Here is a 53,771-nt window from a genome sequence, read left to right on the forward strand (position 1 = left end):
ACGGGTGGTGGACAGGCCCGTCACCGACGCGGGCAGGGTCAGGGCGGTGGTGCTCGCGCCGCCGCCCGCCACGCTCAGCCCCGTCACGGTCCGGTCGTACCGCTGCGTGCCGTCGGGGTCGAAGAGCGTCACCCGGGCCGTGAGGCCCGAGGCGGCCGACGTCCGGCTGTTGACCACCGAGACCGCTCGGTTGTCGTACCCGTACTGGATGTGCAGGGGCTCGTTCGCCTTCTTCGCCCCGAAGTAGGCCCCGCCCTGGTCGAGGTAGCGGTCCACCAGCTGCCAGTGCAGCGAGGTCCAGCCGCTGTTGAACATCCAGTACACGACGCCGGTCGAGGGCGCGGAGGCGTCCTTCGCGTTGCGGGCGTACGCCTCGAACTGCGCGCGCACGTTCTCGTACTGGGCGAGCTGCGCCTTGCGCACGTAGTCCTCGAGGCCGGTCGGGGCGCCGTAGCGGGCCGCCAGGGCGGCGTCGTACAGCCGCAGCGTCGAGAAGGTGGCCGACGGGGAACGGTGGTACTGCGTCGCGGAGGGGTCCTTCCACAGGCTCTCCAGCTCCGCCGGGGACATCATGCGGCGCAGCGTGTCGAGGGTCGGTACGTCCGGGCCGGCGCTGGTCTCGGAGTTGAATCCGGTGGCCCCGCCCTCCCGCTTGCCGTACCAGTAGGCGGGCGGGACCCAGTCGTACGGTCCGGTCATCTTCATACCGGAACGCCCGGTGATCGGCGAGGACCGCGCGGATGCCGAGGGGATCACCGGGGCCGTCCAGTCGGCGGCCTCCAGCGCGTCGAGGTACCCCTGCTCGATCGTCCGGTCCGGTGCGAAGTCACTGCCGATCAGGAAGGAGGCCACACTGGGGTGGTGGCGCAGCCGCGCGGCCTCGGCGGCCATCGAGGCCTTCGCCACGGTGTAGTCGGCGCTCTCCCACCGCTCCCCGGCCTCGGAGCCGTTGACCTCCCCTTCCCACTTGTCGCAGCACTCCCATCCGGGCAGCGTGAGGATCCCGTACCGGTCGGTGAGGTCGAAGAACTCGTCTGGTTCGATGTGCCCTTCCAGCCGCAGCGCGTTCAGCCCGAGGTCGACGGCGTACTTCAGCCGGTCCTCGACGTAGGTGGGGTCCCAGCGCAGGAACTCGTCGGGTGACCAGCCGCCGCCCTTGATCAGCAGCGGGCGCCCGTTGACCACGTACTGGCGCGCCCCGTCGCCGTTGAGCGGTGCCCGTACGTCGCGGATGCCGAACGACCGGTGCGCGGTGTCGGAGGGCAGGCCGTCCACCGTCGCGGTCAGGTCCAGGGAGTACAGCGGCTGTTGGCCCATGGCGGCGGGCCACCACACCCGGGGCGACTCCAGCCGCAGGCCCGGGTGGTCGGCGGGGGAGAACACCACGGTGCGGGTCTCGTGCGGGGCCAGGGTGACGCTCCGGCTGACGGCGACCGGGCCGACGGTGCCCGAGACGGTCGCGGTGACCGCGGCCGGCGAGTCGTTGCGCACCCGGGCCTTGGCGGTCAGCTCGGCCGAGGACAGGGACGGCACGGCCAGCGAGGTCACCACGTGCGCGTCGCGCAGCGCGACCGGCCCGGCCCGGCGCACGGTGACGTCGCGGACGATCCCCATGTTCTCGTCGGGCGGCGGCTGCAGCCAGTCGAGCCAGCCCATGGTGAGCCGCTTGCGCGGATTGTTGGGCTGGATCCGGAACGCCACCGTATTGGCACCCGCCCTGACCAGGTCCGTGACGTCGAGTTCGTGCCGGGTGTAGGAGCCCGCGACCGTGCTCGCACCGGCGATCCGGCGCCCGTTGACGTAGACGTCGGCGGCGGAGATTACCCCGCTGAATTCCAGGTACGTACGGGCACTCGTGTCGGCGACGAGGAAGTCCGAGCGGTACCACCACGGGACGGTGAAGTCCCCGGCCGGGATCCTCTTCTGGTTGGTGGAGTAGAAGGGGTCCGGGTGGACCCCGGCCGCGAGCAGCGCGGCGAGCACGGTGGAGCGGGACCCGGCGGGGTACCAGCCCGCCGCCGGATAGCCGGGGCTGGACACGGCGGCGGCGGTGTCCGCGACCTTCGCCGTCGACTGGATCGCGTACCGGGCCAGGACGGTCGCGCTCCCGGGAGCCGCGGCCACGGCCGTCGCCCCCGGCCCGGCGGCCGGCGGGGGCGAGGGCGCCGCGGGGGAGGTCCCGGCGGCGAGGACGAGGGCCAGGGCCAGGGCGGCGACGGCCAGGGCGGCGGTCCGGACGTGGCCGGGGGCGGGGCGGTGCGGCACGGGGGACCTCCCGTGGGGACGGGATTCGGGATTCCGCGCGGAGTCTGTCACGGCCGGGCACCGACACGCCGCGACGGCACCCGCACGGCGCGGCGTGTCACCGGCGGCGGAAGAGACGGCCCCGTGCGCGCGGCCGGTGTCCGCACCGCGCCGGGTGCCGTCGAGAGCGACGACGGGACGCCGAGTCGTCAGGCGGGACGGAGGGCGATCGTGCAGAGGCGCTTGGTTGCCCGGGTCAGGGCTACGTACAGGTCCCTTTCCCCACCGGGGCGGGCCGCGACGATCTCCTCGGGGTCCATCACGACGACCCCGTCGAATTCCAGGCCGCGCGCTTCGGAGGCCGGCACGACGCGTGCGTGGTCGGTGATGCCCCGGGCCGTCAGCTCGTTCACCCTGGTGTCCGGACAGATCACTCCCAGCAGTTCGCCCGGGTGCGCGGTGCGCTGGGCACGGAGTTCCCGGACGACGGCGGCGAACAGCCCGTCCGCAGGCGTGGTCACGGTGCGGGGGCGCTCACCGCTGCGCAGCGACCGTGTGGGCTTCTGGTCGGGAGCGATCCGCGTGAGCAGGTCCCGGACGCTCTCCAGGATCTCCTGCGTCGTGCGGTAGCTGACGGTCAGGTGGTGCAGGCGGAACCGCGGTCCGACGTGGGGGCCCAGTGCTTCCTTCCAGTCGCGCGCCGTCGCCACCGGACCGGCCTGGGCGAAGTCGCCCACCAGCGTCATCGCCCTGGACGGGCAGCGGCGGACGATCATCCGCCACTGCATGGCGGTCAGTTCCTGCGCCTCGTCGACGACGACGTGCCCGTACGTACGCCCGGGCGGCCCGTCGACCAGGCTCGCCGCCTCGTCCAGCAACGGCAGATCGGCATCGGTCCACGGGTGGTCCGGACCGCGCAGCAGAAGGGACCGCTCCTGCGCGGTCAGGCGGGGCAGGTGGTCGGCGAGGGCGCCCGCGTCCGTCAGGAGCGCCTTCACGAGGTCACCGGGTACCAGCCGCGGCCACAGCACCTCCACCGCTCGGTCGACGCCGGCGTCGTCGAGGAGATCGGCACGGATGGCGTCCAGATCCAGCTCGTGGACCGGACCCGGGTCGGCCGCGCCCTCGGCACGGCGCTGGGCGGCTCCGGTGAACCGGTCGAGGTCGATGCCCGTCATCCTCTCGGTATCGGCGTCGATCTGCTCCAGGAGGTCGCCCATGTCCCTGTGCAGCGCGTCGGTGACGGCGTCGACCAGGAGCTCCTTGAACACCTGGCGCGCGGGGTTGTGCCCCGGTACGGCCCCGGCGGCGGCGTCGCGTGCCGCGGCGACCTCCTCGCCGGAGAGGCGAACCGGTTCCCTTCCGACCCGCACCGTGAAGTCCCCGGCGGGAGCCTGGTGGACGCGCAGCAGGCCGGCCAGGGCGCCGGCGAGTTCGGAGCCGCCCTTGAGGCGCGCCGTGGCGAACGGGTCCACCGCGTCCGCGGACACTCCGGCCAGTTCCCGGCAGGTCGTCAGGACCACGTCGTTCTCCCCGAGCGAGGGGAGGACCTGGGAGATGTAGTCGAGGAACCGCGCGTTCGGACCCACCACCAGGACACCCTCCTCCGCGGCGCGCGGGAACGCGTACAGCACGTAGGCGGCCCGGTGCAGGGCGACCACCGTCTTCCCGGTGCCGGGCCCGCCCTGCACCACGGTCACCCCGCGGTGGGCGGAGCGGACGATTTCGTCCTGCTCGGCCTGGAGCGTCGCGACGGCCGCGTGCATCCTGCCCGTACGCCGTGCCGACAGGGCCTCGGTCAACGGGCCGTCCCCCACGACGTCCTCGTCGGTCGGGACGGCCCCGTCCAGCAGTTCGTCGCTCACCGAGACGACCGTGCGCCCCTCCAGGCGCAGGTGCCGGCGCCGCCGCAGCTCCATCGGGTGGACCGGTGTCGCCTCGTAGAAGGGCCGTGCCGCGTTCGCGCGCCAGTCCACGAGCAGCGGCAGTTCGTCATCCTCCGTATGCAGCCCGATCCGCCCGATGCGCAGCGCCGTGCCGTCCGTCCGGTCGATGCGCCCGAAGGCCAGCCCCTTTTCGGCGCCCTCCAGCCGGCCGATTTCCCTGGCCAGACGCTCGGCGGCGATTTCTTTCTCGTATGCCTCGCCGGCGCTTTCCGCCGGGGCGCTCAGCACCTTCGCCCGGTGTGCTCGTGCCTCGGTGAGCCGCTCGGTGAGCAGCTCGTAAAGGGAGGACACATAATCCCGCTCGGACGCAACTGCGCGAGCGGCGGGGTCATTTGTATGCGACAACAGGGGGCTCCTTCGATTCGAGCCACACCATACGGTCGGAGTCCTTCGAAGATAAGCCTTGATTACTTGGTGAATCCATGGCCCTGGGTGGAATTCATGGCGGCTGAACGCATGACACGCATTCCACTTTCCGTATATAGCTCATCGCGTTCCGGGTGCCCGGCCGCCTTGTGCTTTCCGCGCCGGCGTGTCCTTGGGGGCGGCCGCGCTCCGCGGCAGCGCGAGGAAGGCGCCGACCGCGGGGGAATGACCGAGCCCGCGCGGCGTGCCCGCGTACACCTTCCGGCACGGCAGGTCCGCCGGATCGACCGGTACGAGGGCGATGTCGGGCCGTACCGCCTCCGCCGCCAGCTCCGGAAGGACCGTGATGCCGAGCCCGGCGGCGACGAACCCCTGCTTGGCGGTCCAGTCGTTGACGCGGAACGCCACGCGCGGCTCGAACCCGGCGGCCAGTGCGGGAGCCAGCAGGGTCCGGTGGGGGGGCGACGTTCCCCCTCGAGCGTCGACCGGGCGGCGACCGGCGAGCTGTGGGTCCTGGCGGGCGGGCCGCTGCGCGGTCCGGTACGCACGGTCCTAAACCGGCTCGGAACGGTCACCGAATGCGGGCCCCCCGGCTCCGGGGCCGCCCTCGAGCTGGTCCTGACCAACGCGGCGATCGGCGGCGTGGCCCTGGTGTCCGAGGCGCTCCGGCTCGGCCAGGCCCTCGGTCTGCCCGCCGACCTGGTCCGCGGCGCGTTGGCCAAGGGCCCGCTGTCGGGAGCGGTCGCCCGCACCTTCGCGGCCGGCTCCCACTTCCCGGTCGCCCTCGCCGCCAAGGACGTCGCCCTGGCCCTGGACGCCGCCGGGGCCCGCCTCCCGCTCCTGGGGGCCGTCCATGCGGAACTCGCCGCCCGCCCCGACCTGGCCGGCGAGGACGTGGCCCGCATCCGTCCCTGACGGCCCGCGGCGGGACCGGCCGGAGGCATGATGGCGGTGTGAGCGTGCCCCCGGCCGCCGGCGGCGGCGCCGCCGGGGCCCCCGGATTCCTGGACGTCGCCCCCACGCCCCGGACCGCCGTCGCCTGGCTGCCGCCGGCGGGGCTGTGGCCGGCCATCCAGGACATCCGGGCCGAACACGACCCCCAGATCCGCCGCTGGCCACCGCACGTGAACCTGCTCTTCGGCTTCGTGCCGGAGGAGGACTTCCCGGCGGCCGTCCCTATGCTGGCGGCCGCCGCCGCACGGTGCGGGCCCTTCACCGTCCGCCTCAGCGGCGTGCGCACCTTCCGGCACCGCGCGTACGCCACCCTGTGGCTCGACCCCGCGGCGGCGGGCCGGGAACCCTGGACGGCGCTTCAGCGGACCCTGGCGGAACCGTTCCCCCGCTGCCGGGGACGGTTCCCGCACTTCACCCCGCACCTCTCGCTCGGCCGCACCCGCGACCCGCGCCGCCTGGCCCCGGTATGCGCCGCCCGCCTGGACGGAATGCGGGCCGGGGTGGGGGAGGTGGTGGTGCTCTCCCGCCGGGGCGAGGGACCCATGCGGGTCCGCGCGACGATCGAACTCGGCACGGGGGAGACGGCCTGGCGGCACCCCTGATCGGCGTCAGCGGGGTCCGGCCGCCAGCAGCCGTGCCCGGAACAGGTCGAGGACCGTGTCCAGGGCCTGGCGCGTGGGCTGTCCCGGCTCGTCGACCAGGTGCTCCGTCAGGACGGAGTGCGGGGGCATGGCGCTCCCGGGATCCGCGTCGGCGGCGTCCAGCTCGACCGCGACGAACGCGTCGCCCAGCTCCCGGCGCAGGTGGGCGAACCGGTCCCCGGGCACCAGCCGGTCGCCCCGGAACCGCAGCCCGAGCACCTGGAGGCCCTCGCGCTCGCACCGTCCGCGTACGACCGCCAGGTCCTCGGGGGAGATGTCGATGCTGCCCGCGCGGCCGCGAGTGCAGGCGAGCGGCAGCGAGGGCTGGGCCAGCACGGGGGCGAGCAGACGCTCGTCGGTGGCCATGGCCAGGGCGAAGCCGCCGGTCAGGCACATGCCGACGGCGCCGACCCCCGGACCGCCGCACCGCTCGTGCTCGGCGGCGGCGAGCGCCCGCAGCCACCGCACCACGCGCGAACTGCGGCCTGTCGCCAGCAGCGTGAACTCCCGGCTCACGCACACCCGCCACATCGTCTTCGCGAGGTAGCTCCCCGCCTTCGGCCAGCCGGCGGTACGGGGGTCCGCGTCCCGCCCCGGTTCGCCGAAGAGGACCGGCAGGACCGCGGTGCACCCGGCCTCCGCCACCCGCGCGGCGAACTCCAGGACCTTGGGGGTGATGCCCGGAATCTCCGCCATGACGATCACCGCCGGACCCGAGCCCCGGCGCAGCACCCGGCGGGTGGCACCCCCGTACGTGAACGTGCCCTTGCTGAAGCCGGTCAGGTCGTGATCCGCCACGGTCCCGCTCTCTGCGTCGAATGGTCGAAACCTCGTGGGCGCGCCCCAAGTTACCGGCACGTAGGGGCTGCCGGTCAAGAGGACCCCGCGCCGAAGCGAAGATCATCGGCGTGCAGAATGACCCGTATGTCGATGACCAACCTGCCGAAGACGGCCACTGTTGACGATGCCCCGTCGATCAGCCGTGCCCTGGCCCGCGCCTTCCACGACGACCCGATGATGAACTGGTTCTTCCCCGCCGAGGAATCGCGCGAGGAGGGCCTGGCCCGCTACTTCAGCACCATCTACACCCGCCAGTACGTCCGTCACGGGGTGTGCGAACGCACCGACGCGGCGGCCGCCTTCTGGGTGTCGCCGGAGGGGCACGAGAAGGCCGTCCCGGACGCGGAGACCATCCAGGAGCTCACCGCCATCCTCGGCGACCGGGCCCCCCTGTTCCGGGACGCCGTCGAGCTGGCCGCGCGGCACGCGCCGCAGGAACCGCACTGGTACCTGGCGCTGATCGGAGCGGACCCGGCCGGCCAGGGCCAGGGCCACGGCGCCGCACTGCTGCGCTCCGGCCTGGCCAAGGCCGACGCGGATGGCCTGCCCGTCTACCTGGAGTCCTCCAAGCCGGCCAACCTGCCCGTCTACGAGCACTTCGGGTTCACGGTGCTGGGCGAGGTCGAGCTCCCGGGCGGCGGCCCCACCCTGTGGGCCATGCGGCGCGCCCCGCAGGACGCCAGGGTCTAGCACCTCCCGCGCCGTACTCCCGGCCGCCGTCCGCCAGCGGGTGCGGGGGGCGGCCGGATGCGGAAAGCTGGTCAGTGCCGCGGCGCCGGCGGGCGGCGGGGCGGACTGGCGAGGAGGGGCCGATGGACGCTTCGCAGGAGACCCGGCCGGTAAGGGTGCCCGGGCGCGGGACGCGCAGGGCGGCGCTGCTGTGCTCGCTCGCCGCCCTCGCGGCGGCCGCGGTCCCGGCCTCCGCCGCCCGCACCCGCGCCGCCCCGGATCCGGTCGTGGTGGTCGACTGCTTCGAGCGGCCCCAGGTCCGCCCCGAGGAGTACCTGCTGGCCTGCGGCGACGGCAACAACCGGCTCGTCGGGCTGCGCTGGGAGAGCTGGGGGCCGAGCGCGGCCACCGCCACCGGGACGGACATGGTCAACGACTGCCGTCCCTACTGCGCGGCGGGGCGCTTCCGCCCGTACCCCGTGAAGGTGACGCTGAGCCATCCCCAGGCCTGGCCCGACCGCCCAGATGTCCGGCGGTTCACGATGATCCGGCTGATCTACACCGACACCGCCCCGCACCCGGTGCCGAAGGACGTGACGTACAAGCTCGTGTACTAGCCCGTCTGCCGAGGGGCCAGGCAAACGGGCCGGCTCCGCGCCCCTGGCGCCGAGCCGGCCCGCTCCGTCCTGCCGCGGCAGGTCAGTCCGTGCCGAACTCCATCGCGGCGCGGTCCAGCATCTGCTCGTCGTCCGAGACCTCGCCGCGCGAGGCGATGGCCTCGGCGCCGCCCTCCGGCATCTCCGGCATGGTGCCGATCAGACCGGTCGCGGCCGCCTGGGCGGCGCCGATGGCCGGGCTGCCGGTCCCGATCAGCCCCAGGACGGCGTACTGCTCCAGCTTGGCGCGGGAGTCGGCGATGTCCAGGTTGCGCATGGTGAGCTGGCCGATCCGGTCGACCGGGCCGAAGGCCGAGTCCTCGGTGCGCTCCATGGACAGCTTGTCGGGGTGGTAGCTGAAGGCCGGGCCCCGGGTGTCGAGGATCGAGTAGTCCTCGCCGCGCCGCAGCCGCAGGGTCACCTCGCCCGTGACGGCCGCGCCGACCCAGCGCTGGAGGGACTCGCGGACCATCAGGGCCTGCGGATCCAGCCAGCGGCCCTCGTACATCAGCCGGCCGAGGCGGCGGCCCTCGTTGTGGTACTGGGCGAGGGTGTCCTCGTTGTGGATGGCGTTGACCAGGCGCTCGTACGCGGCGTGCAGCAGGGCCATGCCCGGCGCCTCGTAGATGCCGCGGCTCTTGGCCTCGATGATCCGGTTCTCGATCTGGTCGGACATGCCCATGCCGTGGCGGCCGCCGATGGCGTTGGCCTCCATGACCAGGTCGACGGGGGAGGGGAACTCCTTGCCGTTGATCGTGACCGGGCGGCCCTGGTTGAAGCCGATCGTCACGTCCTCGGTGGCGATCTCGACGGACGGGTCCCAGAACCGCACGCCCATGATGGGGTCGACCGTCTCCACGCCGGTGTCCAGGTGCTCGAGGGTCTTCGCCTCGTGCGTGGCGCCCCAGATGTTGGCGTCGGTGGAGTACGCCTTCTCGGTGCTGTCGCGGTAGGGCAGGTCGTGGGCCAGCAGCCACTCCGACATTTCCTTGCGGCCGCCCAGTTCGGTCACGAAGTCCGCGTCGAGCCACGGCTTGTAGATCCGCAGGTGCGGGTTGGCGAGCAGACCGTAGCGGTAGAACCGCTCGATGTCGTTGCCCTTGAAGGTCGAGCCGTCGCCCCAGATCTGGACGTCGTCCTCGAGCATCGCCCTGACCAGCAGGGTGCCGGTGACGGCACGGCCGAGCGGGGTGGTGTTGAAGTACGCCCGCCCGCCCGAGCGGATGTGGAACGCACCGCAGGTCAGGGCGGCCAGGCCCTCCTCCACCAGCGCCGCCCGGCAGTCGACCAGGCGTGCGATCTCGGCGCCGTAGGTCTTCGCACGGCCGGGCACCGAGGCGATGTCGGGCTCGTCGTACTGGCCGATGTCGGCGGTGTAGGTGCACGGGACGGCACCCTTGTCGCGCATCCAGGCGACCGCGACGGAGGTGTCGAGACCGCCCGAGAAGGCGATGCCGACGCGCTCGCCGGCGGGAAGGGAGGTGAGGACCTTAGACATAGGAAGATTATGCATGCTCCCGCATGGTCATGCAATTCTGGCTCGGTCGGGAGCCCTCCGCCTCAGGTCGAGCCCCTGAAACGCCAGGACTCTATGTCCCGGTAGTGGATCGGTCCCGGGCCCCGGCCGACGTTGCTGCCCACCAGGTGCAGGCGCCCCGCCGCCCACTCCCGCCCGCTGAAGGGCGCCAGCCCGGCGGCGGCCTCCACCGCGGCGGAGGAGTCGCCGCGGCGGGCCCGGGCCAGCGTCAGATGGGGGCGCAGGGGCCGGTCCGCGAAGGCGACGCCGCACTCCTTGACCGCCGCGCGCACCTCCGAGGCCAGCACGTGCAGCTCATCGAGCTCCCCTCCCACCCCGCTCCACAGCACCCGCTCGTCGAAGTGCCCGCCGCCGCGCAGGGACAGCCGTACGGGCCTGCGCGCCGCCGCCAGGTCCGCGAGCGCCGGCCGCAGCGGCGGAACGGCACCGACCGGGAGCTCACCCAGGAACGCCAGGGTGATGTGCCAGTCCTCCACGCGGTTCCACCGCATGCGCGGGTGCGCCTCGTAGGCGGGGCCGAGGGCCCGCTCCAGCTCCTCCTTCGCGTCGTCGGGCGGGGCGAGGGCGATGAACACGCGGACGGTCGCGGCCTGGGTCTGTTCCTTCACGTACGCCTTCGTACCGCCTCCCGGCCGCTCGGGCCACCTTCCGCCCCGTCAGCTCCGCCCGCCCGGTGTTCCGAGGGTGCCGGGGTGCGGGCGCTTTCTATCGCCAATCCGCGTCGTTTCTAGAATGGACGGGTGAAGGACATCGATGCGATCGCGGCGCTGCAGGATCCCGTACGCCGCCGCCTGTACGAGTACGTGGCCGCGCAGGGCCGGGAGGTCGGCCGCAACGAGGCCGCCGAGGCGGCCGGGGTCGCGCGCACGCTGGCCGCGCACCATCTGGACCGGCTGACCGAGGCCGGGCTGCTGGAGAGCGGCAGCCGCCGGCTGACGGGCCGCTCGGGGCCGGGTGCGGGCCGTCCCGCCAAGGTGTACACGCGGGCGCGGGCCGAGCGGGCGGTGTCACTGCCCGCCCGTGACTACCGCACCGCCGCCGAGCTGCTCGCCGAGGCCGCCGAGGGGGCGGGGCTGGACGCCGCGCTCTGCGCGGCCGCGCGCCGGCGGGGCGAGGCCCTGCGCGGTTCGGCGGCGCCCTGCGGCGGCCTGGAGGAAGCCGCGGAGGTGCTGGCCGGCCGCGGCTACGAACCGCACCTGGAGGTCGCCGAGGGGGGATCCGGGCCCGCTGGGCCCGTCGTCCGCATGCGCAACTGTCCCTTCCACGCCGTCGCCGAACGCTTCCCTCCGCTCGTCTGCGGCATGAACCTCGCCCTGCTCGAGGGGCTGCTCGGCGTCGAGGGCCCCGTACGGGCCCGTATGGACGCCAGGCCGGGGGAGTGCTGCGTGGTCGTCGAGGCTTCTAAAAACAATCAACATTGACATAGAAATGGGGCCGTGCTGGGATGACGCCATGACCGCATCCCAGCGCGGCCCGCGCGCCGCCCACCTGGCCCAGTTCAACGTCGCGTCGCTCCGCCACCCCCTCGACGACCCGCGCATGGCTCCCTTCGTCGAGATGCTCGCGCCGCTCAACGCCGCGGCCGACGACACGCCCGGCTTCGTGTGGCGGTTCGCGGAGGAGGGGGCCGCCGACGCCACCGGGCTGCGCCCGGCGGGGGAGGACGTGATCGTCAACATGTCCGTCTGGGAGACCCGGGAGGCCCTGTGGGAGTTCACCTACCGCAGTGGGCACCTGGAGGCGATGCGGCGCCGCCGCGAATGGTTCGAACGGCACGTCGAGGCGCACCTGGTCCTCTGGTGGGTCCCCGCCGGCCACCGGCCGGGCGTCGAGGAGGCCCTGGAGCGGCTCGCGGACCTGCGTGCGCACGGCCCGTCTCCGCGCGCCTTCACCTTCGCCTCCTCCTTCACCGCGGCCGAGGCCGCCCCGTACGTGCGGGCCGCGCCGCCGGCCCGGCCCGGAGAGGCCTCCCGGCGCGACCGCGCGGTGGCGGCCCGCGGGCTCAGGTGAGGGAGGCGACCAGCAGGGTGAAGGCGCCGATGATGACGGCGACCCGGACGTAGTGGAAGCGGTCCCACCGGCTCATCTGCTGCTTCCAGTCGGCGGGCCGGTTGTCGGGGGTCCACGTCTTGCCCCGGTTGTTGATCGGGACGAGCAGCAGGACCGACATGATCACGCTGACGATCAGCAGCGCGCCGGCGGTGACGACGAGACCGGTGCCCCGGTGGTGCCATCCGGCGACGGCCCAGGCGGCGACGAGGGCGAGCGAGGTGATGTACCAGACCGGCATCACGGCGCCGAGCATCCGGCCCCCGTGGGCGCGGCCGAGCTGGCCGCTGTCCTCGGGGAGGCCGTTGAGGATCGGGTTGACGACGAAGGCGACGGAGAACTCCACCCCCACCATCACGCCGACGACCACGGTGGTGAAGACCTCGAGTGCGTTGAGCATGATGACCCCTTCTGGATCTAGCGCCGCTAGATGTTGAGGCGATGCTAGTGCTGCTGCCGCTTGATTGTCTAGCACTGCTAGGATCTCCTCATGTCGGTACAGGAACGCAAGGAACGCGAACGGGCGGAACGCGAGCGCCTCATCGTGGCCACGGCTCGCGAACTCGCTGAACAGCAGGGCTGGGACGCGGTCACCACCCGCCGGCTCGCCGAGCGCATCGAATACAGCCAGCCCGTCCTCTACAGCCACTTCCGCGGCAAGCGCGAGATCATCGGTGCCGTCGCCCTCGAAGGCGCCGCCGAGATGGCCGCGTCGCTGCGTGCCGCGGCTTCCGCCGCGGCCGGGCCGCGCCCCCGGGTCGCCGCCCTCGCCCGGGCCTACCTCGACTTCGCCGCACGCAACCCGGCGGTCTACGACGCCATGTTCCGGCTCGACGGCGGCCTGGCGTTCGCGACGGAGGAGACCCCCGAACCGCTGAAGGACGCCTTCGCGGCCCTGCTGGAGAACCTTGCAGAGGTCGCCGGGGAAGACGTCCACCCGGGGCTGTTCACCGAGGTGTTCTGGGCGGCCCTGCACGGGCTGGCGACGCTGACCCGGTCGGGACGGCTGCCGCCGGAGGACGCCGAGCGGAGGACGGAACTGCTGGTGGACCGGCTCGCCGTGGCCTGACGCACGTCCCGGCGCGCACTGCCACGGTGCCGGCGGGCGGGGGAGGGCGCTCCGCATCGGAGCGTCCCCCACCCCCGCCCGGGCCGCGCCCGTGAACGGCAAGTCGGCCTCCGCCGCCGGGCACTGACCTCACGTCAGGGCGTGAGCAGGGGTGCTGCAACGGGAACATTCCGGCGGGGCGCCTCGTTCACCCCAGGCACATGCCGCACCGCACGACCGAGGAGTGCCTTGCCCGACGCTTCGCCCACCACCGCCATGCCCTCCCTTCCGCCCCTCGCCGACCAGGCCGAAGAGCTGATCCGCCTCGGAGTGCACGAACGCGCGGGGATGTCCGCCGGCGAGCTGCGCGCCTTCGCCGCCGCCCGGGGTGCGGCCGCCGACGGCGGCACCCTGCTCGCCGTCCACCCCGGCCGGGTCCCGGCGTCCGCCCTGGCGCCCCTGCTCCGCCGCGAGGGCAAGCCCGGCTTCGTCGTCGTCGACATGCCCGACGCCGACGACTTCGCCCCTTGCGGCGTGGAACTGCCCGACGCTCCCCTCTACCTCGTCACCGGCGTCGACCGCGGTGACCGCATGGCCGACTGGAGCCCGGAAGAGGCGCTGCCCGCCCTCGCCCAGGAGGGCCGCAGCCCGCTGCTGCTCACGGAGGGCATCCACTGGGTGCTCCAGCGGCCCGAGGTCCTCGAGCGCAACCGTTGCTTCATGACCATCGGGTCGCGCCTGCGCAAGGCCAACGGGGCGCTGGACGCCCGGACCCCCGCGATCTGGATCAGCAACGGCACCGGACGGGACGGCCGCGAGCGGCGCGACGCCCCGAAGATCGGATGGTGCTGGTGGGGCAACCGGCACACCTGGCTGGGCTTCGCCTCCGCCACCGGCCGCGGTGACGTGGCGGCTTCCTCGTAAACGGACGGGGTCCTGACTCTACGGCTGTAGAGTCAGGATCTCGGGCCCCGGGCCCCGGCAGTCGTGGACGGAAGTGGGGTCGTATGCCGAAACGTCACGCGGTGGTGGCCGGCGCCGGCATCGGCGGCCTCACGGCGGCCCTCGCCCTGCACCGCCGGGGCTGGCGCGTCACCGTGTGCGAACGCGCCCCCGCACCACCGGTCACCGGGGCGGGCATCGGCCTCGCCCCCAACGCCCTGCGCGCACTCGCGGCGATCGGTGCCGACGCGGCCCACGCCGCGGGCACCTCGGTACCCGGCGTGATGGGAGTACGCCGCCCCGACGGCCGGTGGCTGACCCGGGCCGCGACCGCCGACATGGCGGCCCGCTACGGAATCCCCCCGATCGCCGTCCCGCGCCCGGCCTTCACCGCCGCCCTGGCCGCGGCCCTCCCGCCCGAGGCCCTCCACTACGGGACGGCCGTGACTGGCGTCGACACGGCCGGCGTCGACACGACCGCGCCCGACGCGCCGGGTTCCGACGGTGCCACGGGCCGCGTGACCGTCCGTACCGAAGCCGGCCCGCACCTGACCGCCGGGCTGACCGCCGACCTGGTCGTCGCCGCCGACGGGATCCACAGCAGGCTGCGCCGCGCCCACTTCCCCGCCCACCCCGGCCTGCACTACCTCGGCGAGACCGCGTGGCGGGCCCTCGTGGACGCCCCGGACCTGCGGATACCGGCCATGAGCGAGACCTGGGGGCGGGGAAAGCGGTTCGGGGTGACCCCGCTCGCCGACGGGCGGTACTACCTCTACGCCACCGCCCGTGTCCCGGCCGGCACCCGTTCGGCCGACCCCCGCGCCGAGCTCCGCCGCCGCTTCGGCTCCTGGCACGACCCGATCCCGGCGCTGCTGGAGCGCGTCGCGCGCCTCGGCCCCGACGAGGTCCTCCAGAACGACCTCTACGACCTGGCCGCCCCGCTCCCGCGCCTGCACCACGGCCGGATCGCCTGGCTCGGCGACGCGGCCCACGCCATGGCACCCAACCTCGGCCAGGGCGGCTGCCAGGCCATCGAGGACGCGGTGGTCCTCGCCCACCTGCTCCCCTCCGGTGACGGCCCGGACGACACGGACTCCGTCCCGGCCGCCCTCGCGGCGTACACCGCCGCCCGCCGCGACCGCACCGACGCCGTACGGGTGCGTGCCCGGCGGATCGGCCGGCTCGGCGCCCTCCGCAGCCCGCTCGCGGCGGCGGCCCGCGACCTCGCGGTCCGCGCCACCCCCGGCCGGCTGGCCCTGCGCGGCATGGACGACCTCTTCAACGGCTTCCGCCTGCCCGGCTGAGCGGGTGGGCGGGGCGGCACGGCGGCCGTGATCCGCCCGGCATGCCCGGCCGCCCCGTGCGGACCGGGTCGGCGGCCCCGGCGCGGCGGGCGCTCAGGCCCGGATCACCTCGGGGCCGCGGCCGGTGATCTCGTCCGTTTGCGCATCGGTCAGTCCGGTGTCCGTGACCAGCACGTCCACCTGCTCCAGCGTGGCGAACCGGGCGAAGTGCCGTGCGCCGTACTTGGAGGAGTCCGCGACGAGTACCACCCGGCGGGCACCGGCCACCATGGCCCCTTTGACGGCCGCCTCGGCCAGGTCCGGAGTGGTCAGCCCCGCCTCCGCCGAGAAGCCGTTGGTCGCGATCACCGCCGTGTCCGCCTGGACCTCGGCGAGGTCGCGCAGGGCCCAGGCGTCCACGGCCGCCTGCGTACGGTGCCGCAGCCGGCCGCCGACCATGTGGAGCCGCAGCCCCGGGTGCCCGGCGAGCCGGGCGGCCACCGGGAGCGCGTTGGTGACCACCGTGAGGGTGGAGTCCAGCGGGAGCAGGGCGGCCAGCCGGGAGACGGTGGTGCCCGCGTCCAGCAGCAGGCTGCCCTCCTCGGGCAGCAGGGCGAGCGCGGCCCTGGCGATCCGGTCCTTGGCGGCCGCGGCGGTGGTGTCGCGCTCGGCCAGCCCCGGCTCCAGGCGCAGCCCTCCGGCGGGCAGTGCGCCGCCGTGCACCCTTCGCAGCAGACCGGCCCGTTCCAGGGCGGTCAGATCCCGCCTGACCGTCTCCTGGGTGACTCCGAACTCCTCCGCCAGGGCGGGGACTTCGACGCGTCCGCGCTCCTGGGTCAGCTGGACGATCCGGTGCTGACGCTCGGGTGCGTACATGGGGAACGGATCCGTTTCGTAGGGGTTGGTCCCTGTCTACGACGGACCCTACTCGTATCGGATCCGGCGGCGGCCCCACGACCGGGCGGCCCCGGGGCCGCGCCGCCCGGGGTCAGCCCTCGCCGACCTCGCCGCCCGGCGTGTAGGCGGCGAACGGCGCCCAGCCCTTCACCGCGAAGGCGCCCGCGTCCCGCACGACCTCCAGGGCGCCGTGCGAGCCGAAGTGCGCCGGAACCAGCAGCGCGTTGTGGTCGGCGGCCCAGCCCAGCAGCCGGCGCCGGGTGGCCCGGGCCTGTCCGGCGTCCTCGCAGAAGCAGCTGTTGGCGTCCGGCTCCATGATCTGCACCGGACTGTGCAGCAGATCGCCCACGAACACCGCCCGGTCGCTACCGGAGGCGAGGGTGAGCACGCTGGAGCCGGGCGTGTGCCCGGCCGCGAGGTCCAGTCGCAGGTTCGCGTCGATCCGGTGGCCGTCCTCCCACAGCACCACCTGGCCGGCCTCGTGGACGGGGGCGACGCTGTCCTCGAAGACGCCGGCGTTGCCGTCGCCGAGAACGGAGGGGTGGCCGTTGGCCGGGTTCCAGAACTCGAAGTCGTTCCGGTTGATCAGATAGCGGGCGTTCGGGAAGGTGGGCACCCAGCGGTCCCCCTCCAGGCGGGTGTTCCACCCGACGTGGTCCCCGTGCAGGTGGGTGTTGACCACGAGGTCGACGTCCTCGGGCTTGACCCCGGCCCCGGCCAGCTCGTCGAGGAAGGCCGTCTCCTGCCGGTCCCAGGGCGTGCCGGGGCGCGCCTTGTGGTTGCCGCCGCCGGTGTCGACCAGGATGACGCGGCCCTCGCTGCGCAGCACCCACGTCTGCAGTGCCACCTGGGACACGGGCGGTTCGCCGTCCGCGAAGGCGGGCCGCAGCCAGTCGGCGTGCGCCGACCAGACGTCCGCGCTGCTCTCAGGGATGAATTCGTGCGGGGTGAGCCCGAGCGGTCCGTAGAACTCGCGGACCCGGGTCACGCCGACATTGCCCAGCTCGATGGTGTCTGTGGTGTTCATGGCTCCCACCCTGCGCAGGACCCGGCGTGGCAGCCACACCCTTCGCTGCCTATCCCCGGCAGGGAGGGGCAAGCCCCCGCGCGGCCCGCGATACTGGGCCGCGTGGAAGGACAGAGCAGCCTCGGAGCGTTCCTGCAGGCCCGCCGGTCCCGGCTGACACCGGCGGACATCGGCCTCGACACGTACGGCGAACGGCGCCGCGTCCCCGGCCTGCGCCGCGAGGAACTCGCCCTCCTCGCAGGGGTGAGCGCCTCCTACTACGCACGGCTGGAGCAGGGGCATTCGCACAACGCCTCGCCGGAGGTGCTGGACGCGCTGGCCCGCGCGCTGAACCTGGACGAGTCCGAGCGGCGGCACGTCCACGACCTCGCCGACCTGGCCGTCAGGCGGCCCGTCGTCCGTCGCCCGCCGCCGGAACGGGTCGACGAGGCGACACGGACACTGCTGGACTCCATGCCCGACGTCCCGGCCGTCCTGACCGGCCGCCGCGCCGACATCCTGGCCTGGAACCCGCTGGGGCACGCCCTGTTCGCCGGCCACCTCGACCCCGCCGCGCCCGACCGGCCCGCGGGCCGGCCGAACATGGCGGCGCTGATCTTCCTCGACCCGTACCTGCGCGAGCTGTACGCCACCTGGGAGTCCAAGGCCAAGGCCGCCGTCGCCAACCTGAGGTACGCGGCGGGCCGCCACCCGGACGACGCGCTCCTCGGCGCACTCGTCGGCGAACTCAGCATGAAGAGCGACGAGTTCGCGACCATGTGGGCCGACCACCGGGCCCGCCCCTGCACCGCCGCCGAGCAGCGTATGTGGCATCCCCTGGTGGGGAACCTGACCGTGACCCAGCAGGCCCTGCGCGTCAGCGACGACCAGACCCTCCTGGTGGCCACGGCCACGGCCGGCTCCGAGCACCACACGGCGCTCAATCTCCTGGCCCAGTCCACCGCCCGCTCCCGGCCCTGACCCCGCGGAGGGCCTGCCGGCCCTGACGCCGTCATCCCCGCGCGTGCGGCGGTCTGATCAGGCGGCGGACGGATTCCACGACCGTCTCGCGGTGACGGGCCAGCCGCGCGGCCGGCCAGGCCCCGGCCGGGCCGCCCGCAGCGGGCCCGCCCACCGCGCCCGCCCACGCCTGCGCCAGCCCCATGACCAGCGTCAAGACGTCCTCCGGGTCGAGGTCCGGGTCGATCCTCCCGGCCGCCTGGGCCCGCTCCACGGCCGCGATCTTGCCCCGGTAGGACTCCGCGACGAGCTCCGTGGTGTCCGGCCGCTCCAGCTGCTTCCACTGCACCAGGCGCATCAGGTCGGGGTGCGCGAGGAAGTGGTCGAGGACCGCCCCCGCGTACCCCGGCAGGTCCTCCGCGTCGAAGGGGACGGACTCCGAGCCCGTTTCCAGGGCCCGCTGGAGCACGGCGTCGAACAGTTGTTCCTTGTTGCCGTAGTAGACGTAGATGAGTCGCTTGTTCGCCTGGGCGCTGGCCGCGATGCGGTCGATCCGCGCCCCGGCGATGCCGTACGCGGCGAACTCGGCGAAGGCGGCGTCGAGCAGGCGGGCCTTGGTTGCGCTGGAATCCCGTGCCATGCCTGGCACCCTAGCAAGTAACTATCCGGTTATTGACATCGACCGCGCCCTCGCGGCAGACTTGAACTATCCGGTTAGTTACTTAGGGCTGACCGGCCCCCACCACCCCACCCCCCGGAGGAACACCATGGAGATCCGCGCACTGGGACGCCAGGGCCTGGAGGTCGGCGCCGAAGGTCTCGGCCTCATGGGCATGAGCGCCCATTACGGAGCCGCCGACGAGACCGAGTCCCTCGCCACCATCGACCGCGCCCTCGCACTGGGCGCGACCCTGCTCGACACCGCCGAGGGCTATGGCCCCTTCCTCAACGAGCAGCTCCTCGGCAAGGCCCTCCGCGGCCGCCGTGACGCCGCCGTGGTCGCCACGAAGACCGGTGTCGAGTTCACCGACGAGGGCACCTTCCGGGGCCACAACGGCACACCCGAGTACATCCGCCGCTCCGCCGACCGCTCCCTGCGCCACCTCGGCACCGACCACATCGACCTGTACTACCTCCACCGCGTCGACCCGGCCGTGCCCATCGAGGAGAGCATCGGCGCCATGGCCGATCTGGTCACCGCCGGCAAGGTCGGCCACATCGGGATCTGCGAGGCCGCCGCGACCACCATCGCCCGCGCCCACGCCGTGCACCCGCTGGCCGCCGTGCAGACCGAGTACAGCCTCTTCGAGCGCGGGATCGAGCACGATGGTGTACGCGACACCCTGCGCGAGCTCGGCATCGGCCTCGTCGCCTACTCGCCGCTCGGCCGCGGTTTCCTCTCCGGAGCCGTGACCAGCCCGGACGACTTCGCCGACGACGACTTCAGGCGCACGGACCCCCGCTTCCAGGGCGACAACTTCGACCGCAACCTGGCCGTCGTCGACCGCGTCCGGTCCCTCGCCGCCGAGAAGGGGATCACCCCCTCGCAGCTCGCGCTGGCCTGGACCCTGCGCATGGGCGCCGTTCCGATCCCCGGGACCAAGCGCCGCCGCTACCTGGAGGAGAACGTCGCCGCGACCGGGGTCACCCTGACCGACGCCGACCTGGCCTCCATCGACGCCGTCGCGCCGCACGGCGTGGTCTCGGGCGACCGCTACGCACCCGAGCTCATGGCGTCGCTGAACGGCTGAGCCCCCGGGCCGGCCGCCCTCGCCGGCCGTGGGTCACGTCAGCGCAGGGGGATGGAGCGGTACTCGTCCAGGACCGCGAAGCCCGTGCTGTCGTACAGGCCCATCGCGACCTCGTTCCCGCCGAAGACGTTGAACATCAGCGCCTCGTCGCCGCCGTGCCGGGTCGCCCACTCGCCGACGGCCATCGCGGACCGGCCGTAGCCCTTGCCGCGGTGCTCCTCGTACACCTCCAGGGAGAAGCCGAAGGTGACCCCCGGCAGGAACCCGTGATTCACCCAGCCGGTGCCGATCATCTCGCCGTCGGTCTCCATGGCGTAGAAGGCGTGGCCGGGGGTCAGGTAGCCCAGCGGAAGGAGCCGGGCGAAGTCCCGGTCGGACTTCTCCTTGGCCTGCTCCGGGGTCAGGACTCCGGCCCGGACTATGTCCGCGATGTAGGCGGCCTCCTCGCCGGCGTACCAGGCGGGGTACTCGTCCTCCGTGAGCCGGCGGACCGTCAGCCCCAGCGGCAGCGCGGGCCGTTCGGGGACGGTACGCATCCGGTTCTGCCCGCGTACGGGATATCCGGCGAAGGGTCCGGCTCCGCCGGTGAGCCGGACCTCGATACGTTCGGCGCCGTGCTCGGCACACCACCGCTCGGCCCACTCCCGGCCGTGCGGCACCGTGAGGTCGTGGATCCGGCCCACCACCGCCCCGTTGTCCTCCGTCACCCCGACCGCGATCCACCCGGTGCCGTCCGTGGCCACCGTCCAGCCGTCGATCCCCTTCACGGCCCGCTCCAGCAGGGCCCGGGCCAGCGGCTCCGAGCAGCCCGCGGCCCGGTACGCGGCCAGCACCCGCTCCTCGAACCCGCCCCGCCACGCGTCGTGTTCGGCGACGATCTCCATCTCGTTCATCCGTCCACCCTAGGTCTCCCGTGGACCCGGCGGGGGCGGAGCCTCCTGATCCGCCGGGCGCCCTTGGCCGTGGCGGATCCCCGGCCGGCCGTGACATCCTCGCCGGACGACCGTTTGGACGGATCGCGCGACGCGGCCCCGCACCTGCCGGCACCGGCACGCCGCCCGCACTCCGGTCCTGCGGGACGCCGGTGCACGTGACGGGAGAGAGCGACATGCGCGTCGGGATGACCCGCGTGGGCGCGGGGCGGTGGCGGGTGACCCGGCCGTGGCCCGCCCCCTTGCGCCCGTACGTGCACAGCTACGCCGGCTACTGGGAGACGGCGGCCTCGCCCTACCGAGTACGGATCGTGCCCAACGGGCGGGCCGTCGTGGTGATCAGCCTGGGGGAGCCGTTCGCCCAGGTCCGGCGGCTGGACGACACGGACCCGAACGGGCGGGCGCCGGTGCCGGGTTCGCTGGTCGTGGGCCTGGAGGACGGGCCCAGGGTGTGTGAGCATCCCGGGGGCCAGGAGGCGATACGGCTCGAACTGACCCCGCTCGGCGCCTACCGTCTCTTCGCGGTCCCGATGAGCGAGCTGACCAACCGGGCCGTCGGACTCGGGGACGTCCTCGGCCCCGGGGCCGACGTGCTGGTGGACCGGCTGGCAGCCGCCCCCGACTGGGGGACCCGGTTCGACCTGCTGGACGCCGCGCTGACGGCAGGGTTCCAGAACGGGCCCGTTCCCTCCCGGGAAGTGAGCCACGCGTGGCGCCTGCTGTCCCGTACGGGCGGGGCGGTCCCGGTCGGCCGGATCGCGGCCGAAGTCGGCTGGAGCCAGAGCTACCTGGCCCGCCGGTTCACCGAACAGGTGGGTCTGACGCCCAAGGCGTCCGCCCGCGTGCTCCGCTTCCACCGGGCGGTAGGGCTGATCACCCGGGGCGGCGCGCGGCTCACCGAAGTGACGGCCGCCTGCGGCTTCTACGACCAGGCCCATCTGAACCGGGAATTCCGCGCCCTCGCCGGAACCACTCCCGGACGGATGGCCGCCGCCCGTGTGTCGGAGGGGGCACTTCCCCTGTGAGGGGCGAGGTCGGATTCGTCCAAGCCGGGAGGCCCGCGCGTCGCTAGTGTCCCCGTTCGTAGTCGATCACCCGGGGCGGACGGACACTCCCGCCCGGGACTGACCAGAGGGGGAGTACTCGATGGAAGACCTGCTGCGCATCCTCGTGGCCGGCGCGCTCACGGGCGGCCTGATCGGACTGGCCGGAGCCCTGGGCCGGCGCTCCCGTCGGCGCAGGGAGGGCGGCGACGGGAACGCCCGCTGACGTTTCACCCCCGCGGCCAGGACGCGGCGGACCGGCTCTGACCCGAGGCCGGAACCCGCCCGTCCCGGCCGTTTCACCCGTCCGGGCGTCACCGTCCTGGACGGCCCCGGCACCGACGCCACCGCCGGACAGGCGGCCTGATCCCCCCTGGCGGTGGCCGACGGGAAGGAGGCGGAGCCGGCCGGATTCGAACCGGCGTCCTCACGGTGTTGGAGACCGCGCGCGTCGACCTCTGCGCTACGGCTCCGCCCGCCCGGCATCCTACGTGGCGCCCCCGGGCGGGGGCTGATGGGAGCAGTGGCGGCTGCGGAAGTGCCGGGGGCGTGGTGGCATCGGTCGTATGAAGGATCCCTTCGGATGTGACGAGCCGGCACTCCTGGCCCGGGCCGACAGCATGGACCGGGCCGCCGCCCGGCGCGCGGTCGCCTCCCGCGCCCTCGATGCGGAGGACCTGGAGGCCCTGCTGGACATGATCGGCCTGTGGCCGAAGGACGATCCGCCGGACGTGCGGCGGCGGCGCTGACCGTCGCCGCGTACGGGAGGGCCTGCGCGGAGGGTCCCGGGCCGGCCGCGGCGCTCAGGAGCCCTCGCGCCGGCGCTCTTCCTCCAGGCGGCGCCCCTTCTCCTCCGCCCGCTTGCTGCGGGACGCGGTGACGGGTTCGGGGTGGACGGGGTCCTGGCTGGGCGGCTGAGGCGGCTGGCGTTCCTCGCGCCGTTCGCCGGGCCCCTGCCGCGTGTCCTTCGTACCGCCCATGACGGGTGACTCCTCCGTGCCGGGGTGCGATTCCTCCGTTCACCCTGACACGCATCGCCCCGGGCCGCGCCCCGTCGGGCACGGACCGGCGCGTGAGGGTGGTGTGTGTCCGTGGTGCGGATACGTTCACGGAGGTGTGCGGGTCCGGTGCGGGCCCGTCCGCCCCGCGAGCTGCGAGGACGCCCGAGGACGCCGGGCGGTCCCGCATCCGACTCCCGGCCCCGCACCCCCCGTTGGCGCGCAGCGCCGCCCGAAAGGTGTCCGGAGCACCCTCCCGTCGACGGTAGGGTGACGTGCGCCCGTCAAGGCGGGCCCTCCTGCTCACTGATATTTCAACGGGGTTTGAACGTGAAGCTTCGCCATGTCCGCGCGGTCGCAGTATTCGGAATCGCCGTCGTCGCTTTGACCGGAGCCCGTGGTTCGCACGGTGCCAGCTGTGGCGGCGGCAGCAGCTCCAGCTCCAGCAGCTCCAGCGGTGGCAGCACCACCGGTGGCAGCGACAGCAGCAGCACCAGCATCAGCGGTGGCACCACCGGCACCAGCGGTGACAGCAGCACCACCACCGGCACCAGCAGCGGTACCAGCTCCAGTTCCACCAGCGGCTCGGTCACGGGCGGCTCCAGGGACAAGGCCGAGCGCGACATCCGGATCGACGGGTGCAAGCTGGACAGCACCGGCAAGAACCTGGTCGCCAAGCTCACCGTCACCAACAGCGGCTCGCTGGACTACACGTACAACATCACGATGAAGTTCCGCGGCGACTCGACCTCCACCGCGACCCCCGCCGCGATCCCCGCCCAGGCCCGGGTGAGCGGCCTGAAGGTCAAGGCGGGAGCGTCCCAGCAGACCGAGGCCACGACCCCGTACCTGGGGAAGGGCAACGGCAGCGAGTACAAGGAGTGCGTCGTCGCCAGCGCGTCGAAGAGCTCCCTCTGACGCAGGACGAGAGGTGCCCGGCCGCGGGGGCGCCGTACCCGTCCCCGCCGTCCGGGTCCGCTCGTGAGCCCCGTACGCCCGTCAGCCGACGGGGTACGGGGCTTTCCTTATGCGTGACATGCGACACAGCGCTTTCGCCGGTCCGTAGGGGCTCGCGAAGATCGTCAGAGCCGATCATTTCGCTATTTGTCCCTGTTTGGCGTGGACATACCGCACTCCGCCAGAAACGGAATGAGGGGCTCTCATTTCCCCTCGCCCAACGTTCCTGGTGCGAGGTGGTTCTAGCGGCGCGTCAGCTGAGCCCGGCCGGCCGTGGCGGCGCCGATGCACGATCTTCGCGCCCTTTCAAGCCGGAGCCGGGAACACCCGACGGGTCCGTCGGTGCCGGCTTGCGATGCCTCTGCGGGCCTTCTAAGAATGGCGCATCCTCCGGCGCTCTCGCGGTCCGGCGCCGGGAGCTTCGCGATCACCGAGTGAGGTCCCGCATGAAGAAGCACCGTAAGAAGACGCACTACAGGAAAATAGCCGTCGCCGTCGGGGCGCTGGCCGTCGTGGGCGTGCCCACCGCCGCCATGGCGTGCCTGGACACCGAGGACACCGGCCGCGTCCGGCCGGCCGCGGCGCAGCTGGACGTGCCCTTCGGCGACACCGGGGCGCCGCTCCCGGCGCAGGCTCCGGTCCAGGCCGACACGCCCGCGCTCCCCGGCGCCGATGCGGCGGAACCGGTACGGCCCGTCGCCGAGCAGCCCGCCGAGCAGGTCGCCCCGGCCGCGCCGCCCGCGCGCCCGCAGCCGCGGCAGCCCCAGCGGTCCCAGCCGCAGCCCCGGCCGGCGGAGGTCTCGGCCGAGCCCGCCGCCCCGCAGGCCCCCGGTGCGCCGTCCGACGCCCTGACCAAGGTCCTGGAACTCGTCAACCAGGCGCGCGCCGCCGCCGGCTGCCCGGCGGTCACCATCAACGAGAAGCTGACGAAGGCCGCGCAGGACCACAGCGCGGACATGGCCGCCCACCGCAACATGTCCCACACCGGCTCCGACGGTTCCGACGCCGGCCGGCGCCTCACCCGCGCGGGGTACGAGTGGCGCACGTACGGCGAGAACGTCGCCTACGGGTACAACAGCCCCGAGCAGGTCATGGAGGGCTGGATGAACAGCCCCGGACACAAGCGGAACATCCTCGACTGCTCCTACAAGGAGATCGGCATCGGCCTCGCCCAGCCGGGCCAGTACTGGACGCAGGACTTCGGCGCGGCACGCTGATCCCCGCAGGTGCCCCACGGGCCCGGGCGCCGCTGCGCCCGGGCGGCCGGGACGCCCGTCAGGGTGACGCCGGACCCGGACCCCAACCGGGACCCGGCCCCGGGCCCGGCGCCTGCGCGGGCTGGGCGGCCATGACCAGGGCCGCCGCGAGGTGCTCCTTGCGCATCCGCTGGTCGACGTACAGCAGCGAGACCGCGAGCTGGGGGTAGACCATCTGGAACAGCGCGCTGACCACGACGCCGGCCAGCAGGCAGACGGAGTACACGACGACTCCGAAGACCAGCGGTGCGACGTCCCCGCCGCCCGCACCGGCGCCCAGCAGGGCGGGGAACAGCGCGAGGACGCCCACCAGGCCGAACGGCATCTGGATGGTGTAACCCCCGATCATCCCGATGGCGTACGCGAGAAGGGTGATGCCGAAGACGCGCCACCAGCTGTCGCCGACCAGCCGGGCCGAGCGCCGCAGTGCGTCGACGGGGCCGAGCCCCTCGAACACCGCCGTGGCGGGCGCGAGGCTGAACCGCGTCATGAGCCAGACCGCCACCGGCATCCACGCCAGGGCGCCCGCGATGACCAGCAGGAAGGCGGCCGGCGGGCCGGATCCGTCCCAGGTCGTGAGGGCGAGCGGGAAACCGATCGCGTAGATCAGGAGAACCGGCCCGCCCGCGATCAGCCCGATCAGCAAAACGACGCCGAGCACCGAAGGCATCCGGGACCAGCTGCGGCGCCACATCGAGCGGAAGGTGGCGGTGCGGCCGAGCACGGCCTCCTGCACCACCGCCGGGCACAGGGCGCCGATCACCGCCGTGCCGGCCAGCATCACGAACATCAGCAGCAGGCCCCCGGGCAGCAGGGCCAGAACCACGTCCGTGACCTCCGCGCCGTCGGGCCGCTGTCCCGGCGCGGGGTCGAAGACCGCGGAGAAGCTGTCGGGCAAGGCCAGGACCGCGATCACCACCGCGGCGATCGCCAGCAGGAATCCGGTGCCCTGTACCGCGAGCACGACGCCGACCAGCGGCTTCCAGTACCGGCGCAAGGCCGTGAAGGCGCCGCCGATCATCTCGCCCACGTCGAGCGGACGCAGGGGTATGACCCCCGGCTGCGGAGCCGGCGGGATCCAGCCCCCTGCCCACTGCGGCGCGGAATGGCCGGGGTGCGGACCCCACCCGGCGTTGTACGACATCACTGTTCCCCCTTTTGAGCTGGAGGAACAAGGTATCCCGGCGGGTCCCGCACGGGAGCGGGGTGTCCGCCGGGCGGGACGACGGTCCCGCCCGGGCGGGCTTCCCCACCCGGGCGGGACCGTCGGGACGCGGCCGGGGCCGCGCCGCCGTCAGGCGTTGACGCAGACGTTGCCGGCCGCCGGGTTGACCAGGCCGATGAGGTTGATGCTGTTGCCGCACGCGTTGACCGGGATGTGGATCGGCACCTGGACGACGTTGCCGGACAGGACGCCCGGGGAGCCGACGGCGAGGCCGTTGGCGTTGGCGTCGGCGACGGCGGAACCGCCGGCGCCCAGAATGCCGGCCGCGGCCAGGACGGTGGCGGCGATCGCAGTTCGAATGCGCATGTCACTCCAAGGTAGATGACGGAACGTCGAAGCAGGATCACACCGCTTGTGAGTGCCTGGAGCCCGGCATTCACCTGACCAACGGCGTGTTACGTCACCAACGGCGACCGGGGCGGCCGGCCGGCGCGGCGGTTCGTACCGCCCGGCCGAGTGCCGTATAGTTGATCTCGAGCTCGCCGCCGTGGAACACGGTGGGGGGACAGGCGTTGGTGGTCCAAGGAAAGACACCCCACTTCCCGTGGGGGAATGCAGGTGCAAGGCCTGCCCAGCGCTCGATCAAGGCCCCGGCCTCCTCACGGAGGCCGGGGCCTTCGCGTACGTGCGGGGCGTAGGGCGGATCGCCCCGGCCGTGGTCAGACCTCGCCCCGCCAGGCACCCGTCTCGACCCCGCGCGACTCGATGAACAGCTTGAACCTCTTGAGGTCCCCGGCCACTTGGCGCTTGACGAAGCCCAGCTTGTCGGCAGCGTTCTCGGCCAGTCCCTCGGGCACCCAGTTCATGTGCAGGACGACCTTGGTGGTGCTCGCGTCGATCGGCTGGAAGACGACCAGTCCGGCCTGCCGGGTCTCCCCGTCCACCGTCATCCACGCGACGCGCTGGTCCGGGAGCTGCTCGGTGATCCGCGCGTCGAACTCGCGCTGCACACCGTTCACGTTCGTCACCCAGTGGGTGAGCGTGTCGCTCCGCTGCTCGACGCGTTCGACGCCCTCCATGAAGGCGGGGAAGTCCTCGAACTGCGTCCACTGGTTGTAGGCCGTACGTACCGGAACGTTGACCTCGACGTACTCCTCGACATGCGACATGTGCACCCCTTCCCTGTCCCCGGCAGCCCCGCACCCCTCGGTGCCGGTCGCTCCGTCAGGACGTCCACGGCCCCGGGTACCCACCCTCGCCAGGCCCATGCGCCGGCCCCCGCCGGCGCCGTGAGGGTGTCGGCTCCCGAGGTCGGGGCAGGGGCGTGGAGGTCCGTGACGTCGCCGTCCACATCCGCCGAGGAGATGAATGAACGCCGCTCTCCGCCCGCTTGCCGTCCTGGCCGCCGCGATCCTGCTGACGGGCGCGGCCGGCTGGGCCGTCGACCTGCTGCTGCGCCGGGCCGACGCACGTCACCCCGAAACACCCCTGTGGCACTCGCTGCGCCGCTGCCGTCCGGCCTTGCAGATCGTGCTCCTGGCCGCGCTGCTCAGAGGGGCGCTCCAGCAGACCGCGTGGCGGCCGCTCCAGGAACACGAGGCCGTCGTGGGCCGCGTCCTCTCCCTCGCCCTGATCGGAGCCGGTGCCTGGCTCGTTGTGGGCGTGGCCTCGGCCGTCGTCGAATCCGCGTACGCCCGCTACGCCACCGGCACCCGAGACCCGGCCAGGGTCCGCCGGGTGCGCACGCAGGTGACCCTGATCATGCGGGTCGTGACCGCCGTCGTCGTGGTCGTCGCGGCCGCGGCGATGCTGCTGACCTTCCCGAGCTTCCGCGCACTGGGCACCTCGGTGCTCGCGTCCGCCGGGATCATCGGCATCGTCGCGGGCGTCGCCGCCCAGTCCACCCTGGGCAACCTCTTCGCCGGCTTCCAAATCGCCTTCGGCGACATGGTGCGCATCGGGGACACGGTCGTGGTCGCGGGCGAATGGGGTGTGGTGGAGGACATCACGCTGACGTTCCTCGCCGTACGCACCTGGGACGAGCGCCGGATCACGATGCCCGTCTCGTACTTCACCACCCGCCCCTTCGAGAACTGGTCGCGCGGCGGCGTCCAGATGACCGGCACCGTCTTCCTCCACTGCGACCACGCCGCCCCCGTGGACCTCATACGGGACAAGGCGCACGAGATACTCACCCGGTGCCGGGAGTGGGACGGGCGCGGCTGGGACGTGGCGGTCACCGAGACGACCCCCTCCACCATGCTGGTACGCGTGATCGTCACGGCCAAGGACGCCGACGACCTGTGGACGGTGCGCTGTGCCGTCCGGGAACAGCTGATCGCCTGGCTGTCGGAGAAGCATCCGGAGGCCCTGCCCCGCGTCCTCCTCGCGCCGTCGCCGGGCGCGCCCGGGTTCGGCGAGGCGGAGCCCGGCGGGTGAGCGTGAGGCCAACATCCTTACCCCAGGGGCACGTTGGGGCGGCTCACGCATGCGGTAACGGCCGAGGGGCACACGCGGCTCATGACCGTACCCAAGACAGCCGTCCTCGTCCTGGACAGCGCCGAGCCCGAGGTCCTGGCCCGTTTCTACGCCGAACTGACCGGGGCCACGGCCGGCCCCGCGGAGGGAGACGGAGACCTCATCCTCGTCACCGGCCGCACGGGCGTCGTCCTCGGCGTCCGCCGAGACCCGGACCACACCCCGCCGAGCTGGCCGCCCCCGGGAGAGGCCCAGCGGGCCGAGCTGCGCATCCTCGTGGCGGAGCGGTCCCTCGACGAAGCCGAACGCGAGGCGGTGACCCTGGGGGCCCGCCCGCTGGCCGCCGAGGGCGGCGAGACCCGGCCGGGCAGCCGGACCACGCTGCGCCGCTACGCCGACCCGGCGGGCCACCCGTTCGTACTCGCCGCCCACGAAGGGCCGCCGGAGGGGTGAGCGGCGCGGCGCCGGAGGGACCGTACGCGGTGTCACGGCGGCGACCGGCCACCGGTGCGGTGAGGATCGGGGCATGGGCTTCCTCCTGCCGGTCCTCTTCGCACTGTTCGCGGCGTCCAGCAACGCGCTCGGGACCGTCCTCCAGCGGCGGGCGTCCCTCACCGTCCCGCAGAGCGAGGGATTCCGTTTGGGGCTCGTCCTCGACCTGCTGCGGCGGCCCGTGTGGCTCGGCGGGATCCTGGCGGTCATCGCGGCGGGCGCCGGACAGGCCGCGGCACTGGCCACGGGGCCCCTGGCCCTCGTACAGCCCCTCTTCGTGCTGGAACTGCCGCTCGCCCTGCTGATCTCCTCGGTGCTCGCCCGGAGCCCGCTGCCGCACACCCTGTGGCTCGCCGTGGCGGGAGTCGTGGCCGGGCTCGGCATCGTCCTGGCGGCCGCCGCGCCGACCGGGAACCGTACGCAGGTCCCGTTCGGCCGCTGGGTCCTGGCACTGGTGGCGTGCGCCGCGGCGGTGGCCGCCCTGGCCGCGGCCGGACTGCGGCGGCCGCCCGGCCGGATGCGGGCCGGCTGCCTCGGCGCGGCCACCGCCGTCTGCTACGCCATCACGGCGGCCCTGATGAAGTCGGCCGTGCACACACTCGACGACGGCGGTGCGGGCGCGTTCCTGACGGCCTGGCAGACCTACGCCTTCGCCCTGACCGGCGTCTGCGCCCTGCTGCTCCTCGGACACGCCATGCAGGGCGGCCCGCTGGTCGCCTCGCAGCCCGCGCTCACCCTCGGCGACGCCGGCGTCGGCATCGCGCTGGGCGTCCTGCTGTACGAGGAGCACCTGCGGGCCCACTGGTGGCTGGTCCCGCAGTTCCTGGGCCTGGCCGTGATCTGCGCGGGCGTACTGGCCCTGGCCAGGGTCGCCACCCCGCCCGACACCGGCACCCCGTAAGAAAACATGCCTGCTCCTGGGTCCGTCTCGGTTATCTTGCCTCGTTCTGAACAGGCCAGGGAGGTCCCACACATGAGCAGTGCCACATCGTCGTCCTTGCCCGAGCGGATCGAGCTCACGGGCGAGGGGCTCGTCCTGCGTGACTGGACGGAGGCGGACCTGGCCGCGATGCCGGAGCTGTTCGACCACCCGGACATCGCGTACTGGACGCCGATCGTCTCGCCCTTCGACGAGGCGGCCGCGCGGACACGGCTGGTACGGGCCCGGCAGCTGCGGCAGGAGGGCACGACCGTCCTGCTCGCCATCACCGTCGACGGCGGCGCGGCGCTCGGCGAGATCATGCTGCGGCGCGCCCCCGAGGGCATGGAGATCGGCTACGCGGTCGGCCCCGCGCACCGGGGCCGAGGACTGGCGGCACGGGCGGTACGGGTGATGGCCGCGTACGCGTTCGAGCAGCTGGGCGCGGAGCAGGTCATCCTCGAACTGGAGGCGGAGAACGCCGCCAGCGTCTCCGTGGCGCGGAAGGCCGGTTTCGGCCTGCTCGACGTACCGCTGATCAAGGGTGAGGAGAAGGGGCGGCCGTTCGTCCTGCAGACGTGGGGCCTCAACCGCCCCTCGTAGACCTCCCGCCACGCACGCCACGGTGACCGGCCCGGTCCGCCGGGCGGCGCGTTCACGTCCGCGCGGGGCATTCGAGGGCGGACCGCGGCCGGCACGGCCGGCCCCCGGATGCGGCGCGGCCGGTCAGCCGGTGATCGAGAAGAAGATCGAGCCGTCCTCGGCCCACCACCAGGCGCCCTGCCCCCCGTTCCACTCCGAGGCCCAGCCGTCGAGGGCCTTGACGAGCTCCTCCAGGTCGTACCGGAGATCGGAGTCGATCCGGTCCAGCACCGCCCGGTAGGCCTCGACCGCGGGCCCGGCCTTCGCCAGCGGCCAGCATCCGATCTCCGGTGAGCCTTCCAGGGGGTGAGGGATGCGGAAGGGGATCTCCGAGGGCGGGCCGCTGAAGACGTACTGGTACGGCAGCAGGTCCGCCGGGACGCCTTCCGCGCTCAGCGCGGCGTCCAGAGCCGAGAAGTACGTGACCGGGCTGCGGTAACTCGCCAGGGTGGAGCTGTCGCTCGCGTTGTGGTCGATGATGATCTGGAGGGCCGCGTAGTAGGCGCACCCGGCGTAGTCGGCGGAGGATTCGGCGCGGCCGGCTATCAGTTCCTCCAGTGCGTCCGGGACCGGCAGACCCCAGTCCACGCCCTGGCGGTCGAGATCGGCCTGACGCGCCCGTGCCCTGGCCCGCATGTTCTCGAGGCGTCGCGATTCGTCGGCGGTCAGGTCCAGGGCGGGCACGAAGCGCAGCACCTCGCCGCGGTTCGCCATGCTGTAGTTCACTACCTTGCTCATGGGGGGCATGCTGCCAAAAGGCACTGACACCCCCGGCGGCAGGGACCGCTTCGCGGCTGTGTGGACGTGTCCCTTCGCGATGGGGACACCCGCACCCGGACCGGCCAACTGTTCAAGATCCGTTAGTCTGTTCGGCATTCGCGGTGCGCTCACGCGCCGCGCGGAGCAGGGGCAGGACCGGGGGAGCAGCGAGTGAGCACGGCCAGGCCGCAGGTGGGCGCCGACGGGGGCGGAATCCTCGCCACGGCGAACGAGTTCTTCCACACCTGCATGGGCGACCACGCCCCCGGACCGGACGAACGCCCGCACGACAGGCTCATCAGCGGGATGCGGCTCGGAAGGACGCTCCTCGGCATGGTCGCCGCGGTGTGGCTCGTCGTGGCCTACCCGCTGAGTTCGGGCCGGGAGGAGTTCGTCCTCGGCAAACTCGTCGAACTCGGCATCGCCTGCGCCGTTCTGCTCGCGGGGAGCGTCATCGGCATCACCGCCTTCCTCGCCGCGGGCACCCCGGACCGGCGCCGCGCCTTCGCCCGCCGGCTGCTGGGACCGCTCGTGTCCATGCTGGCGCTCGCCCTGGGCCCCGCCGTGACCTGGCTGTCCCTCAGGACCGTCAAGGGCGAACTCGTCGGCGGAGAAGACCTGATGGACTTCTTCTCCGCGATCGTCGGCCGCGGGATCCTCTGCTCGCTGCTCAGTTTCGTCGTACTCGTCATCGGCTGGCTGATCGGCATCGCCCTGCTGATCGCCTCGGTCCCGTACACGATCGTCACGGCCTACGTCTGCGTCACCACCTGCTTCCGCGCCTCCGACGTCCACCAGTTGCTCCCCGCCCTGCTCTCGCCGCTGCTGGTGTGGTCGCTCTTCGCCTTCCAGGTCTTCAACGGCCCGGACGTCGCCGCACCCCCGGAGGTGCTGTACACGTTCCTCCTCGGCGGCCCCCTGTCGGTGACCGCGCTCTCGGTCTGGGAGGTGCGCCGCCTGCGCGGCCGGTACGGGATCACCCTGCGCCGGGCCCTGGGCCGCTGATCCTGAGCCGTGGACGACCGGTCCACGCGGCGTGACCACTCCGAACGTGTCTGGGACAACGGCGCCGTACGGGGCAGACGCCCGGAAGGGGAGCGCGACCGCGCTCCCGGACCGGAGGGCTGATCATGCAATCGACTTCTGGTGGGAGCGGGGTCCGCAGCGGCGCCTCCCGGACCGGGATCGTCGCCGCCGCCCGGGCGGGGCTGGCCACGCGGGGGGTCCTGTACGTCCTGATCGGCGCGATCGCCCTGCGCATCGCGTTCGGCCAGGACCCGGGGCGGCAGGCGGACCGGCAGGGAGCGCTCGCCGGACTGGCGGCCGGGCCCCTGGGCCGGCTCCTGATCTGGGCCGTCGCCATCGGCCTGGTCGGGATGACCCTGTGGCGCCTGTCGGAAGCGGTCTTCGGCGGGGCCGGGTCCGACGGGCGCAAGGCCGGCAAACGGCTGGCGGCGGCCTTCCGGGCGGTCTTCTACGCCGTGGTCGCGGCGTCCGTGTTCGCCTTCGCGGCCGGGCAGGGCGGCGGGAAGTCCAGCGACGAGCAGTCGCGCGACGCCACCGCGAGCGTCCTCGAGTGGCCCGGCGGCCGTTGGCTGGTCGGTCTGGTGGGACTCGCCGTCGCCGTCGGCGGAGTCGTGATCGCGGTGTCGGCGGTGCGGCGCACGTTCCGCGACGACCTGGAGGTGCCCTCGCGGCCGGGCTGGCTGAACGGTGTCGTCGAGGCGCTCGGCGTGGCCGGCGGCCTCGCCCGGGGCGCCCTGTTCGCGGGTGTGGGCGGGTGTGCGCTCTACGCGGCGGTGGAGTACGACCCCGGCAAGGCCAAGGGCATCGACGACACCCTGCGCGCCTTCGCCGACACCCCGGCGGGGCCGTGGCTGCTGGTCGTGGTGGCGGCGGGCCTGGTGCTGTTCGGCCTGTTCTCGTGGGCGATGGCCGCCTGGCGGCGGGTCTGACCGGCGCGCCCGTGCCGAAGCGCCCGGACCCGCGGCGGCGGATGCCCCGCGGGTCTCCGCGCCCAGCCCCCCGGCGCCGCCGCCGGCACCGCGGGGCCACCGGCGTGGCGAACCCGCCCGCCCGGCCCCTCGGCCGAGCCGGCCCGCGCACGGTCGCCCGTACGCCACCGATCGGCCCCCCGCGACGTGTCGTCGCGCCCCTCACCGGTCACGGCGTGCAACCGTCTCCCCATGACCGAAGGCTTGACACCTCACCTCTCCCCGGCGCGCATCACCGTCCTGGGCCTCCAACCCGGTACCCCGCCCTTCCGGATCGTCGAGCTCGACGGAGAGGTCGTCGGCCGCGCGGAGTCGATGACGGACGTGCTGCTGGTCGCCGCCGAGGCGGGGATCACCATCCATGACCTCGACGACCTGGACGAGGTCCGGTGGGTCGGCGGCGGCAAGTTCACCTGGACCCTGCACTGATCGGACGGGGCGGACGGCCCCGCCCGCTCCCGCCGGCCCGGTCCCGTCCTCCTCAGCGCCTGATGACGGCGTCGAGGGTCCGCGCCAGCGCGGCCTTGACCGCCGCGCGGTGGTGCAGGGCCACCGGCGCGGACGCGGGGTCCGGCCGCACCCCACGGTCAGCGAAGACGTAGAGCATCCGGAGCGTGCGCAGGCAGTTCGTCAGGTGCGCGGGGACCGGCGAGGGGACACGGTCCGAGCCGAAGCGGGCGGCGACCGGTTCGAGCCACGAGGTCGCGTCGCGCTCGCTCATGTCGTGCCGGGTCAGCACCCGGGCGAGCGCCCTCGCCAGCCGGTCGTCCTCCAGCTGGCCGAACACGTGGGCGGTGGGTGCCGTCAGCCGCGCGGCGGCGAGGTCCAGCATCCGTACCGGGTCCACCTCGGGACGGCATCCGAACCGGTTCAGCAGGTCAGCGCCGTGCGCCACCGCGTGCAGCCAGCCCAGCTCCTCGTCGTGGCCCCGCAGGTCCGTCTCCGCCGGATACCAGCGCTCGAAGGCGTCGACCCAGGCGGGCCTGAAGTCGCCCCCGGCCACGAGCATGTCGAGCACGAGAGGGGCGAAGGTACGGGCCTGGACCGCGGGATCGGTGAAGCGGGCGGCCATCTCGTCACCCAGTGCCAGCCGCCGGGGCGCGGGTATCACCCCGCGGGCTATCCAGGCCGCGAGGACGGAGTGCGGGGCCCCGTCCCGGATCCGCGGATCCGGATCCGCGAGGGCAGCCGACAGCAGCCGCACCATCTCTTCCATGGAGCGGCCGGCGGGCACCGCGCAGTCGGCGGCTTCGATCTCGGTCCAGTTGATCACGGCGCGCAGGATAGCCCGCCCAGGCCTGCCGCACCGCCCATTATCCCGGCCGGCTGCGGACCCGCACCGGCGCGCGCCCGGTGGGCCGTCCCGGGCGCACGCGACCGGCTTCCAGGGCCGGCGCCCGGGGTCAGGCGTCAGGCGCCTTCACCGAGGACGGTGCGGATCAACGCCCGCTGGTCGTCGGACAGGCACGGGTCCTGGACGTCGAGGACCTCGCCGTCGACGGTGATGCGGTAGTGGAAGCCGTCCGCCACCGAGGAGACGGCCCGGTTGGCGAGTTCTTCGAGCCGTGCAGCGTCCCGCCGGCCGGTGGTGTCGAGTGAGCGGAGCTTCTCGGCTCCGGTGAAGCCGCCGGTACGGGTGACCGTGATCAGCATGATCGTTCCTCCGGGTGCTGTGGGCCGGCGCGCGGTCCGCGCGCGGCGGCGTGCTGCCGCCGCTTCCCCGCGTGCCCCCGATGCCGGCCCGTTCCCGCCCGGCGGCCGGGAACGGCCGGAAAGCACCGCCCAGCGGCCGGTGGGGCGCGGTCGGGTCAGCGCTGGGGCACAGGCCGGCGGCCCCACGCCGTGAGCATCCCGGGGCCGAGCTCGGCCAGGCCGGGGGAGTCGAGGTAGGCGAGCGCCTCGTCGAAGACGGCCGGTTCCAGCCGGCCAGGGGCGAGGAGGTCCGTCCGCATCCGCTGCCAGGTCTCGCGCCAGAAGGCGGCGAGCGGGCCGTCCGGGGTCAGGGGCGGGCAGACCAGCTCCGCCGCGACCTCGGCCAGCCCGGCCGCGCGCAGCGCGTGCGGGTAGGAGCGCACGGCGGCGATGTCGGTGCCGATGGTCTCCGCCAGCGTCCGCCACATGGCGTCCAGGGTGCGGCGGTACGCGGAGCGCGCGTCGGCGGGGTCGGGCACGTCCGCCGCATCGCTGAGGACGAGGTACCCGCCGGGCTTGAGGCGCTTCGCGAGGCGGTCGACGAGGGCCCGGCGCTCGGGGAGGTGCATGAGGACGAACCGGGCGTGGACCAGGTCGAACGAGCCGGGCTCCGCCGCGTCGTCGAGCCGGGTCAGATCGCCGGCGAGCACCCGCAGCCGAGGTCCGGCGAGCGGGGTCAGCCGGCTGGTGTCACGGTCCAGGGCGACGACCTCGGCACCGGCCTCCTCGGCGAGCCAGCGTGCGACGGTGCCCGTACCGGCGCCGGCCTCCAGGCAGCGCCAGCCGGGACCGACGCCGAGATCGCGAAGCCGCTGCCGGGTGAGCGGGTCGTAGACGAGCGCCGCGTGGTCGATGCGCTCGCCCTCACCCGGCCGCCCGGGCGGGAAGAGGGCCTCGCCGTACCGGCCCGCCGGCTCCGGGCGCTCCTCGGGTGATGCTGCTGCCACCGTGACTCCTTCGACCGGGAGGCCCGTACCGGCCCGCCCCACGATCGCCCGGCGGCCCGCCGGGACGACGGCATTGGACCGGTCGGCGGCGCGCCCCGGCACCGCGCCCCAGGGGGTGTTCGGCGGATCACGGCCGGGGCCGGCCCGCGCCCGGCACCGCGGTCCCATGGCCCGCGTCTCCCGCTGGGAGGGGCCACCGCCGCGGTGGCTCCCTCCTCCGCCGTGCGATCCACGGCACCTGGGAGAGCACCGGGCTTGACCGGCCCTGATCCGCCGGACCCCCCTGGTCACACCCCCGTGCCGACGGGGAGCTGGTCCCGGGTCCCGTGAGCCGTCCGTCACCCCGCCCCCGCGGCGCTCCGCCGCGCGGTGAGCAGCAGGTACTCCCACTCCATGGCCCCGTCCCGCAGGGCCCCGGCCGCCAGGTCGGCGAGGGCCCCGTCGAGGGCGGCGGTCCGCTCGGGATCGTCGGCGATGTTCCGGTAGACCGTGATCGTCGGCCCGTAGGAGGCCTTGAAGAACTCGCGGAACTCCTCCGGCTCCCCGAACGCCTCCACGCGGAGCGTCCGCCGGCGGGCGTCGACGTCGGTGACGCGGTCGCCCAGGAGCGTCCGTACGTGCTCCTCCCGCCCCCACAGCGGCGGCGGCTGCGCTCCCGGCGGGGGCGGAGGCGCGTACGGCTTCATGGCGGCGAACATCTGCCCGATGAACCCCTCCGGGGTCCAGCTGACGAGACCGATCGTGCCGCCGGGCCGGCAGACGCGCACCAGCTCGTCGGCGGCGGCCTGGTGGTGCGGGGCGAACATGACCCCGACGCAGGACATCACCGTGTCGAAGGTCCCGTCCTCGAACGGCAGCGCCTCCGCGTCCGCCTCCTGCCAGCTCAGCCGGGCGCCGCGCGCCGCGGCCTCCTGCCGACCCACGGCCAGCAGCTCGGGCGTGAGGTCGGAGGCCACCACCTCGCCGCCGGCCAGCGCGGCCGGGATCGAGGCGTTCCCCGACCCCGCGGCGACGTCCAGCACCCGGTCCCCCTCCTTCACCCCGCAGGCCTCCACCAGCACGGGCCCGAGAGGTGCCACGAGCCGTGTCGCGACCGCGGGGTAGTCGCCCAGTGCCCACATCGCCCGGTGCTTCGCCTTGAGCGCACGGTCGGCCTCGCGCGCGTCCGCCGTTTGGGTCATGCCACCCGCCTCCCTCGTCCGGACGGTCCGATGGCCGTCCCTTCGAGCATAGGAACCCCGCGGGTCACCGGCCCGGCGAGACCGTCACGGCTCCGATCGGGTGGAACCCGGGTGACCGAGGCCAGGGCACGAACACCGACAACGGCGGACCCGGCACCGACGTGTGCGAGAACCCCGGCACGGGCCCCGGCTGCCAGTGGCCCCGGCGGGTGCTGCCGGCCCCGGGAGCAGCCCGCCCCGCCGGCCGGGCGCCGGTTCCACCACACGCCCGCGGCCCCTCAGCCGCCGGCCAGCCGCCACGCGGCGAGGGCCAGCCTGGCCCGCATCAGTCCCGCCGGAGCGCTCAGGTCGAGGCCGAGGGCCCTGCCGATCTGCTCGATCCTGCGGGCCACGCTGCTGTGGTGCAGGTGGAGCAGGTCGGCCGCCCGGCGCAGGGACCCGGTGGCGCAGTAGGCGTCCAGCGTCTCCAGGTCCCCCGGACTGCCGGCCACGGCGGCGAGCGCCACGACATCGGGATTGCCGCGCAGCGTCTCCGGCGGCACCTCCGCCAGGAGCGCCAGCGCGCCCAGAGCGGCGTAGCGGACGACGGGTTCGCGCGGCGTGGCGAACCGCAGGGCGGTACGGGCCTCCTGCCACGCCCGGTCGGGCCTCCCGGCAGCGCCGACGCCCGCGCACACGCCCTCCGGGAACCGGTCGGGATCCAGGGCGGCGGCCAGGATGACGCCCACCCCGGCGAGCACCGCCCCCTTCACCGGCCGGCCCGGGCAGACGAGTCCGCCCACCCGGTCCAGCGGCAGCCGCTGCGACCGAACGGCGGCCACACGGACCGGCGGACCGGCGGCGAAGCCCAGGAGCCGCAGCGCCCGGGCCCTGGCCGCCTCGTCCGTGCCGGGGCTGATGACCAGCTCGACGAGGGCCGGGTCGGCCATGGTGGTACGGGCGGGCCCGTACCGTTCGACGGCGCCCGCCACGGCGATGGCGAGCCGCTCCAGCAGGACCTCGTCGAGCGGTCCGGCCGGCCCCGGCCGTTCCAGCCACACGGAGCCGATCTCCTCCTCGTCGAGCACGACGGGCGCCCCGCCGGACGCGGAGACGGCCCCCGGCGCCTGCGGGACCTCGCGGCCGTCGGACGTCACACGGATCGTCCGCCCCGTGCCGTGGAGCCGGATCCCGGCGACGCACTCCGCCAGGCCCGCGGAGGCCCGGGCGAGCGCCGCCAGGTCCACCCGCCGGCGCATCAGCGTGTCGTAGAACGCGACGATGCGGAGCGCCCCGTCGACGTACGGATCGAGTCCCGAGAGCCGTACGGCAAGTGCCTCCATACCGGCAGCATAGAAGGCCGGACCGGTGGACGCCGCCCGCCGACCGGCGCGCGATCGGGCCGCGATGCCCGACGGGCGGCGGACGACCCGGGCCCGCCGGGCCCGTGAGGATGTTCGCCATGGATCCCGAACTCGAAGCCTTCATACCCTTCTTCCCCCGGACCGACCTGAGCGACCCGGTCGCGGCCCGCGAGGCCTTCGCCGAACTGGCCACCGCGGTACCGGCACCGGACGCCGCGCACATGCGGGTCGAGGACCGCACCGTCCCGGCCGACCCGGACGTGCCCGTACGGATCTACCACCCGCACGGAGCCCGGGGCGCCCTCGTGTGGATGCACGGCGGCGGCTTCGTCATGGGCAACCTGGACACGGAGCACCCGTGGGCCAGCCGCATCGCCGCGGGCTCCGGCGCGGTGGTGATCTCGGTGGACTACCGTCTCGCCCCCGAACATCCCTTCCCCGCCGCCCTGGACGACGCCTACGCCGTACTGGCCTGGACGGCCGCACACGCCGCCGACCTCGGCATCGACCCGGCCCGCATCGCCGTCGGCGGACACAGCGCCGGCGCGAACCTCGCCGCCGCGGTGACGCTGCGGGCCCGCGACCAGGGGGGACCGGAGATCCGGTTCCAACTGCTCAACCAGCCGGGGCTCGACGACCGCCAGGACAGCTGGTCGGCGCTGAACTTCACCGACACGCCCTGGTTCTACCGGGACAAGTCCCTCGCGGGCTGGCGGCACTACCTGGGCGGGCGGCCCGCCACCCCGTACGCCGCGCCGGCCCGGGCGGCCGACCTGTCCGGCCTGCCCCCGGCCTACATCTCCACCGCGGAGTTCGACCCCAACCGCGACGAGGGCCTCGAGTACGGGCTGCGCCTGCTCCGGGCGGGCGTACCGGTCGAGATCCACCAGTGGCCCGGCACCTTCCACGGCTCGCAGGCCCTCCTGTCCGCCGAGGTCTCCCAGCGCCAGAACGCCGAACTCGGCGCCGTCCTGGGCCGTGCCCTCGCCGGCTGAAGCACCCGCCCCACCATCCGACAACCCCGAAAGGACCCGGACCTTGACGATCCGTCCCAAGTCCCGCACCCGCCTCGCCCTCTGCGCGGGCATGGCCCTGCTCACGACCGCCGTCGCGGCCCCCGCGGTGGCGGCACCCCCTCCCCACGGGACGACGCCCGCCGAGCTGAAGACGGCGATGGACGCCGTCCACCGGGCGGGAATCCCGGGGGTGTACGGAGAGGTGCGCGTCGACGGCCGGACCTGGCGCGGCGCCTCCGGAGTCGCCGACGTCACGACCGGACGCCCCGTCAGCCCGGACATGCGCCACCGCGTCGGCAGCGTCACCAAGACCTTCACCGCCGCGGCGGTCATGCAGCAGGTCGAGCGGGGCAGGATCCGGCTCGACGGGCCGATCGGCGACCACCTCCCCGACCTCGTGCCCGGAGAGCGCGGCAGGAAGATCACGGTGCGGATGCTGCTCAACCACACCAGCGGCCTTCCCGACTATGTCCGTTACGCCTTCCCCTCCCTGGCGGTCAACTCGCCCCAAAGCCTCGACGACAACCAGTTCCGGCGGTTCCGCCCGGCCGAACTGATCGAACTGGGGCTCGCGGCGCCCCCCACCGGCGAACCCGGCGGCCCGACGGGGGTGTACTCCAACACCAACTACCTCCTGCTCGGCCAACTCCTGGAACGGGTCACCGGCACCCCGGCCGAGGAGTACATCACCCGCCACGTCATCCGGCGCGCGGGACTGCGGCACACCGGGTTCCCGACGGGCCCGTACCTCGACGGCCCGCACGCGCGCATGTACGAGGCGGCCCACGGCCTCCTCGACCCGCCGCGCGACTACAGCGTCTACGACCCGTCCTGGGTCGGGACGGGCGCGGCCCTGGTGTCGACGATGGACGACCTCAACCGCTTCTACGCCAAACTCCTCGACGGCAGGATCGTCAGCCGTGCCTCGCTGGCGCAGATGCAGCGCACCATCCCGGTCCGTGCCCTGGACGGCACGACGGTCCAGTACGGCCTCGGCCTCCACAGGGTCACGGTCCCGGACTGCGGCACCTTCTGGGGCCACGACGGCTCGGCCTGGGGCGCCGGAACCATGTCCCTGACCCGCGACGACGGCAAGCGTCAGATGTCCGTCGCCTTCAACCTCCAGCGCTGGAACGCGCGGGACGCCTCGGGGAACCCGCTGCCGCACCCCATCGACGACGCCCTTTCCACGCTCTACGGCGAAGCGATGTGCGACGGGGCGGACACCGCGCGGGCCCAGCCGTCCACCCCCTGACGGACCCCGCCTCCGCCTCCGCGGTCAACCCGGCCGCGGAGGCGGCGGCCACCGGCAGACCCGTGTGATGTGGCTCACCACCCCACCTCCCGCACCGGCCCGTCGCCGAGGATGGCGACGGGAAGAGACGCGAACGAGGGAGCCGCCGCGGCGATGACCACCGACCCGAGCCTGAGCGCGATCATGGGCGAACGCACCGGCCTGATCAACCTGGCCTACCGGTTCCTCGGCTCCCTGGCCGAGGCCGAGGACGCCGTGCAGGAGACGTACGCACGCTGGTACGCCATGCCGCGGCACCAGCAGGAGGCCATCGAGTCGCCCGGTGCGTGGCTGACGAAGGTGGTGAGCCGCGTCTGTCTCGACGTACTCGGCTCGGCCCGGGCCCGCCGCGAGAGCTACGTGGGCCAGTGGGTTCCGGAGCCGCTGCCCGACCGTACCGAGTGGAAGAACGCCCGGTCCGCCGGGGCCGGCTGCGATCCGGCCGACCGGGTCACCCTGGACGAGTCGGTCGACATGGCCTTCCTCGTGGTACTCGAATCGATGACCCCGGCCGAGAGGGTCGCGTTCATCCTCCACGACGTCTTCCGCTACCCCTTCGCGGAGGTCGCCACGATCATCGGCCGCACCCCGGCGGCCTGCCGCCAACTGGCGTCATCGGCCCGCCGCCGCATCGGTACGGGACGCCCCCGCGCGGGTACGGCCGTTCGGCGGGCCGGCGTCATCAGGGACTTCAAGCAGGCCTGGGAGGCCAAGGACGTCGCGGCCCTCGTGGGCCTCCTCGACCCCGACGCCACGATGACCGCCGACGGCGGCGGTCTCGTCGGCGCGGTACTGCGTCCCGTCGTGGGCGCGGAGGCGATCGCCCGCCTCATCACCGGGATCGGGGGCAGGGCGGCGCCCGGCCCCACCCTCCTGGAACGGTCGGTCAACGGCCGCCCCGGGCTGGTGGCCCAGCACTCCGGCACCACCGTCACGGTGGCCGCGTTCGGGTTCACGGACGACCGGATCACCCACATCTGGGCGGTCCGCAACCCGGAGAAGCTACGGACGTGGAACCGAACGGTCCCGCCGGGCCGAGGACCGGAATCGCCACCTGACGGAGCGCCTAGTTCCGCACGCTCGGCGCTTCCGAGATGATGTGCGCCCGTCACTCCCGGCCGAAAGGAACGGAGCATGGCCACATGGTGGTCAGGGCAGGGCGTACTCCGCCGCAAACCGATCGAACACATCGAAGAGCCCGAAGGCGCACCCAGTGAGCAGCTCGCCCGCACCCTCGGCCTGTGGCAGCTCACCGCGATCGGCGTCGGCGGCATCATCGGCGCCGGCATCTTCACGCTCGCCGGAACGGTCGCCAACGGCGTCGCGGGACCGGCGGTGCTGGTCTCCTTCCTCATCGCCGGCGTGGCCAGCGCCGCGGCGGCGTTCTCCTACGCGGAGTTCGCCGGCCTGATCCCGAAGGCCGGTTCCGCTTACACCTACGGGTACGCCGTCCTCGGCGAGCTGGCCGGCTGGTTCATCGGCTGGGACCTGCTGCTGGAGTACACGGCCATCGTCGCGGTCGTCGCCATCGGCATCTCCGGCTACTTCAACTTCCTCCTGGAGGAAACGGGCGCCTCCCTCCCCACATGGATGCTCGGCGCCCCGGGCACCGGCGACGGACACCGCTTCGACCTCATCGCGGCCGTCCTGTGCCTGTTCACGGCCTACCTGCTCACCCTCGGCATCAAGAACGCGGCACGCTTCGAGACCGTCGTGGTCGTCCTCAAGGTGCTGGTCGTCCTGCTGGTCGTCGTGGTCGGCTTCTTCCACATCAGGTCCGAGAACTACACGCCCTTCTTCCCGTACGGCGTGGGCGGCGCCTTCACCGGCGCGGCCACGGTCTTCTTCGCGGTCTTCGGCTACGACGCCATGAGCACGGCGGCGGAGGAGTCCAAGGACGCCCAGCGGCACATGCCCCGGGCGATCATCTACTCCCTCGCCATCGCCATGGTGCTGTACGTCCTCGCCTGCCTGGTCCTGACGGGCATGCAGAAGTACACCGAGGTCGACCCGGAGAGCGGGTTCTCCAGCGCCTTCAAGGCGGCCGGGCTGCCCGTGGTGGCCGACATCATCGCGGTCGGCGCGATCATCGGCATCCTCACGGTGATGTTCACCTTCATGCTCGGCGTGACCCGCGTGTGGTTCTCCATGAGCCGCGACGGACTGCTGCCCCACTGGTTCGCCAAGACGCACCCGACCCGGCACGTCCCGACCCGGGTCACCTGGATCGTCGGCGTGGCATCGGCGGCCATCGCGGGATTCGTGCCGATCGGGGAGGCGGCGGAGCTCACCAACATCGGGATCCTGCTCGCCTTCGCCGTGGTGTGCACCTCGGTCATCGTGCTCCGCTACCGGCGCCCCGACCTGCCCCGCACGTTCCGCACGCCGCTCATGCCCTTCACCCCCGCGATCGGGGTCATCGCCTCGGTCTGGCTCATCACCTACCTGCGCGTGGAGACGTGGCTCCGTTTCGGGCTCTGGTTCCTCATCGGACTGGTCGTCTACTTCGGCTACTCCTACCGCCACTCCAAGATGGCCGGGCGCACCCCGGACCCGGCCTCCGGAGGGAGCCCGCGGGTGTAGGAGCCCTTAGGCCCTGTCGTCAGAGTCCCGCCCGGCCCGCGGCGGCCGGCACCGCACCTCGCCGCGTCGTCGGGGCGCCCGAGTACGTCCGGTACTCGGGCGCCCCTCCGCCTTGCGATGCACGGCACCGGCCGCCGCGGGCTGACCGGCGCTACTTCGACGACAGGCCTAGGTCGTCGACCGGGAGCCGAGGGCGCCGGGCGTCTTCGGGATCCACGACGGCACGGCCGTGGCGGCCGCGGGGTCCGCCTCGTCCATGAACACGTACCAGTCGCGGTCCTCGCCGCCCATGCCGGCCCGGGTGTTGATCTGCTTGACCTGGCCCGTCGTGTGGAAGTAGAGGACGATGCTCTGCCGCTTGGAGCCCTCGTCGTAGAACTCCGCCGTGACCTTCCCGCGGGCGCCCTTCCCGAAGGCGGAGATCCAGTTCCGCGCCGTCGGCGCGGGGGCACTGTGGACGGTGCCCGGCGCCGCGAGGGCGGCCAGTTCCTCCGCGTCCCCGTCGGCCGTCCGCCAGACCACCTCCTGGGCGATCCGCAGCGTGTCCACCGACGGGTACCCGACCACCGCCAGCGGCTCGTGGCTGCCGTAGTCCCCGGCGTAGCGGATGTCCCGCTCGTCCGTCTGCTCCGCACAGGCCGTCAGCGCGCCGGCCGCCGCCGCGGTGGCGACGACGGCGACGGCGGCCCGCCGGGCCCGGCGGTACGCCTCCCACCTGCTGTGTTCGTCCATGCGGTCAAGGTAGCGGAGGGCGACGGCATGTCCGCAACGTCCCCTCGGGGCGGCTGCGCGTGGCCGTCCCGCCCGTCCCGCGACGGCTGCTGTACGGCCGGAAACCGCGCCGCCCCCGGGCCGCTGCCGCCGATGCTCGGCAGCGGCTCCGGCGACGCCGTACCCGTCCGCGACCTCGTCCACGGCCCGGCCCGGCTGGCCGGCTTCCGGGGGCGGATCGAGGAGGACACGGGCGGCGCGGCCGGTTCCGCCCGCTCGGCCGGGGTGTCGTGGAAGTGCTCCGACATCACCACCGCCGAACGGGCCCTGGGATGCAGCCCGCGGCGGCGACTGGACGACATGCCGGCCTCCCTGTGGGGCGTGGACGCCGGGGCGGCCGCCCACGACGGCACCCGCGTGCCATGAGCCCGCTGGTCCCGCTGTACGCGCATCCGGCGGAGGACCCGGGAGCCTGGCCCCGGCTGATCGCGGCGGCGTCCCGGACCCACTCGGTGTGCTGAACCCCGCGAGCGGACCGGGCCCGCGCCCCGATCCCGCGTTCACGGCCGCGGCCGCCGCCCTGCGCACGGCCGGCGCCCGGCTGCTCGGCTACGTCGACACCGCGTACGGGGCCCGGTAAGGAGCCCAGATCAACTACGAGACCCTGCGCGCCCGGGAGTGGACGGGGTCGACGGCTGCTTCCTGGGCCGGGCGACGACGGACGGGCAGGGGCTGCGGGCCTGACGCCGGCTGGTCCGCTCGCTGCGCCGGCTCGGCGCGACCACCGTCGTCCTGAACCCGGGGGCCCACCGGAACCCGGGCACCGCCCGCGAACGCGGCGCGGCCGTCTGCGGCCCGGTCACCAGCGGACTCCCCAACCCCTGCGCGGCCGACCCCGGCCCTGACGGCCCCGGACGACTGAGCCGGACGGCCGGTACGAGGACCACACGGGCGGGTCGGCACCGCGCGCCCCGGCACGCCCGGCCGCCCCCCACGTGCTTCCATGACGGACGTGCCCCGGCCCGGGACTCCCGCCACCGCCGACAGAAAGCATCACGATGACCGCGATCCTCTCTCCCGCGATCCGATCTCCCGCCACCACCACGCCCTACGACGTCGGCCTGCCCGTGCTGCGCGCGGTACTCGGCGTGATCATGACCGTCCACGGCACCCAGAAGCTGTTCGGCTGGTTCGACGGCCCCGGCCTGCGGGGCACCGGTGTGTTCTTCGACAGGGCCGGTTACCCGGCGGGTGAGACCATGGCGGCGGTCGCCGGCCTCACCGAGACCCTCGGCGGCCTCGGCCTGATCCTCGGCCTGCTCACCCCGCTGGCAGCCGCCTCCGTCGTCGGCGTCATGCTCAACGCCATCACGGTCAAGTGGACCGGCTCCGTCTTCGGCCAGAAGGGCGTCGAGTTCGAGTCCCTGATCGTAGCCGCGGCCATCACCCTGGCCCTGACCGGCCCGGGGCGCTTCGCCCTGGACCAAGGGGTGCCGTTCCTGCGCCGCCACCGACCGGTCCACGGCCTCGCCGCGCTCGCCCTGGCGGCCGTACTCGCCGCCGTGGCGCTGCTGCTGCGGCACTGACCCGGAGGGCATCATGACCGGGTGACAACGGACCCCGGTGACAACCCCGGTGACGACTCGCACGGCACCACGGGCGAGCGGCCGGTCGTGCTGCCCTACGCCGACCCGGCCTTCGTCGCGGACCCCTTCCCGCTCTACCGGCACCTGCGCGAGGAGGCCCCCGTACACCGGGTGGTCATCGCGGGCGGCCTGGAAGCCTGGCTCGTCACCCGCTACGAGGACGCGCTGGAGGCCCTGTCCGACCCCCGCCTCAGCAGCGACGTACGCGACGCCACGGACCCCCGGCTGCTGCGGCAGCTGCCCGGCACGGAACGCGAGGCGATGCTCGGCAACATGCTCCGCAGCGACCCGCCCGACCACACCCGGCTGCGCCGCCTGGTGTCCAAGGCGTTCACGGCCCACCGGGTGGCCGGGTTGCGGCCCCGGATCCAGGCCGTCACCGACCGCCTGCTGGACGCCGTCGTCCCCGCCGGCCACGCCGACCTCGTCGCGGACCTCGCGCTGCCGCTCCCGGTCACGGTGATCGGCGAACTGCTCGGGGTGCATGCGGACGACCGCCACGACTTCCAGCGCTGGACGGACCAACTGATCACACGGGGCGCGGAGCCGCCGGACCCCGCCGTGGTCAACGAGGCGTGGCAGCACATGCACGCCTACGTCACCGGGCTCCTCAGGGACAAGCGGGCACACCCCGGTGACGACCTGCTCAGCGACCTCGTCACCGCCCGGGACGAGGAACGGCGGCTGACCGAGGACGAGCTGATCGCCATGGTCTTCCTGCTGCTGGCCGCCGGCTACATCACCACCGTCAACCTGATCGCCGGCGGCCTCGCCATGCTGCTCGCCCACCCCGCCCAGCTGGCCAGGCTGCACTCCGATCCGGGACTGCTGCCGGGGGCGGTCGAGGAGTTCCTCCGCTACGACGGCCCGGTCAGCCCCGGCATCGCCCGGTTCGCGCGCGAGGACGTCGAGATCGCCGGGGCGTGGATCCCGCGCGGCTCGACCGTACTGATCGCCTCCGCCATCGCCGACCGCGACCCGGCACGCTTCCACGACCCCGAACGCCTGGACATCACCCGCCAGGACAACCCCCACCTGGCCTTCGGGCACGGCATCCACTACTGCCTGGGCGCACCCCTGGCCCGGCTGGAAGGCGAGATCGCCATCGGCACGGCCCTGCGCAGGCTCCCCGACCTCGCGCTCGCCGTACCGCCGGACGCCGTCCCCTGGCGCCCCGGCGGCCTGCGCGGCCCGCTCAGCCTGCCGGTGACCTTCACCCCCGGCGGCCGGCGGCCCGTGCCTCCCCACACCCCGTGAAGCCGCGGCACCGGACGACGCGCCCGCGCGGGTCCGCGTACGTACGGGAGGACCGCCGGACAGAACGGGCGGCGATGTCGAGAAGCCGCCATGAGGGGGAAGGGCGCCCGCCGGTCACCGACGGTCCGTTCGCGGGCCTACCTGGTGCCCGAGACGACCATGGCTGGGGGCACCTCCCAGCGGTAGCCGGGGGAGCATCAGCCGCGCCAAACGCACCGTCCCCGCCGTACGGTTGGACCGTCCCGGCGACGTCGCCACCGCGCCGCGCGTCTGTGCCCGGTCTTCAACGAGCGCTACGCCGGGGACGTCGGCCTCGCCGCCGAGGCCATCAGGCTCACCCGGCAGCTCGCGGCGGCCTGTGACCACCCGGAGGTCGCCGGGCTGCTCGCCCTCATGCCGCTCCACCACGCCCGGGGGCGCGCACCCACCCCAGGGGAGACCGCCTGACCGACAGTCCGGTCGTCCGGCTCAACCACGCCGTCGCCGTCGGCGAGGCCGACGGACCGCGCGCGGGCCTCGCGGCGCTCGTGGAACCGGACGACACCCTGCCCCGCCACACGGCGGTGGCGGCGTACCTCCACGAGCGCGACGGTGACCTGGCGACGGCGGCCCGCCTGTACGCCGAAGCGGTCCGCAAGCCCCCAACCTCGCCGAGCGCGACCACCTGGCGCCGGGCCGCCCGGCTCAACGCCCGCGGACGCCGACCGCCGCCCGGGCTACCACGCACGGGTGCATTCCCGCCCTGGCCCGGGACGGAACCCGCCCGCCGGGAAGCCTTGTCGGACGGCGGTGCCCCGCTGGGTGCATGCCGTACGGCATCAGGAGGAGCGGCTTGGACAGCACCACACCCGCGCGGGCCCGGCCCCGGCGCCGCCTTCCGCGCACCCTGGCGGCGGCCCTCGTCTGCTCGGCCACGTCCGCCCTGCTGGCCGGGTGCGGGGCACCCGCGCCGCGACAGCACGCGGCACGGGACGCGGCGGCCGCCTTCGAACGCGCCCTGGCCGGCTCCGACTACCCGGCGGCGTGCGAACTGCTCGCCCCCGGCACCCGCGAACAGCTCGAGCAGGAGGAGAAGCGGCCCTGCGCCGAGGCACTGCCCGGAGCGGACGTTCCGCGCGGCGGGTCCGTACGGGGCACCGAGGTGTACGGCAGGCAGGCACTGCTGCGGCTGAGCGCGGACACCCTGTTCCTGTCGCAGTTCCGCGGCGGCTGGAAGGTGGTGGCGGCGGGCTGCACGCCGCGCCCGGACCGTCCGTACCGGTGCACGCTCAGGGGAGAGTGAGATGAAAGGTCTCTTCATCACCTGTCTCGCGGTCATCCTGGGCGGCCTCGGCTACTTCATCGCACTCGGGGTGATGTACCGGTGAACGCACCCGAGGACAACGACAAGGACAACGGCGGCGGGAGCGGAGGGAAAAGCGGGCGCCGGGGCTTCTGGCGCGACAACAGCCTGACCCTCGCCTTCGGAGCGGGCTTCCTGCTCGTACTGGCCGGGCAGGCCATCGCGGGACACGCCGAGTTCAACGAGGCGCTCGCGGTCGACGGGCTGGAGCCCCTCGGATTCGGGGACTACCTGATGTCCTCGGACTTCGCCGTGGACGTCACCGAGAACTGGCAGTCGGAGTTCCTCCAGTTCTTCCTCTACGTCTTCGGCACCGTCTGGCTCCTCCAGCGCGGCTCCCCGGAGTCCAAGGAACTGCACAAGGCCGGGACCGAGAGCGACCGCGACCAGCGCATGGGCGTCCACGCCCGGGCGGACTCGCCGCGCTGGGCCGGCACCGGGGGCTGGCGGCAGTCCCTCTACTCGCGTTCGCTCGGCCTGGTGATGGCGATGCTCTTCCTGCTGTCCTGGCTTGCCCAGGCCATCAGCGGCGCCGCTGCCTACGGCGAACAGCAGGTGCGGCAGCTCCAGGAGCCGCTGAGCCGGGGCGCGTACCTCGCCTCCGCGGACTTCTGGAACCGGTCGCTGCAGAACTGGCAGTCCGAACTGCTGGCGGTCGCCGCGATGGCCATCCTCTCGGTCTACCTGCGCCAGCGCGGCTCCCCGGAGTCCAAACCGGTCGGTGCCCCGCACCAGGCCACGGGCGTCGAAGGCTGACGGGGCCGCCCGTTCCGGCCGGAAAGATGACCTCCCGCCGCCTGTCCCGCCGGACCCCGCGGTGCGAACCTGACCCCGCCGCCCGGCCGGGCGAAGGCGCCCACGAGCCCCGATCGTGTGCGCGGCCCGCCGCCGACCCGCCACAGAGGGAGTCCGCCGCATGCAGAACCGTCCGGCCGATCAACCGCGCAAGCGAGCCGTGTGGGGGATATCCCTCGCGCTGATCGCGGTCACCGCCCTGCTCGGTGCCGCGCCCGGGGCCGCCACGGCGGCACCCCCCGCCGGCCCGCCCGTCCCCACCCTGACCTGGGGCCCCTGCGCCGACCGCCCGGGGGACGGCTTCGAGTGCGCGACGGCCCGCGTACCGCTGGACCACCGCGACCCGGCCGGGCGTACGATCCCCCTCGCGGTCACCCGCAAGCCGGCGGCCGACCGGGCCCACCGCACCGGTGTCCTGCTGCTGCACCCCGGCGGACCCGGCAACTCCGGTGTGGACTTCGCCCGTAACAGCTACGACAACCTCCCCGCCTCCCTCCGCGACGCCTTCGACGTCGTCGGCTACGACATGCGCGGCGTGGGCCGCAGCGGGCAGGTGGAGTGCTGGAACGACAAGGAGTACTCCGCCGCCGTGGACGCCGCACGCGGCGTACCCGGCCCCGGAGCCGTGCGGGACGCGATCCGGCAGGGCCTCGACTTCGCCACCGCCTGCCGGGAGCGGGCCGCGGACCTCGTGCCGTACGTCGGCACCGGCTCGAACGCCAAGGACATCGACCTGCTCCGCCAGGCCCTCGGCGAGCGGACGCTCACCTTCTACGGCCGCTCCTTCGGCAGCTACGTCGGCACCGTCTACGCGGCCCAATTCCCCCGGCGCGTCCGCGCCATGGTCCTCGACGGCGCCTACGACCCCCGGAGCTACGCCGACGTCCCCTACGCCTACGACGCCGCGCAGTTCGCCGCCCTCGACGCGGCGGTCGGCCGGTTCCTGGACTGGTGCGAGCGGGACGCCGTCGCGTGCGGATTCGGCGACGGCCGCCCCCGCGAGGCCTTCGAGGAGCTCAAGCGGGCACTGGACGCCTACCCCGTCATCACCCCGAGCGGACGACCCGCCACCGGCTACACCCTCGCCTACCGCCTGATGTTCAACATCAACGCGGGCAAGGAGATCTGGCCCCACCTGGGCCAGGCCCTCCGGGCGGCCCAGGCACGCCAGGCTTCCTTCCTGCTGAACCCGCCCTCACCCGGCTCCTTCGACTTCCTCAACGTCAACCTGGCCGTCGAGTGCGCCGACCGCGTCTACCCCGCAAGCCCCCTGCTGCTGGGCGCGCTGGTCAGCGCCGAAGCGGCCGCCGCCCCGCTGCTGGGCCCCCCGATCGGCTTCGGCCCGCCCACCTACGACCACAACCACGCGACCACCTGCGCCCAGTGGCAGGCGGAACGCCCCAGCCGCTTCGAGGGCTCCTACCGCGCGGCCGGTTCCGCGCCGATCCTGGTCCTCGGCACGACGGGGGACCCGGACACCCCGTACCAGGACGCCGTGACCCTCAGCCGGACCCTCGAGAACGGCCGCCTGCTGACCTTCGACGCCGAAGGCCACACCGCGTACAACCGCAGCGCGTGCGTCAGCACCCTGGCCACCCGGTACCTCGCCACCCTCGCGCTGCCCGCCCGGGGCACCGTCTGCGCGGACGAGACGCCCCCCGAGGCACCCGGCCGCCGCACCGCGGCCATCGAGGCCGACGAGACGCGCGACGTGATCCCGGCCCTGCACTGACACTGCCCCGCACCGGGCCGCGGCCGGTCACCGGCCGCGGCCCCGCGCGGTTAGGCTCACCCCATGACTGTGCTCGTATACGAAGACTTCGGCACCGGCCGCCACCGCGAGGCCTCGCTGATCCGGCATGCCCTGGGCAGCGTCCACGACGAGGAACTCGTGGCCGGCCTCGCCGGGGGCATCGGCTTCATGTACTTCGTCTTCGAGTACGAGGGACGCCTGCCGATCCTCACGATCGTGGCCCAGGCCCACCCCGAGCCCTGGGTGCAGGTCGCGCTCGGCCGCCTCGGGGTCCCGTACGAGGCCACCCGCGCGATGAACCCCCGCTGGGGCCGGGTCCGCGCGGCGCTGGACGCGGGACAGCCCGCCTTGTGCGTGGTCGACCGCTCCTCCCTGCCCTGGCACGCGGCCGACCCGGACGCCCAGATGACGGGAACCGACCCGTACACCGTCGTCATCGCCGGCTACGACGGTGACGACCTGCTGATCGAGGACGGCGCCGAGACGCCCTACCGGATCGATCGCGAGGAGTTCGGCGCCGCCTGGACCGCGCACCGCAAGGGCCGCCACCAGCTGATCGTGCCCACCGGACCCGCCGAGGGGGAGCCGGACGTGGAGGGGGCGATCGCCTCCACCGTCACGCACCTCACCGGGCCGGTGCTGGGCAACGCCTTCGACGTGAACTTCGGCTTCACCGGCATGGAGAAGCTCGCCGCCCAGCTGCGCGACCGCACTACGGCCAAGGGCTGGGAACGGCGCTTCGGCAGCTCGCCCGAGGCCCTGCGCGCCGGCACCGGGCGGCTGTACGCGTGCCTGGAGGAGGAGTGGACCGCTCCGGGCGCGACCCGGCCGCTGTACGCCGACTTCCTCGACCTCGTCGGACGCCCGGAGGCCGCCGGGCTCTTCCGGGAGTCCGCCGGCCACTGGTCGCAGCTGGCCATGCTGGCCCGCGACGCCGACCCGGAGGCCGGTGCGCAGGAGCGGCGGGAGCTCTTCGACGCCTGCGCGGAGCGCGTGGACCGCTGCGTGGACCTGGAGCGCCGGGCGGTCCGGGCGCTGGGGAAGTAACGGGCGGGCGGGCCGATCCGGGTGCCCCCGGACCGGCCCGCCCGGCCGCGGTCACCCCAAGTGCTTCCTGATCAGCTCGTACGAGCGGACGCGGTCGCGGAAGTCGTGGACGGGCGTGGTCAGCATCAGCTCGTCCGCGCCGGTCTCGTCGGCCAGCTGCGCGAGGCGCCGGACGACGGTGTCGGGGCTGCCGACGGCCTGCTGCGCGCGGAAGCCGGCCAGGGCCTGCCGCTCCTCCTCCGTGAAGGGGTGGGCGGCCGCCTCCGCCGGGGTGGGGAAGGGCATGTCGCTGACCCCCTTGAGGAGCCCGGCCTTGACGACGTTCATCGGCCCGCCCCGCCACAGGGCCTCCTCCTCCGTCTCGGCGCACACCGTCTCCACGCACAGCAGCACCCGGGGCCGGGCGCACCAGCGCGAAGGGGTGAACGCCGTCCGGTAGTGGTCCAGGACCGCGCGGGTGTTCTCCGGCCGGATGTGGTGGGCGACGGCCACCGGCAGCCCGAGCTTCCCGGCCAGAGCCGCCCCCGCGGTGCTGGAGGCCAGCAGCCACGGTTCGGGCAGCGGCCCGAGGGCGACCTCGTCGACCAGCAGGGACAGGATCGAGGCCACGTCCTCGCGGTACTCCGCGTCCGTCGTCGGCCCGGCTCCCCGGCGCAGGGCCCGTGCGATCCCTTCGTCGAAGGTGCCGGGGCCGCGGCCGATGCCCAGGTCGATGCGGTCCTCGTGCAGCGCGGCCAGCGTCCCGAACTGCTCCGCGACCGTGATGGGCGCGTGGTTGGGGGCCAGCACGCCTCCCGAACCGAGACGGACGGCCGAGGTGGAGGCCGCGGCGTGGGCGGTCAGCACGACCGGCGGGAAGGCGCCGATCGCGGGGGAGTGGTGGTGCTCGGCGTACCAGATCCGGTGGTAGCCGAGCCGTTCCAGCTCCTGCGCGAAGGCCGCGGTGTCCCGCAGGGTGTCCACCGCCCGGGTGCCGGTCTGGACCATCGCGACTTCGAGCGCCGAGAGAGGTATGTCGATCATGTCCGCCAGCATAGGGACCGGCCGCCCCGCCGGGCGGCGCCGTGATCCCTTTCCCGCCACGCGCCAGCAGCCCCTCGGAACCGACCCGTTGACAGGGGTCGCCTCGGTCCGGAGCGGCCCCGTAGTGCCGGCCGCGGGTCCGGCCGCCGCGGCCCCCCTCCTCGCGCAGCGCGCGGGGTCCGAGGTCCACTGGGCCGCGCTGCCCGCGGCCGCCAACGAGGTCTTCGCCGTCGGCAACGCCCCTGAGATGTCGATCCTCGACGCCGCCGGGACCGTTCCGGGTCCGGCTGCCGGAGCGTCGCGAGCAGCCAGGTCAACTGCGGCCCTTCGCCACCAGACCAGGCTCAGGATGTCGGCGGGCGACGGGAACGACTCCGCCACCCTCGCGTTGATCGTTCCGCTGCCGGTCCAGGCGGTCGTCGGCGGCGGGTCCGGTCAGGACCGACAGGATCCTCAGCCGGCGGCGGCCCCGAACCACTTCGGCAGCGCCCCGAGCAGGTCCTGCTGGTCCTCGCCGGCCCACGCGACATGGCCGTCCGGGCGCAGCAGCACCGCGGGCACGTCCAGTTCTGCGCTGACGTCGACGACGTGGTCGACCCGGTCCGTCCAGCCCTCCGCCGAGAGCCGGCCGGTCTGGTCGAGCAGCAGGCCGCGGCCGCCGGCGTCAGCTCGTAGAGACGGCCCCGCCCCAGCCGCACGTCCCGCAGCCGCCTGCCG

General features: G+C 73.8%; 57 protein-coding genes, 1 tRNA gene and 3 pseudogenes (1 of these 61 only partly in view). 36 read left to right on the forward strand and 25 right to left on the reverse strand.

Annotated elements, in window-relative coordinates; genetic code table 11:
* The 3 genes from ACFY7H_RS14620 to ACFY7H_RS14630 form a co-directional block, all read right to left on the reverse strand.
* Nucleotides 1-2,265: the 5' portion of an exo-beta-D-glucosaminidase gene (locus ACFY7H_RS14620; protein WP_388937920.1), read on the reverse strand. 462 nt of this gene lie to the left of the window's left edge; the window shows 2,265 of its 2,727 coding nt (coding positions 1-2,265); its start codon is at nucleotides 2,263-2,265; its stop codon lies off the left edge, out of view.
* Nucleotides 2,266-2,453: 188 nt separating this feature from the next.
* The gene (locus ACFY7H_RS14625) at nucleotides 2,454-4,481 is read right to left on the reverse strand and encodes a HelD family protein (RefSeq protein ID WP_388937922.1); all 2,028 of its coding nucleotides are present in this window, start codon (nucleotides 4,479-4,481) and stop codon (nucleotides 2,454-2,456) included.
* Nucleotides 4,482-4,676: 195 nt separating this feature from the next.
* Complete coding sequence (locus ACFY7H_RS14630; RefSeq protein WP_388937924.1) at nucleotides 4,677-4,964, reverse strand: LysR substrate-binding domain-containing protein; 288 nt, start codon at nucleotides 4,962-4,964, stop codon at nucleotides 4,677-4,679.
* A 45-nt stretch (nucleotides 4,965-5,009) separates the two neighbouring features.
* Here ACFY7H_RS14630 and ACFY7H_RS14635 point away from each other — a divergent pair, with 45 nt between their 5' ends.
* Nucleotides 5,010-5,471 (forward strand): hypothetical protein, encoded by a 462-nt coding sequence (locus ACFY7H_RS14635; RefSeq protein WP_388937926.1) that lies wholly within the window; start codon nucleotides 5,010-5,012, stop codon nucleotides 5,469-5,471.
* 38 nt (nucleotides 5,472-5,509) lie between these two features.
* Nucleotides 5,510-6,112, forward strand: coding sequence for a 2'-5' RNA ligase family protein (locus tag ACFY7H_RS14640; protein WP_388937931.1), 603 nt, complete (start codon nucleotides 5,510-5,512; stop codon nucleotides 6,110-6,112).
* Between the two features lie 6 nt (nucleotides 6,113-6,118).
* On the opposite strand, the gene ACFY7H_RS14645 is transcribed toward ACFY7H_RS14640, so the two are convergent.
* Nucleotides 6,119-6,949 carry a dienelactone hydrolase family protein gene (locus tag ACFY7H_RS14645; RefSeq protein WP_388937933.1) on the reverse strand — a complete coding sequence of 277 codons (831 nt, stop codon included), beginning with the start codon at nucleotides 6,947-6,949 and terminating at the stop codon, nucleotides 6,119-6,121.
* Nucleotides 6,950-7,066: 117 nt separating this feature from the next.
* Here ACFY7H_RS14645 and ACFY7H_RS14650 point away from each other — a divergent pair, with 117 nt between their 5' ends.
* Together ACFY7H_RS14650 and ACFY7H_RS14655 are read left to right on the forward strand one after the other, a co-directional pair.
* Nucleotides 7,067-7,681 carry a GNAT family N-acetyltransferase gene (locus ACFY7H_RS14650; protein ID WP_388937935.1) on the forward strand — a complete coding sequence of 205 codons (615 nt, stop codon included), beginning with the start codon at nucleotides 7,067-7,069 and terminating at the stop codon, nucleotides 7,679-7,681.
* Between the two features lie 122 nt (nucleotides 7,682-7,803).
* Nucleotides 7,804-8,277: a hypothetical protein gene (locus ACFY7H_RS14655; RefSeq protein WP_388937937.1), complete on the forward strand. Its 474-nt coding sequence runs from the start codon at nucleotides 7,804-7,806 to the stop codon at nucleotides 8,275-8,277.
* Between the two features lie 82 nt (nucleotides 8,278-8,359).
* Here the strand turns inward: ACFY7H_RS14655 and argG are convergent, their stop codons facing one another.
* A complete protein-coding gene (gene argG / locus ACFY7H_RS14660) occupies nucleotides 8,360-9,814 on the reverse strand; it encodes an argininosuccinate synthase (protein ID WP_388937939.1) in 1,455 nt (484 codons plus the stop codon).
* 62 nt (nucleotides 9,815-9,876) lie between these two features.
* Nucleotides 9,877-10,461 carry an RNA 2',3'-cyclic phosphodiesterase gene (thpR, locus tag ACFY7H_RS14665; protein ID WP_388937941.1) on the reverse strand — a complete coding sequence of 195 codons (585 nt, stop codon included), beginning with the start codon at nucleotides 10,459-10,461 and terminating at the stop codon, nucleotides 9,877-9,879.
* Nucleotides 10,462-10,593: 132 nt separating this feature from the next.
* On the opposite strand from thpR, the gene ACFY7H_RS14670 reads away from it, so the two are divergent.
* Together ACFY7H_RS14670 and ACFY7H_RS14675 are read left to right on the forward strand one after the other, a co-directional pair.
* Nucleotides 10,594-11,274 carry a helix-turn-helix transcriptional regulator gene (locus ACFY7H_RS14670; protein WP_388937944.1) on the forward strand — a complete coding sequence of 227 codons (681 nt, stop codon included), beginning with the start codon at nucleotides 10,594-10,596 and terminating at the stop codon, nucleotides 11,272-11,274.
* A gap of 31 nt (nucleotides 11,275-11,305) precedes the next feature.
* The gene (locus ACFY7H_RS14675; RefSeq protein ID WP_388937945.1) at nucleotides 11,306-11,863 is read left to right on the forward strand and encodes a DUF3291 domain-containing protein; all 558 of its coding nucleotides are present in this window, start codon (nucleotides 11,306-11,308) and stop codon (nucleotides 11,861-11,863) included.
* Here the strand turns inward: ACFY7H_RS14675 and ACFY7H_RS14680 are convergent.
* Nucleotides 11,856-12,302 carry an anthrone oxygenase family protein gene (locus ACFY7H_RS14680; protein WP_388937946.1) on the reverse strand — a complete coding sequence of 149 codons (447 nt, stop codon included), beginning with the start codon at nucleotides 12,300-12,302 and terminating at the stop codon, nucleotides 11,856-11,858. The two genes, ACFY7H_RS14675 and ACFY7H_RS14680, sit on opposite strands and share 8 nt — an antisense overlap.
* 90 nt (nucleotides 12,303-12,392) lie before the next feature.
* Here ACFY7H_RS14680 and ACFY7H_RS14685 point away from each other — a divergent pair, with 90 nt between their 5' ends.
* The 3 genes from ACFY7H_RS14685 (at nucleotide 12,393) to ACFY7H_RS14695 (ending at nucleotide 15,196) form a co-directional block, all read left to right on the forward strand.
* Nucleotides 12,393-12,971: a TetR/AcrR family transcriptional regulator gene (locus ACFY7H_RS14685; protein ID WP_388937947.1), complete on the forward strand. Its 579-nt coding sequence runs from the start codon at nucleotides 12,393-12,395 to the stop codon at nucleotides 12,969-12,971.
* 255 nt (nucleotides 12,972-13,226) lie between these two features.
* On the forward strand, nucleotides 13,227-13,874 hold the full coding sequence (locus ACFY7H_RS14690) for a DUF5701 family protein (protein ID WP_388938128.1): 648 nt from the start codon (nucleotides 13,227-13,229) through the stop codon (nucleotides 13,872-13,874).
* A gap of 83 nt (nucleotides 13,875-13,957) precedes the next feature.
* Nucleotides 13,958-15,196, forward strand: a complete 1,239-nt coding sequence (locus ACFY7H_RS14695) for an FAD-dependent monooxygenase (protein ID WP_388937948.1) — start codon at nucleotides 13,958-13,960, stop codon at nucleotides 15,194-15,196.
* A gap of 93 nt (nucleotides 15,197-15,289) precedes the next feature.
* Here ACFY7H_RS14695 and ACFY7H_RS14700 read toward each other — a convergent pair whose 3' ends face one another.
* Entirely contained in the window at nucleotides 15,290-16,051 is a 762-nt protein-coding gene (locus tag ACFY7H_RS14700) for a DeoR/GlpR family DNA-binding transcription regulator (RefSeq protein WP_388937949.1), read from the reverse strand.
* Nucleotides 16,052-16,163: 112 nt separating this feature from the next.
* Entirely contained in the window at nucleotides 16,164-17,099 is a 936-nt protein-coding gene (locus ACFY7H_RS14705; RefSeq protein WP_388937950.1) for an MBL fold metallo-hydrolase, read from the reverse strand.
* Between the two features lie 102 nt (nucleotides 17,100-17,201).
* Between ACFY7H_RS14705 and ACFY7H_RS14710 the strand changes: the two genes are divergently transcribed.
* On the forward strand, nucleotides 17,202-18,059 hold the full coding sequence (locus ACFY7H_RS14710; RefSeq protein WP_388937951.1) for a helix-turn-helix domain-containing protein: 858 nt from the start codon (nucleotides 17,202-17,204) through the stop codon (nucleotides 18,057-18,059).
* Nucleotides 18,060-18,090: 31 nt separating this feature from the next.
* Here the strand turns inward: ACFY7H_RS14710 and ACFY7H_RS14715 are convergent, their stop codons facing one another.
* Complete coding sequence (locus ACFY7H_RS14715) at nucleotides 18,091-18,678, reverse strand: TetR family transcriptional regulator (RefSeq protein WP_388937953.1); 588 nt, start codon at nucleotides 18,676-18,678, stop codon at nucleotides 18,091-18,093.
* A 127-nt stretch (nucleotides 18,679-18,805) separates the two neighbouring features.
* Here ACFY7H_RS14715 and ACFY7H_RS14720 point away from each other — a divergent pair, with 127 nt between their 5' ends.
* A complete protein-coding gene (locus ACFY7H_RS14720; protein ID WP_388937955.1) occupies nucleotides 18,806-19,789 on the forward strand; it encodes an aldo/keto reductase in 984 nt (327 codons plus the stop codon).
* A 38-nt stretch (nucleotides 19,790-19,827) separates the two neighbouring features.
* Here ACFY7H_RS14720 and ACFY7H_RS14725 read toward each other — a convergent pair whose 3' ends face one another.
* Entirely contained in the window at nucleotides 19,828-20,682 is an 855-nt protein-coding gene (locus tag ACFY7H_RS14725; protein ID WP_388937957.1) for a GNAT family N-acetyltransferase, read from the reverse strand.
* Between the two features lie 197 nt (nucleotides 20,683-20,879).
* Between ACFY7H_RS14725 and ACFY7H_RS14730 the strand changes: the two genes are divergently transcribed.
* Nucleotides 20,880-21,746 carry a helix-turn-helix domain-containing protein gene (locus tag ACFY7H_RS14730; protein ID WP_388937958.1) on the forward strand — a complete coding sequence of 289 codons (867 nt, stop codon included), beginning with the start codon at nucleotides 20,880-20,882 and terminating at the stop codon, nucleotides 21,744-21,746.
* Nucleotides 21,747-21,867: 121 nt separating this feature from the next.
* The gene (locus ACFY7H_RS14735) at nucleotides 21,868-21,990 is read left to right on the forward strand and encodes a hypothetical protein (RefSeq protein ID WP_388937959.1); all 123 of its coding nucleotides are present in this window, start codon (nucleotides 21,868-21,870) and stop codon (nucleotides 21,988-21,990) included.
* 172 nt (nucleotides 21,991-22,162) lie between these two features.
* Here the strand turns inward: ACFY7H_RS14735 and ACFY7H_RS14740 are convergent.
* Nucleotides 22,163-22,237 (reverse strand) — tRNA-Trp (locus ACFY7H_RS14740).
* Nucleotides 22,238-22,330: 93 nt separating this feature from the next.
* Here ACFY7H_RS14740 and ACFY7H_RS14745 point away from each other — a divergent pair.
* A complete protein-coding gene (locus ACFY7H_RS14745) occupies nucleotides 22,331-22,513 on the forward strand; it encodes a hypothetical protein (protein ID WP_388937961.1) in 183 nt (60 codons plus the stop codon).
* A 54-nt stretch (nucleotides 22,514-22,567) separates the two neighbouring features.
* On the opposite strand, the gene ACFY7H_RS14750 is transcribed toward ACFY7H_RS14745, so the two are convergent.
* On the reverse strand, nucleotides 22,568-22,744 hold the full coding sequence (locus tag ACFY7H_RS14750; protein WP_388937963.1) for a hypothetical protein: 177 nt from the start codon (nucleotides 22,742-22,744) through the stop codon (nucleotides 22,568-22,570).
* Nucleotides 22,745-23,146: 402 nt separating this feature from the next.
* On the opposite strand from ACFY7H_RS14750, the gene ACFY7H_RS14755 reads away from it, so the two are divergent.
* Both ACFY7H_RS14755 and ACFY7H_RS14760 read left to right on the forward strand, forming a co-directional pair.
* On the forward strand, nucleotides 23,147-23,680 hold the full coding sequence (locus ACFY7H_RS14755; RefSeq protein ID WP_388937964.1) for a hypothetical protein: 534 nt from the start codon (nucleotides 23,147-23,149) through the stop codon (nucleotides 23,678-23,680).
* Between the two features lie 485 nt (nucleotides 23,681-24,165).
* On the forward strand, nucleotides 24,166-24,936 hold the full coding sequence (locus ACFY7H_RS14760; RefSeq protein WP_388937965.1) for a CAP domain-containing protein: 771 nt from the start codon (nucleotides 24,166-24,168) through the stop codon (nucleotides 24,934-24,936).
* A 58-nt stretch (nucleotides 24,937-24,994) separates the two neighbouring features.
* On the opposite strand, the gene ACFY7H_RS14765 is transcribed toward ACFY7H_RS14760, so the two are convergent.
* From ACFY7H_RS14765 to ACFY7H_RS14775, 3 genes are all read right to left on the reverse strand, one after another.
* The gene (locus ACFY7H_RS14765; RefSeq protein ID WP_388937967.1) at nucleotides 24,995-26,119 is read right to left on the reverse strand and encodes a hypothetical protein; all 1,125 of its coding nucleotides are present in this window, start codon (nucleotides 26,117-26,119) and stop codon (nucleotides 24,995-24,997) included.
* A gap of 150 nt (nucleotides 26,120-26,269) precedes the next feature.
* Nucleotides 26,270-26,506, reverse strand: a complete 237-nt coding sequence (locus ACFY7H_RS14770; RefSeq protein ID WP_388937968.1) for a chaplin — start codon at nucleotides 26,504-26,506, stop codon at nucleotides 26,270-26,272.
* A gap of 353 nt (nucleotides 26,507-26,859) precedes the next feature.
* Nucleotides 26,860-27,309, reverse strand: coding sequence for an SRPBCC family protein (locus ACFY7H_RS14775; protein WP_388937970.1), 450 nt, complete (start codon nucleotides 27,307-27,309; stop codon nucleotides 26,860-26,862).
* 199 nt (nucleotides 27,310-27,508) lie between these two features.
* Between ACFY7H_RS14775 and ACFY7H_RS14780 the strand changes: the two genes are divergently transcribed.
* The 4 genes from ACFY7H_RS14780 (at nucleotide 27,509) to ACFY7H_RS14795 (ending at nucleotide 30,632) form a co-directional block, all read left to right on the forward strand.
* Nucleotides 27,509-28,579: a mechanosensitive ion channel family protein gene (locus tag ACFY7H_RS14780; RefSeq protein WP_388937972.1), complete on the forward strand. Its 1,071-nt coding sequence runs from the start codon at nucleotides 27,509-27,511 to the stop codon at nucleotides 28,577-28,579.
* 81 nt (nucleotides 28,580-28,660) lie between these two features.
* The gene (locus ACFY7H_RS14785) at nucleotides 28,661-29,071 is read left to right on the forward strand and encodes a VOC family protein (RefSeq protein WP_388937974.1); all 411 of its coding nucleotides are present in this window, start codon (nucleotides 28,661-28,663) and stop codon (nucleotides 29,069-29,071) included.
* Nucleotides 29,072-29,144: 73 nt separating this feature from the next.
* A complete protein-coding gene (locus ACFY7H_RS14790; RefSeq protein WP_388937975.1) occupies nucleotides 29,145-30,011 on the forward strand; it encodes a DMT family transporter in 867 nt (288 codons plus the stop codon).
* Between the two features lie 72 nt (nucleotides 30,012-30,083).
* Complete coding sequence (locus ACFY7H_RS14795; RefSeq protein WP_388937977.1) at nucleotides 30,084-30,632, forward strand: GNAT family N-acetyltransferase; 549 nt, start codon at nucleotides 30,084-30,086, stop codon at nucleotides 30,630-30,632.
* Between the two features lie 123 nt (nucleotides 30,633-30,755).
* Here ACFY7H_RS14795 and ACFY7H_RS14800 read toward each other — a convergent pair whose 3' ends face one another.
* On the reverse strand, nucleotides 30,756-31,409 hold the full coding sequence (locus ACFY7H_RS14800; protein WP_388937978.1) for a hypothetical protein: 654 nt from the start codon (nucleotides 31,407-31,409) through the stop codon (nucleotides 30,756-30,758).
* Nucleotides 31,410-31,601: 192 nt separating this feature from the next.
* Here ACFY7H_RS14800 and ACFY7H_RS14805 point away from each other — a divergent pair, with 192 nt between their 5' ends.
* The 3 genes from ACFY7H_RS14805 (at nucleotide 31,602) to ACFY7H_RS14815 (ending at nucleotide 33,853) form a co-directional block, all read left to right on the forward strand.
* A complete protein-coding gene (locus ACFY7H_RS14805) occupies nucleotides 31,602-32,435 on the forward strand; it encodes a hypothetical protein (protein WP_388937980.1) in 834 nt (277 codons plus the stop codon).
* A gap of 125 nt (nucleotides 32,436-32,560) precedes the next feature.
* Nucleotides 32,561-33,385: a DUF1206 domain-containing protein gene (locus ACFY7H_RS14810; protein ID WP_388937981.1), complete on the forward strand. Its 825-nt coding sequence runs from the start codon at nucleotides 32,561-32,563 to the stop codon at nucleotides 33,383-33,385.
* A gap of 231 nt (nucleotides 33,386-33,616) precedes the next feature.
* Nucleotides 33,617-33,853 (forward strand): hypothetical protein, encoded by a 237-nt coding sequence (locus ACFY7H_RS14815; RefSeq protein ID WP_388937983.1) that lies wholly within the window; start codon nucleotides 33,617-33,619, stop codon nucleotides 33,851-33,853.
* A gap of 52 nt (nucleotides 33,854-33,905) precedes the next feature.
* Here ACFY7H_RS14815 and ACFY7H_RS14820 read toward each other — a convergent pair whose 3' ends face one another.
* The 5 genes from ACFY7H_RS14820 to ACFY7H_RS14840 all read right to left on the reverse strand — a co-directional run bounded on the left by ACFY7H_RS14820 (nucleotide 33,906) and on the right by ACFY7H_RS14840 (nucleotide 38,566).
* Nucleotides 33,906-34,697 (reverse strand): DUF2785 domain-containing protein, encoded by a 792-nt coding sequence (locus ACFY7H_RS14820; RefSeq protein ID WP_388937985.1) that lies wholly within the window; start codon nucleotides 34,695-34,697, stop codon nucleotides 33,906-33,908.
* A 137-nt stretch (nucleotides 34,698-34,834) separates the two neighbouring features.
* Nucleotides 34,835-35,077, reverse strand: coding sequence for a protealysin inhibitor emfourin (locus tag ACFY7H_RS14825; RefSeq protein ID WP_388937986.1), 243 nt, complete (start codon nucleotides 35,075-35,077; stop codon nucleotides 34,835-34,837).
* Between the two features lie 155 nt (nucleotides 35,078-35,232).
* Nucleotides 35,233-36,063 (reverse strand): class I SAM-dependent methyltransferase, encoded by an 831-nt coding sequence (locus ACFY7H_RS14830; RefSeq protein WP_388937988.1) that lies wholly within the window; start codon nucleotides 36,061-36,063, stop codon nucleotides 35,233-35,235.
* Nucleotides 36,064-36,401: 338 nt separating this feature from the next.
* The gene (locus tag ACFY7H_RS14835) at nucleotides 36,402-37,244 is read right to left on the reverse strand and encodes a class I SAM-dependent methyltransferase (RefSeq protein WP_388937990.1); all 843 of its coding nucleotides are present in this window, start codon (nucleotides 37,242-37,244) and stop codon (nucleotides 36,402-36,404) included.
* 278 nt (nucleotides 37,245-37,522) lie between these two features.
* Nucleotides 37,523-38,566, reverse strand: coding sequence for a helix-turn-helix domain-containing protein (locus ACFY7H_RS14840; protein ID WP_388937992.1), 1,044 nt, complete (start codon nucleotides 38,564-38,566; stop codon nucleotides 37,523-37,525).
* Nucleotides 38,567-38,685: 119 nt separating this feature from the next.
* Here ACFY7H_RS14840 and ACFY7H_RS14845 point away from each other — a divergent pair, with 119 nt between their 5' ends.
* The 4 genes from ACFY7H_RS14845 (at nucleotide 38,686) to ACFY7H_RS14860 (ending at nucleotide 43,480) form a co-directional block, all read left to right on the forward strand.
* The gene (locus tag ACFY7H_RS14845; RefSeq protein WP_388937994.1) at nucleotides 38,686-39,582 is read left to right on the forward strand and encodes an alpha/beta hydrolase; all 897 of its coding nucleotides are present in this window, start codon (nucleotides 38,686-38,688) and stop codon (nucleotides 39,580-39,582) included.
* 178 nt (nucleotides 39,583-39,760) lie between these two features.
* Nucleotides 39,761-40,858, forward strand: coding sequence for a serine hydrolase domain-containing protein (locus tag ACFY7H_RS14850; protein WP_388938130.1), 1,098 nt, complete (start codon nucleotides 39,761-39,763; stop codon nucleotides 40,856-40,858).
* Between the two features lie 153 nt (nucleotides 40,859-41,011).
* Entirely contained in the window at nucleotides 41,012-41,995 is a 984-nt protein-coding gene (sigJ, locus tag ACFY7H_RS14855; protein WP_388937996.1) for an RNA polymerase sigma factor SigJ, read from the forward strand.
* A gap of 36 nt (nucleotides 41,996-42,031) precedes the next feature.
* Nucleotides 42,032-43,480, forward strand: a complete 1,449-nt coding sequence (locus ACFY7H_RS14860) for an amino acid permease (RefSeq protein WP_388937998.1) — start codon at nucleotides 42,032-42,034, stop codon at nucleotides 43,478-43,480.
* A 168-nt stretch (nucleotides 43,481-43,648) separates the two neighbouring features.
* Here ACFY7H_RS14860 and ACFY7H_RS14865 read toward each other — a convergent pair whose 3' ends face one another.
* Nucleotides 43,649-44,212 (reverse strand): hypothetical protein, encoded by a 564-nt coding sequence (locus ACFY7H_RS14865; protein WP_388938000.1) that lies wholly within the window; start codon nucleotides 44,210-44,212, stop codon nucleotides 43,649-43,651.
* Between the two features lie 27 nt (nucleotides 44,213-44,239).
* On the opposite strand from ACFY7H_RS14865, the gene ACFY7H_RS14870 reads away from it, so the two are divergent.
* From ACFY7H_RS14870 to ACFY7H_RS14910, 9 genes and pseudogenes are all read left to right on the forward strand, one after another.
* The gene (locus tag ACFY7H_RS14870) at nucleotides 44,240-44,617 is read left to right on the forward strand and encodes a hypothetical protein (RefSeq protein WP_388938001.1); all 378 of its coding nucleotides are present in this window, start codon (nucleotides 44,240-44,242) and stop codon (nucleotides 44,615-44,617) included.
* A pseudogene (locus ACFY7H_RS14875) lies at nucleotides 44,614-45,113 on the forward strand (spherulation-specific family 4 protein). The gene ACFY7H_RS14870 and the pseudogene ACFY7H_RS14875 overlap by 4 nt, the downstream one beginning before the upstream one ends.
* A gap of 136 nt (nucleotides 45,114-45,249) precedes the next feature.
* Entirely contained in the window at nucleotides 45,250-45,777 is a 528-nt protein-coding gene (locus ACFY7H_RS14880; protein ID WP_388938003.1) for a DoxX family protein, read from the forward strand.
* Nucleotides 45,778-45,798: 21 nt separating this feature from the next.
* Nucleotides 45,799-47,094 (forward strand): cytochrome P450, encoded by a 1,296-nt coding sequence (locus ACFY7H_RS14885; protein ID WP_388938004.1) that lies wholly within the window; start codon nucleotides 45,799-45,801, stop codon nucleotides 47,092-47,094.
* Nucleotides 47,095-47,223: 129 nt separating this feature from the next.
* A pseudogene (locus ACFY7H_RS14890) lies at nucleotides 47,224-47,798 on the forward strand (DUF6596 domain-containing protein); the annotation flags it as partial.
* 128 nt (nucleotides 47,799-47,926) lie between these two features.
* On the forward strand, nucleotides 47,927-48,376 hold the full coding sequence (locus tag ACFY7H_RS14895; RefSeq protein WP_388938005.1) for a hypothetical protein: 450 nt from the start codon (nucleotides 47,927-47,929) through the stop codon (nucleotides 48,374-48,376).
* 81 nt (nucleotides 48,377-48,457) lie between these two features.
* Nucleotides 48,458-49,192, forward strand: coding sequence for a DUF6766 family protein (locus tag ACFY7H_RS14900; protein WP_388938007.1), 735 nt, complete (start codon nucleotides 48,458-48,460; stop codon nucleotides 49,190-49,192).
* A gap of 160 nt (nucleotides 49,193-49,352) precedes the next feature.
* Nucleotides 49,353-50,963 carry an alpha/beta hydrolase gene (locus ACFY7H_RS14905; protein ID WP_388938009.1) on the forward strand — a complete coding sequence of 537 codons (1,611 nt, stop codon included), beginning with the start codon at nucleotides 49,353-49,355 and terminating at the stop codon, nucleotides 50,961-50,963.
* A gap of 63 nt (nucleotides 50,964-51,026) precedes the next feature.
* Nucleotides 51,027-52,031 (forward strand): BtrH N-terminal domain-containing protein, encoded by a 1,005-nt coding sequence (locus ACFY7H_RS14910; protein WP_388938010.1) that lies wholly within the window; start codon nucleotides 51,027-51,029, stop codon nucleotides 52,029-52,031.
* 51 nt (nucleotides 52,032-52,082) lie between these two features.
* Here ACFY7H_RS14910 and ACFY7H_RS14915 read toward each other — a convergent pair whose 3' ends face one another.
* Together ACFY7H_RS14915 and ACFY7H_RS14920 are read right to left on the reverse strand one after the other, a co-directional pair.
* Nucleotides 52,083-53,054 (reverse strand): LLM class flavin-dependent oxidoreductase, encoded by a 972-nt coding sequence (locus ACFY7H_RS14915; RefSeq protein WP_388938012.1) that lies wholly within the window; start codon nucleotides 53,052-53,054, stop codon nucleotides 52,083-52,085.
* Between the two features lie 453 nt (nucleotides 53,055-53,507).
* Nucleotides 53,508-53,770: pseudogene (locus ACFY7H_RS14920) on the reverse strand (FAD-dependent oxidoreductase); the annotation flags it as partial.
* Between the last annotated feature and the right edge of the window lies 1 nt (nucleotide 53,771).

The sequence above is a fragment of the Streptomyces sp. NPDC012794 genome (genome assembly GCF_042901085.1).
Lineage (GTDB): Bacteria > Actinomycetota > Actinomycetes > Streptomycetales > Streptomycetaceae > Streptomyces.

Bases quoted from the DNA above. Each gene is read 5' to 3' on its own strand.
- ACFY7H_RS14745 (WP_388937961.1), top strand. From the start codon at position 22,331: ATGAAGGATCCCTTCGGATGTGACGAGCCGGCACTCCTGGCCCGGGCC.
- ACFY7H_RS14705 (WP_388937950.1), bottom strand. From the start codon at position 17,099: ATGAACACCACAGACACCATCGAGCTGGGCAATGTCGGCGTGACCCGG.
- ACFY7H_RS14845 (WP_388937994.1), top strand. From the start codon at position 38,686: ATGGATCCCGAACTCGAAGCCTTCATACCCTTCTTCCCCCGGACCGAC.
- ACFY7H_RS14690 (WP_388938128.1), top strand. From the start codon at position 13,227: ATGCCCTCCCTTCCGCCCCTCGCCGACCAGGCCGAAGAGCTGATCCGC.
- ACFY7H_RS14850 (WP_388938130.1), top strand. From the start codon at position 39,761: ATGGACGCCGTCCACCGGGCGGGAATCCCGGGGGTGTACGGAGAGGTG.
- ACFY7H_RS14815 (WP_388937983.1), top strand. From the start codon at position 33,617: ATGACCGAAGGCTTGACACCTCACCTCTCCCCGGCGCGCATCACCGTC.
- ACFY7H_RS14870 (WP_388938001.1), top strand. From the start codon at position 44,240: ATGTCCGCAACGTCCCCTCGGGGCGGCTGCGCGTGGCCGTCCCGCCCG.
- ACFY7H_RS14780 (WP_388937972.1), top strand. From the start codon at position 27,509: ATGAACGCCGCTCTCCGCCCGCTTGCCGTCCTGGCCGCCGCGATCCTG.
- ACFY7H_RS14715 (WP_388937953.1), bottom strand. From the start codon at position 18,678: ATGGCACGGGATTCCAGCGCAACCAAGGCCCGCCTGCTCGACGCCGCC.
- sigJ (WP_388937996.1), top strand. From the start codon at position 41,012: ATGACCACCGACCCGAGCCTGAGCGCGATCATGGGCGAACGCACCGGC.
- ACFY7H_RS14840 (WP_388937992.1), bottom strand. From the start codon at position 38,566: ATGGAGGCACTTGCCGTACGGCTCTCGGGACTCGATCCGTACGTCGAC.
- ACFY7H_RS14880 (WP_388938003.1), top strand. From the start codon at position 45,250: ATGACCGCGATCCTCTCTCCCGCGATCCGATCTCCCGCCACCACCACG.
- ACFY7H_RS14700 (WP_388937949.1), bottom strand. From the start codon at position 16,051: ATGTACGCACCCGAGCGTCAGCACCGGATCGTCCAGCTGACCCAGGAG.
- argG (WP_388937939.1), bottom strand. From the start codon at position 9,814: ATGTCTAAGGTCCTCACCTCCCTTCCCGCCGGCGAGCGCGTCGGCATC.
- ACFY7H_RS14865 (WP_388938000.1), bottom strand. From the start codon at position 44,212: ATGGACGAACACAGCAGGTGGGAGGCGTACCGCCGGGCCCGGCGGGCC.
- ACFY7H_RS14910 (WP_388938010.1), top strand. From the start codon at position 51,027: ATGACTGTGCTCGTATACGAAGACTTCGGCACCGGCCGCCACCGCGAG.
- ACFY7H_RS14650 (WP_388937935.1), top strand. From the start codon at position 7,067: ATGACCCGTATGTCGATGACCAACCTGCCGAAGACGGCCACTGTTGAC.
- ACFY7H_RS14655 (WP_388937937.1), top strand. From the start codon at position 7,804: ATGGACGCTTCGCAGGAGACCCGGCCGGTAAGGGTGCCCGGGCGCGGG.
- ACFY7H_RS14835 (WP_388937990.1), bottom strand. From the start codon at position 37,244: ATGACCCAAACGGCGGACGCGCGCGAGGCCGACCGTGCGCTCAAGGCG.
- ACFY7H_RS14695 (WP_388937948.1), top strand. From the start codon at position 13,958: ATGCCGAAACGTCACGCGGTGGTGGCCGGCGCCGGCATCGGCGGCCTC.
- ACFY7H_RS14720 (WP_388937955.1), top strand. From the start codon at position 18,806: ATGGAGATCCGCGCACTGGGACGCCAGGGCCTGGAGGTCGGCGCCGAA.
- ACFY7H_RS14915 (WP_388938012.1), bottom strand. From the start codon at position 53,054: ATGATCGACATACCTCTCTCGGCGCTCGAAGTCGCGATGGTCCAGACC.
- ACFY7H_RS14795 (WP_388937977.1), top strand. From the start codon at position 30,084: ATGAGCAGTGCCACATCGTCGTCCTTGCCCGAGCGGATCGAGCTCACG.
- ACFY7H_RS14735 (WP_388937959.1), top strand. From the start codon at position 21,868: ATGGAAGACCTGCTGCGCATCCTCGTGGCCGGCGCGCTCACGGGCGGC.
- ACFY7H_RS14785 (WP_388937974.1), top strand. From the start codon at position 28,661: ATGACCGTACCCAAGACAGCCGTCCTCGTCCTGGACAGCGCCGAGCCC.
- ACFY7H_RS14905 (WP_388938009.1), top strand. From the start codon at position 49,353: ATGCAGAACCGTCCGGCCGATCAACCGCGCAAGCGAGCCGTGTGGGGG.
- ACFY7H_RS14765 (WP_388937967.1), bottom strand. From the start codon at position 26,119: ATGTCGTACAACGCCGGGTGGGGTCCGCACCCCGGCCATTCCGCGCCG.
- ACFY7H_RS14825 (WP_388937986.1), bottom strand. From the start codon at position 35,077: ATGCTGATCACGGTCACCCGTACCGGCGGCTTCACCGGAGCCGAGAAG.
- ACFY7H_RS14685 (WP_388937947.1), top strand. From the start codon at position 12,393: ATGTCGGTACAGGAACGCAAGGAACGCGAACGGGCGGAACGCGAGCGC.
- ACFY7H_RS14675 (WP_388937945.1), top strand. From the start codon at position 11,306: ATGACCGCATCCCAGCGCGGCCCGCGCGCCGCCCACCTGGCCCAGTTC.
- ACFY7H_RS14810 (WP_388937981.1), top strand. From the start codon at position 32,561: ATGCAATCGACTTCTGGTGGGAGCGGGGTCCGCAGCGGCGCCTCCCGG.
- ACFY7H_RS14680 (WP_388937946.1), bottom strand. From the start codon at position 12,302: ATGCTCAACGCACTCGAGGTCTTCACCACCGTGGTCGTCGGCGTGATG.
- ACFY7H_RS14760 (WP_388937965.1), top strand. From the start codon at position 24,166: ATGAAGAAGCACCGTAAGAAGACGCACTACAGGAAAATAGCCGTCGCC.
- ACFY7H_RS14775 (WP_388937970.1), bottom strand. From the start codon at position 27,309: ATGTCGCATGTCGAGGAGTACGTCGAGGTCAACGTTCCGGTACGTACG.
- ACFY7H_RS14800 (WP_388937978.1), bottom strand. From the start codon at position 31,409: ATGAGCAAGGTAGTGAACTACAGCATGGCGAACCGCGGCGAGGTGCTG.
- ACFY7H_RS14770 (WP_388937968.1), bottom strand. From the start codon at position 26,506: ATGCGCATTCGAACTGCGATCGCCGCCACCGTCCTGGCCGCGGCCGGC.
- ACFY7H_RS14860 (WP_388937998.1), top strand. From the start codon at position 42,032: ATGGCCACATGGTGGTCAGGGCAGGGCGTACTCCGCCGCAAACCGATC.
- ACFY7H_RS14750 (WP_388937963.1), bottom strand. From the start codon at position 22,744: ATGGGCGGTACGAAGGACACGCGGCAGGGGCCCGGCGAACGGCGCGAG.
- ACFY7H_RS14790 (WP_388937975.1), top strand. From the start codon at position 29,145: ATGGGCTTCCTCCTGCCGGTCCTCTTCGCACTGTTCGCGGCGTCCAGC.
- ACFY7H_RS14725 (WP_388937957.1), bottom strand. From the start codon at position 20,682: ATGAACGAGATGGAGATCGTCGCCGAACACGACGCGTGGCGGGGCGGG.